Origin of the sequence: Novipirellula rosea, from assembly GCF_039541335.1 — a bacterium.
Lineage (GTDB): Bacteria > Planctomycetota > Planctomycetia > Pirellulales > Pirellulaceae > Novipirellula > Novipirellula rosea.
This window is the reverse complement of record NZ_BAABGA010000031.1, coordinates 1-42,170: the sequence shown is the minus strand read 5'-3', so window position 1 is coordinate 42,170 and position 42,170 is coordinate 1. Positions and strand designations below refer to the sequence as shown.

The following is a 42,170-nucleotide window of genomic DNA, read 5'->3' as shown; positions in this document are numbered from 1 at the left end:
TCAGGATTCAGAGTTGCGACGGGGTCATCCATTGGTGATTCCAAGATTCTACATGCTAGTAAGGTTGATTGTCGATCAGGCTGAGTTCAAAACGAACGCAACTGGCGTGCCGGGAATTGGCATATTCGCACTCCTAGCGAGAGTCGCACTGCAAAAATCCTCCGAACGTGGCTGTTCGTTCCCCCAAACAGAGCAGGTTTCGCAGGCGAGAACGGCAAGGGATCAAGTGGCAGTCGTCCGGCGATCTGCCGACTTTTGCTATCGCTCGCGCCAGCGGGGCAGTCTGTGGATGCCATCGACTTTAGCCAGATCGGGTGGCGTTTGTAGCGGTGCGGTGCAAGCCGTTCGGTCAAAATCGAACGTTTTACTCGCTGCAACCGAACGGCTTGCGCCGCGATCAGAGTCGAGGGCATAATCGCGGGTCGAATGGACTATTTGCGTTGAATTCCGTCCTCGGTCAGCACTAAGTCGCTCGATTCGGTCAATCGCATTTCAGATTCGCTGTCCTTCAGCCACAGCGTCGTGGGGAAACAACGCGTCATTTTGATGATGGTTCGCGGTGGCATCTCGATCTCGTCCTGGCTGTCGTTCGCCTCGCTGATCAACGTTTGCAGTTCGCTGGATTCATTGCGGATTTGAATTTTTATCGCTTGCGATTTAGGACGACCAAATAATTGAACGGCGTAATAGGTGACGTCGTCCGTGGTCGCGACGGCAACCCCCGTGTCGGTGACGTATTCCGCCAGCATGTTCTCGCGATGAGGCGGCGAATCGATCCACCCTTGCACGAAGATGTCAATCAAACTTTCGGCGGTAACGTCGCCGGTGTTGGTGCGATAGGCGATGTTCTCGCGGACAACACAATATTCGTAGCCGGCCGCTTTGGCGCGCTGGGCCGGCGTTTGTCCATCCGCATTGTGTCCATACTTGCTCGTTTTCGCCATGAAGTTTGCAAAGTCCGATGCACACTTCATCAGGTTCTCGTCGCCGGTCACCGCGTCGAGTTTGTGCTCTTTGCGAAACGCGTTGGTCTGTTCGACGATCGCCCGTTTGACTTGATGAACCATCGTCTCGTCCGGCACAGGGTCCGCAGATTCAGCTGGTGATGACCACAGTACACCACATAGGACAAGAAGTAATAGTTGGAATCGGCGCATTGTGATGACCCTTTTGCATCGCGAGGAAGGTGCGGAAGCTGTTGCCACTCTCGATGTCGCAATTCCTGCGCCGGGGGGATCAACTCCATCCGGCCAATGACTTGGCCAGCGTGCTAGGTCGCTTGGCCAGGGTGACCGCGTGCCAGCGTGAGCGATTGCCAGCCATGCAGCTGATCGATGTTGATTCAGCTGCCTAGACACTGATGTTGGGATAACGCAGAAGTGGTCGTTTTCGAGCCTCCTTTCTGCGGCTTCGGGATTCCGTACGTCGTCCCCTGAATTGGTCCGCGAAATGCATTCTGAAAATGCAATCGGAGTGTCAGCGAAAGTCGTTTGTCGACACTTGGCTAGTCGTTTGTCGACACATGGCTAATTGTGCAGCTCCGCAACACGTGAATCAATCAGCTTGCATTGCGGAGTGAGCGTTTCTCAATAGAAGCGTTTCCCATACACGTTCCCCCTTCCCCCTTTTCTTTGTTGGAGAAATCCGGATGAAAGCAACACTGCGATATGCGATTTTGACGATCGCATTGGCCACGTTATCGTTTGACGTGGCATCGGCACAGGAAGCTCGCGATCAAGACCGTAACGTCGCTCGCAACCGCGATCGAGCAAACGTGGGTCAGTTGGATGAAAAGACGCAAGGGACCACGATCCGAGTCAGTCAATTGATCGGTTACAACATCCAGAATTCGCAAGGCGAAAGCGTTGGCGAGATCAAAGATATTGTGCTCGATGCAACGACTGGCAAGGTTCGTTATGCCGCCGTCACCTATGGTGGGTTTCTCGGCATGGGCAACAAATTGTTCGCGGTTCCTTTCGAAGCGTTTCGGGTGCAAGTCGATCCCGATGAGCTTGACGAAGGCGACGACATCGATTCGGACGACTACGTCTTGGTCTTGAACGTGACCCAAGAACAGCTCAAAGGTCAGCAAGGCTTTGATGAAGACAATTGGCCCAACATGGCGGATCGAACCTGGGCTCGCGATCTCGACAAGCGATACAACGTCAATCGTAACGAAGACGCCAAGGATCGTATGTTACGCGAAAACCGCCAGAATCGCCAGAATCGCCTGAATCGCGAGAACCGCGGAAACCGTGCGACTCGCGAAAATCGCGAAGACCTCGAAACCGACAACCAATAAGGTCGATTGAAACCGGCGATGGCCGGTTCGCAATGTCATTTCGTCACGAGCGGCATGTTGCTCTCGTGGCGATTTTTTTGACGCTCACGATCATAGCACCGCATCACGCCACCCCGACACTGCTCCGTCATATTCTCTGTCCATTTGTTTTAAGTCATTTAGGTGAAGGTAAGAAAATGAAAAATCTGTTGTTGCTCGCGATGTTTCTCGTCGCCTCGGTCGGTCTGGCTGGCTGTGATGTCGAGCAAGGAGGCACGTCGGGCGCGGTCAGTCCGGCAACCACCCCTCCTGCTGTCGATGACGACGGCGGCGTTGATATTGATATCGATGCCGCAGACGCACCGCTTGGTGATTCCGCCGCCGATAACCGCATCGAGCGTCGACAAGAACGCCGTGAAAATCTTCGCGAAGCGATCGACGATGTGGACGTGAATGTTGGAAACGGCGGAGTGGACGTGAACGTCGACTAGCACGTGAATCGGCTTCTTGAACGAATTCCTTCGATCCAGCTTGTCGGTGCCGCCAGCACCGCGGTCCGCCATCGGATGACGCACGCAAACTTGCTCTCTCGCCGCCATCCGGGGCGTGCTAGTGAATGACCGAGCTGGAAAATAAGAATTGTGAAATCAGCTGCAGCGAATTGGGCTGCATCGCGACCGTCAAATGGGAACCGATCAAGTGGTGTATCGATGCGTTTGGATGCTCGTCGATTTCGACCGGCCGGACATACAGATCCATGCTGGCCCAAATCACCAGTCGCCGCACGCTCGCGTCAACACTCGCGTCACAATTCGCCCGCACGGGATCGCCCATCACAGCGATCTCGGGAATCAAGTTGCCGGTGGCGAGGTGCAACAAATCGGGAACAATGCCCGCCTGCATGACTGGAGCGATCGAAACGAGTGCCGATACATGATGCGATCGACTTGCGGCGATCGCCCGACGGGCCACCCAGTCGCCGAAGCTGTGAGTGACCAGTGCAATCGAACCACTCGATCGCTGCGCTTGCAATTCGCTCGTCAGTCGAGCAACACTCTTCTCTAAATTGCGAAAGATCATTCGATCATTCCACAGTTGAACGTCGTCGCAATTCTGTTGCAGTGACAATTTCAGTGGCCATAAAAAGGCAGCGGGCTCACAGAAACCAGGGATCAGTAGCACCTTCTCGATGTCGCATCGAGAATCCGCCAGAGGGATCGATGCGGAGGAAGTCGAATCGTGGGACATAGGCAACAACGCTGGAGAGTCGAGGTGACGGTTGGCGAGCTCCGCCTAATTTACCGGTAACAAACGGATTCGTCGAGCATCATTGCCTGCCCTTTGACATGAGGGGGGGCAAGTCATGATGACGCCGCTTCATCCCCACTCTCTCGTAAGCGGCTGGGATATCGGAACCCGATTCACATGATTCGGCACACTCTTTGCTGATAGGCCTTCGCCACTCCCGCGTCGGTGGGCGTGTATTTCCAAACTTCAAAGGAACATAATGTCAATCGCCATATCGCCCACCTCTTCCTCCCCCGAATCAAATTCCGCTACCCAAATCGAACCGACAAAATTGGCAGGCATGGGAGCGATACCTCATGAAAACGGAGTCGCGTTTCGAGTCTGGGCACCGCATGCGGATCGCGTCAGCGTGATCGGTGATTTCAACGACTGGTCGGGCGACCGTCACCCGATGGCTAATGAAGGCGACGGTTATTGGTACGGCAACGTCGATGCTGCGGCGATCGGTCAAGGGTACAAGTTTCAAATCACCAACGGCGACCAGACATTCGATCGCATCGATCCCTACGCACGCGAAGTCACCAACTCGGTCGGCAAAGGAATCGTTCACGACACCGCATACGATTGGGAAGGTGACGATTTTCAGATGCCGAATCACAATGAAATCGTCATCTACGAAATGCATATTGGCACATTTCATCGCAGCAACGACGATCAACCGGGGTCGTTTGCAGATACGTTAAAACGACTGCCGCACTTAAAACAACTGGGCGTCAACGTGCTGCAGATTATGCCTGTGGCTGAATTCGCCGGCGACCTTTCTTGGGGCTACAATCCGGCGCACATTTTTGCAGTTGAAAGTGCTTATGGTGGCCCGGTGGCGCTCAAAGACTTTGTCAAGCAAGCTCACGCTCATGGGTTCGCCGTGGTGATGGATGTCGTTTACAACCACTTTGGTCCGAGCGATTTGGATTTGTGGCGATTCGATGGCTGGAGCGAAAACGACAAGGGCGGTATCTATTTCTACAACGACCATCGTTCCTCGACGCCCTGGGGCGAGACCCGGCCCGACTACGGTCGTGGCGAGGTGCGGCAATTTATCTATGACAACGCAAAAATGTGGCTCGAAGATTTCCATGTCGATGGGCTGCGTTATGACATGACCGCCTACATTCGCACGATCAGCGGGATTGGCGATGACGACATCAGCGACGGTTGGGGATTGATGCAGTGGATCAATCGTGACTTGGCCCAACAGTTTCCCAACTGCTTGCTGATTGCCGAGGATTTGCAAAAGAACAACTGGTTGACCAAGCCGCACGATCATGGCGGTGCTGGTTTTTCGACTCAGTGGGATGCGGCCTTTGTGCACCCCATTCGCGAGGCCGTTCAGCAGATCGATGACGCTCATCGAGACATGTGGGCAGTACGCGAGGCGTTGTGCCATCGCTATAACGACGATGCGATGCAGCGAGTGATCTACAGCGAATCTCATGACGAAGTTGCAAACGGTAAATCACGAGTGCCTTCGGAGATTGATCCGGAAAATCCAGAGAGTGCACACGCTCAGAAACGGGCGGTGTTGGCGGCCGCATTGGCTCTGACCGCGCCGGGAATTCCGATGCTATTTCAAGGTCAAGAATTGCTCGAGGACGATTGGTTCGACGATACCGATCCGATCGACTGGGATCGCGCCGATCAATTCAAAGGGATCAAGCAACTGTTTCGCGATCTGATTCGTTTGCGACTCAACCGCGAAGGCAAGACACGCGGTCTCATCGGCCAGCATATTCACGTGCACCACGTCAACGATGGTGACAAAGTGATCGCGTTCGTTCGATCGGGCGACGAGGATCCTGAGGGGGACGTCGTCGTGCTTGCGAACTTTGCAAATCGCTCGTGGGATGGTTATGAGATTGGGTTCCCCGCTGCCGGGCATTGGAAATTGCGTTTCAATTCCGACTGGAAAGGGTACAGCGAAGCATTTGCCGACAAAGATGCCGATGACGTGGTTGCCGACGAGGTGCACCGTGACGGTTTGCCCGCGACCGCGAAACTGTCTTTCGGCCCCTATGCTGTGCTCGTGTTTTCAAAGTCCTAGTCTCGATTGTCGGCCAGCATTCCAAGCTAGAACCGCTACGATCAGTCGACAGCATGTCTCCCTGAGCGTAAGCCTGGGTCGCTATGACATTGGTATTGACGTCGGATATGAGGAGTGAGTTTTTCTTCCGGCCTATACCGCAGTTACCTCTCCACCGACGACGGTGACTGCTGATTTAGTAGCAAGCGCACAGGCCGGAGTCCGACAGATAAACTGCCGTTGGCGTGAGCCAACGGTTTAGGGGCGACAGCAAACTTTGATCGGACCTACGCGGTTTGAATTTTGGCAATGTCCTGTAACCCAAGTTCCTCGATCGCGGTTTCGCGGATCTTAAACTTTTGGATTTTGCCTGTCACTGTGGTGGGAAACTGGTTCACAAATTTCCAGTAATGTGGCACTTTAAATCGTGCCATGGATCCGAGGCAAAATTCTCGCAGCTCCGCTTCGGACACATCGTGTCCCGCTTTGAGTTTGACCCATGCCAGCACCTCTTCGCCGAAACGGCGGTCGGGCACCCCCACGACTTGAACGTCCTCGACCGCCGGGTGTTCATACAACCGTTCTTCGATTTCACGAGGATAGATATTTTCGCCGCCTCGAATGATCATGTCATGCAGTCGGCCGGTGATGCGGAAATAACCATTGGATTGCCGCATCCCCAAGTCGCCGGTGTGCAGCCATCCTTCGCTGTCGATGACGGCTGCTGTTTTTTCTGGCATGTTGTAATAACCGAGCATCACGCCGTGGCCGCGGCCACAGAACTCGCCTTGTTGGCCATCAGGAAGCGTCTGGTTCGTGATCGGATCAACGATTTTTGCTTCGAATCCGGGCAGCGGACGGCCTACCGTGCCGACCCGCAATTCGATCGGATCGTCAGTGCGAGTTTGCGTGATCAGCGGTGACGCTTCGGTTTGTCCGTAACCGATCGTCATTTCTGCGGCCCCCATGTCGGCGGTCACATGTTTCATCAACTCAATCGGACAAGGACTGCCTGCCATGATCCCGGTCCGCAGCGATGACAAATCACGCCCCGCGTAACTGGGGTGTTCCAATTGTGCGATGAACATCGTCGGCACGCCATACAGTGCGGTGCAACGTTCCTTTTCAATCGCGTCGAGCGTCGCCGCTGCGCTAAAACATTCCGAGGGAAAAATCATTGCCGATCCGTGAACCAGACAGCACATGGTGCCGAGCACGCAACCGAAACAATGATACAGCGGCACCGGCAGCGCAAGACGATCGCTCGGCCCAAGCCGCTGAGATTGGCCCGCATAAAATGCATTCAGCAGCACGTTGCGGTGCGACAGCGTCGCTCCCTTGGGATGCCCGGTGGTGCCCGACGTGTACTGAATATTAATCGCGTCGTTGCAGTGAAGCTTGTCCGCAATTTGCGCTACCGTGGTTGCCGGAACCGACTCCGCGCGACTCAAGAGTTCGTCCCACTTCAATGCATATGACGGCGGATCGCCTCGCAGCCCAATGATCCATTTCAATTTAGGAAAGGCCTTGCTGTTCAGCTCGCCCGGCGCTGCTGTGGCAAGCTCGGGACAGGCCTCGTTCAAGATTTCCCAGAAATGAGTGGACTTGTGGTGATCAATTAACGCCAATCCTCGCACCTCGGATTGTTGCAGCGCGTACTTCAACTCATTAGCCCGGTACGACGGATTGATGTTCACCAACACCACACCGATCCGCGCGGTGGCAAACTGCAGCAACACCCACTGCGGAACATTGGTGGCCCAGACACCGAAATGGTCGCCAGGTCGAAAACCCAATGCCAAAAGCCCGCAAGCAACCTCGGTGACCGCATCATCCAACTCGGACCAAGTCATTCGGTTCGGTGGATCACAGAAGACAAACGCATCATGATCTGGATGCCGCCGCGCAGTCTCATTGAGAACCTGGCCAATCGTGAACCCATCGACCCAGGGTTTTGACGTTTCGTCTAGATTACGAATAGCGATCATGTTTGAACTCCCGCATTCGAGTACCTCTATTTTAAACGAGTGCGGGAAGGTCAGGACATTTAAAACCGCTGGGAAAATTCTTTTCCACGCTCAGCAGTGGCCGGCGTACAATGCGAAATAGGTGTGCGAATCGCGACCCGAAAGACGGTTTGGGAGGATCGTTTCTGGAAAATCGCACGGGCCTTTCTAAAGAGGCCTTTCCTAAAACGGAAACAGAATCAAAAAACGAAAACGGAATGGTAAACACTGCCCCGCAATTTATTTACGGTTGAGGTCAGCTGATGAGGGACGCCTATGTTTTGTCGGCCTGCCGAACTCCGATGGGACGTTTCCAAGGCGAATTGTCGTCGTTGACGGCGACCGCGTTGGGGGCAATCGTGGTGCGGGAAGCGGTCCAGCGAGCCCGTTTGTCTGTCGCGGCAGTGAACGAAGTCATTCTTGGTCACGTTTTGACGGCCGGAGCCGGCCAGGCACCCGCGCGTCAGGCGGCGATCGCCGCTGGATTGCCCGATTCCGTCGCCGCCCTGACCATCAACAAGGTGTGTGGTTCGGGGCTGAAAGCAATCATCTTGGCGGCTCAGGCCACGCATTGCGGCGATGCCGATGTGGTGGTCGCCGGTGGGATGGAAAGTATGAGTCGGGCGGGATGGGTCCTGCCGCGTGACGCAGCAAGGGTGGGCGATCGCTTGCTGCTCGATTCGCTGACGCACGACGGATTGACCTGTGCGTTTAGCGGCAGCGCGATGGGACAAATTGCGGACCAGTTGGCGGAAACCAACGGCATCTCGCGTACCGAACAGGACCTGTACGCATTGCAAAGTCATCAACGTGCCATCCAGGCAATCGATTCGGGTGCTTTTGACGACGAAATAGTACCAGTGATCGTCCCCGCGGCTGCGGGCGAATCGGCGGTATTGCGTGACTCAGGCCCTCGCAGCGATACCACACTTGAGCGTCTGGCCGCACTGAAGCCCGCATTTGGCGAACCGGGAACGGTGACCGCGGGGAATGCGTCGATGATCAGCGACGGTGCCGCCGCGGTGGTCGTCGGAAATCGATCCGCCAGCGAGCGATCGGGACAACGGCCGCTCTGCCGTATCGTGGCATCCGCAACCGCCGGCAGTGAACCGTCGCAGTTGTTTGTCACTCCGGTGGAAGCGGTCTTGAATGTCGTCCGTAAATCAGGCCATTCGCTTAGCGACATTGATCTGTTCGAGATCAATGAAGCGTTTGCCGTACAAATGCTCGCTTGTCTTAATCAGCTTGCGATCCCAGTGGACCGAGTCAATGTTAACGGCGGTGCGATCGCGCTTGGACATCCGATCGGAGCTAGCGGCGCACGTGTGTTGGTGACGCTGCTGCATGCACTGCGGGCTCGCGGGGGACGGTTAGGAGTGGCGGCACTCTGTTTAGGCGGAGGCAACGCGGTGGCGATGTTGGTCGATACCGAGGTCTCGCCATGACATCATGGATCCCACTTGGCGAGATGCAATTGCTGCCGCTCAGCGGTGGCCGTTTGCGGATCGATGGTGGCAACATGTTCGGCGTTGTCCCGCGGATGCTCTGGCAGCGAGTCGCGGTGCCCGACGAGGAACATCGAATCCAAGTGGAAACAAATTGTCTGGTTGTGCGGACGCCCACCTCGCTCGGCTTGATCGACACCGGATACGGCAGCAAAGCACCCGAGAAAATACGTCGTCGCTACGCGATGCAGCCAGGGGCACCGTTAGTTCGCAATCTGCGGGACCACGATATTGTCCCGGAGGATATCGATTGGGTGATTCTGACTCACTTGCACTTTGATCATGCTGGCGGATGCACCTATCGCGACAAAAATCATCGCTTGCGGCCCACGTTCAGCCGAGCTCGACACTACGTCCAGCGGGTCGAGTGGGACGACGGCGTCGGTGACGTTCCTGAATTGGAGGGATCCTATTTCAAAGACGATTTCCTTCCGTTGGCGGAAACAGGATTATTGCAATGGGTGAATTGCCAATCGGAAGCGGAACCCGGGGTCACGGTCTCACTAACCGGAGGACACACCCGTGGCCACCAAATGGTGAAGTTAAAGTCGCAGGGGGAAACGGCGATCTACGCTGCCGACTTGTGTCCTACCGTGGCTCATTTGCAAACGTTTTGGACATTGGCGTATGACCAGTTCCCACTGATCGTGCGCCGCTTGAAGCCGAGCCTCGTTCGCGACATCGTCGAACACCGGCGATTGATGCTGTTCTCTCACGATCCAGACGTCGCGGCGGCTCGGTTAGTCATGGATGAATCGGGTGAACTTCGTGTCGATCCAATCATGCGCCTGCCCCATTAGTACATCGATCGGGTCAGAATCGTCATCCTCATCGATCGATCCATATTGCAGCGGTTGCTCGGTCGAACCCAGCGGTGAAGGGATTTGACGATGACGTCCCATCTGATTGATCACCTCTAACGCGTCCAGTGCGGTACCGTAGCCGTCTCGATTGACATCCAAGTACGGCGAACCCGTGTCGCGGAATCGAGGCAAAGGTGCTGATGAGGGACTCTGCTGCAATGCGTTTACAATCACCAACGCATCGAGTGCCGATATTTTGCCGTCATTGTTGACGTCAAACGGAGCATCCCTGTGGTGCCAAGGAAACGGATCCACGACGTCAATTTGAATCGTAGCCGAATCGTTTTTTGAAGGAGTTCCATTGTCGGTAACCAAGACCGTCACATTAATGGATTGGTTGCCATATTGCTGATCTGGAATCCACGTGAACAATCCTGTCGATGGATTGATGCTCGCACCAGACGGTGATCCGGCATCGAGACTGTAGGTCAGTTCATTCGCCGGAACATCCAGATCCGTAGCAGTCACCCGAAAGCTTAGCTCGGTACCGACATGAACCGACTTGTCACCAATCGGATCGAGCACAGGAGCTTGGTTTACATTCCCGGCATAATAGATTGCGGGAATGGGGGCGTCTTGCATGTCGGCACCAAGAAAGAAACTAGGGTGCGGAGGTTGGTTATAGCCGGTGTTTTGCCAAGCGATTGCCACGCGATACTGCGTGTCATGCATCAACGTATAAAGCCGGTTCTCAGCGGGAATGATGGTGGTGTAGATATCGAGAGCGGTGTTGTCGCTGCGTCGCCAAATCACTTCTTCACGCCAATCTCCCAAAATATCCGCTGACAACGCGGGCGTACTTTTTGATCCATTATTGGAAGAGGCACCCGGGGCAAAAATTTGGCTGCGGCTGGTGCCGGGATCCAAATCAAAGTTTGAGCGACCGGGATTGTTCCATTCCGAAATCGTCGTGCCGTCGAGCAATTCACGAGTCAGGTCGGCATCCCACCAAACGACAAAGTTGATGAACATATTAGCGGGCATGTCATACAGTGGGCTGCCCGCAGCGCTATAGACTTTTGGGTTTTCGACGCTGGCCCACATTTCGTAGCCGGGTGAGTTGGGGTCGATATCGGCTGCCACACCACGCCCAATGTCACCGGTACCGGGGATCGCAAAAATCAATTCGCCCGTTGCCGCGTCACGGAATTCGCCACCGACGCCCTGGTGAGACGACGGATCTTCATGGACCATAAAGATTTCTTGCCCAGGCCGAGTGGGATCCATGTCACTCATGTGCAGTGCGTCACCGTGACCTAAGGTGGTAGAGTACAGGCCGCGGCCATCGTCATCGATCGCTGCGGCGCCATAGATGATCTCATCACGTCCATCGCCATCGACATCGCCAATGCTCAGCGAGTGAGCTCCCTCGCCGATATACTCGGAATTGACGTTGTTGTTGATGTTTTGGCCCGCTTTGAAGTGCCATCGCAGGGAAAGTTGGCCGTCGCGAAAATCATACGCCGCCACCTCGTTGCGTGCCTGACCGCCACCTTGGGCGTCGTAATAGCCGCGGCCGAATACGACGCTTGGGCGTGTCCCATCCAAATAGGCGACGCCTGCGGTAAAGCGGTCGACACGGTTGCCATAGCTGTCGCCCCACTGAGTTACCGAGCCCCTCGCGGGTTCAAATGGGATCGTCGAAAGTGCTTGTCCGGTCAACCCTGAAAAGACCGTCAAATATTCGGGGCCGCTTAGAATATATCCGCCGCTATTACGGTAGTCGTCGGATACTTTGTCCGCGCCCAACAACACGGCGTTGCCCAGACCATCCATCGTGCCCGGTGCCGTCTTGGTGATGACTTCCGATTTTCCGTCGCCATCAAAATCGTATACCATGAATTGCGTATAGTGCGCACCGGCTCGGATATTTCGTCCCAAATCGATTCGCCACAGCAACGTCCCGTCCATGCGATAGGCATCGAGTAAGACGTTCCCCGTCGTGCCGGATTGCGAGTTGTCTTTGGCGTTTGACGGATCCCATTTTAAGATGATTTCATACTGCCCGTCTCCGTCGACATCTCCGACGCTGGCATCATTGGCTTCGTAACGATAGTCGGGGCCGGGGGCGGGGATTTGAAGCGGGACACTGATTCGCTGTTCCACGGTTGCGTCTGCCGATAACGCGTACGATTCACTCGCCGGTTGCTCTATTCCAGCGACGATGGCACGAACAGAATAAGTGTTGCTCTTCGTCAAGTCGGCGGTGGTGTCGACGAAGTCGGTAGTACGAGTCAGCGGGGATGCGTTCAACAACACCGCAGCGGAACCGTCAGTGGAGCGATACAAATTGAAACCAATATCACTGGGGTCATCGCCGAACAACCGCCACCCGATGTAGGCCTCGGTGTCCGATCTTCGTACGGCTACCACGCCTCGATTGAGCCGTTCGACTTGTTGCGGCGGCTGCGGGATCGTCGAATACTGCATCGTCAGCGTGGGACGTAGGTTCGGATCGGCGTTTTCTCGTGATCCATACCCCCAACCACGCACATTTCCTGCGTCCACCCGCGCAATAAAGGTCACGAATCCGTCATCGTCCACGCGGTCATTAAGAAACACGACCAAGTCGTTGCCTGACAGTCGTTGAGGGGCAACCGAGTTGTCGACCGACTCGCTAACATCAGCTCCGCTCTCGGCATCCAAATTAGCCACTCGCGATAGATCCAGCCCGTCGCCAAAGGTGTTTGTATACTCTGCGCCTAAGTCGTTGTCCGTCAATCCATATTCGTTCCACTGTTGAGGCGTGTTTCTAGCAAGATCGAGTAGTCCATAAACTTCGAAACGATCTGCATTGATCGTGTCATTGCGGATGCCTTGCACTTTGTTGAACGTCAGTTCGGCGGACAAGACCTGATCGATGTTCAAAGCCGACAGGTCATAGCGAACGTACGTCATGAAGTCGTTGCCGTTGAAATCGAGTACTTCGACGACTTCGGATCCGCCCACATTCGAGTCTTTTCGAGTGTAGGTGTCCGCAACCGGAAACAGCGAGATGGCCGACAGCACACATCGTGCTTCCAGTGACTCAAAGCTTAGACGATGTGTTTGACGCCGTGCATGACAAGATCTCTGCATCTAGAGAGCATCCTTCCAGAGCAACAGTAATTGGCGAGGTCGTCAGCGAGTACAAACACAATGACTGTGCTGCGTTCCGATGGGCAGTGACCGCGCGCCGAAATTAGAAAGGCTGTATTGTAAGGGGGCAGACATAAAACAGAATGAGGATTGGCGCAGTTCTGTTGTGCTATTTCCCCGCTCGAACATCGCTTGCATTCGCAACCGCTGAAATCTCTCTGTTGGTGGGCTAGTCCGCGCCCGGGGGGGCGTCACACGCATCGATTGACACCCAACCAGACGAGCTCGAGGGCGTTCGTTTGGTTGAGCCGAGTGAAGCGGCAAAGACGCGGCACGTCGGTCCCGCCGTACCTAACGCTGTGAAGCATGTAGAGGCGGCAATCTACGGGATGTCCATTTTGTAGCGACGCTTGCCAGAGCGTGGAAGGTTGCCGGGCGAATGGATCACCCCCTTCTGGCGAAGGAAACCACGAGAGAATGCTTCACAGCGTCACGCCGCACCACTGCAAACGCCACCTGTGTAATGCCAAAATAGAGCGCGTCGACCCTGAGCTCCTTCGCTTGCGGTGGTGTACTGGATTCCAAACTGGTCAATCACGCACTGTCGCTACAGCCCGTTCCAACGACGTGGAGTGCCACAATGCCCCCCGTGTGGAAGCGGTTTGATTTGAAAAAGGTGTTGAATGCGTTCCAATTTGAGGGGCTTGGCGATAAATCGCATTGCTGAAAGCGGCCTAATCCGTTCCAATTTAATGTGCTCAAAAAGACACAAAGCGTCCATTTTCGTGGGGGGACTTGCTCTTCGCTAATAATTCACTGCATCAATCTAGTCCCCACACAAGCGGGGCACGCAGCGTTTGTTTCCCCTCGTTTCGGTCACTACCAGAGGCGTACTATGTCGGACCCCGCGTTGAACGAACTGCCCATTATTCAAGACTTGTCACTTCCGCTCGAGCGAGACGTGTTTATGCGGACGCTGATCCGCGAGTTGTCGGGGACGCTGCAAGATGTCGTCGGGCTTGAAGAGGCCGCTGGGTTTATCAGTGTCGTTGGGCAACGGGTCGGCGATCAAATCAACGAAGACTACCGCACCGCTTTGCAAGTCGAACAACTTGATCGCCGTCAGGTGGCCGAGGTCTTGGTCGATCTGAAACGCCGAATCCAAGGCGACTTTTACATCGTCCATCAAGACGATGAAAAAATTGTGCTCAAGAATCGAGCTTGTCCGTTTGCGGAAAAGGTGATTGGTCGCCCGTCACTTTGTATGATGACATCTAATGTCTTCGGTGTGATTGCGGCCGAAAATCTCGGCTATGCCAAAGTCGTGATCGAAGAAGCGATCGCACGTGGCGACGCTGGATGTACGATCGTGGTTCATTTGCGACCGACGGAAAATGCAATGGCGGCGGATGGTCGTGAGTATCTACAAGCCTAAAGTTCGAGCCACATGTCACCCGAAGAATTTGCTGCTCTCGCCAATCGCTTCTCCGAAGCCGCATTGCTGGTCTCACGCGATGGAATCGTGCTCGCCGCCAACCGTCAATTTCTCCGCTTTGAAATCACGGGCTCGTCGAACACGGGCTCGTCGAACACGGGCTCGTCGAACACGGGGGCATCGATCCTAGGGGCCCGGCTTACCGAATTGGCGTCCACTGCCGAAGACGAAGTCAACAGCTATCTGCGAGATTGTGCGCGCAACCGTGATCCGATCGTGGGCGTGTTAACGTTCAAGACGCAGCAAGGCCAAGAACGGGCGTTTCGCTGTGATGGTGCACTGCTGCATTTTGATCCCGATCGCAGCAACACTCAGCTGATGATCAAGTTGGTGCCACGCGATGAATCGACGACTCAGTTTGCGGTACTAAATCAGAAGATCGCTGATTTAATTGAAGAGATGCAGCGACGCAAACATCTGCAACATGAGCTGATGGCACAACGAGAGTCGCTACGAGTGACGTTGGCAAGCATCGGCGACGGGGTGATCGTCTCGGACACCGAGGGGTTGGTCACGTTTATGAACCCGATCGCTGAAACGTTAACCGGTTGGCAGCAAGATCAAGCGGTCGGCCAGCCCGTGGAACAGGTATTTCAAATCGTCGACGAAACGACCCGTCAACCTCAACAAAACCCGGCTACTCGTGCGCTGCGTGAACGCAGGATCGTGGGACTTGCTAACCATAGCATCTTGATCAGCAAAGACTCTAGTGAACGTCCGATCGACGACAGTGCCGCACCGATCCAGGATCGCGAAGGCGAGATTTTGGGAGTCGTGCTGGTCTTTCGTGATGTCTCCGAGCGACGTGCCGCAGAGATCGAACAGGGGCGATTGGCGGCATTGGTCGATTCGTCCGAAGATGCGATCCTGGGCTTGACCTTCTCCGGAGTCGTTACCGACTGGAACGCTGGAGCAGAAAAGTTGTTTGGTTTTTCTGCCGAAGAAACCGTGGGGCAATCGATCTCGTCCACGATCGCGCCAGCAGAAGCAAAAGAAGAGGTCTTGGAAACGCTTCGGCGAGTCCAGCAAGGCGATCGGGTGGAGCCGTTCGAGGCGATTCGGTTGCGAAAAGATGGTCAAATGGTCCCCGTCGAGATTCGCATCTCGCCGATCCGCGATAGTGAGGGAAATGTGGTGGGCGCGTCGGCAATCGACCGTGACATTTCTCAACAGAAGGCCGCCGAGTTGCGGCGCAACGCACGGATGGCGGTGGCCCAGGTGATTGCCGATCAAAAGAACGACGATCAGGCGATCAAAGAAATCTTGGCAATCTTGGGCAGCACGTTGAACTGGGATGCCGTTTGTTTCTGGAGTCCCGACTCGGATCCCGAACGATTAAAACTGAGTCAAGCATGGTGTTCTCCCGAATCGGATCTTGCCGCAAAAATGAACGGCTCGCCGTCGCGGACGTGCCAGCTTGGTAGCGGATTAGCAGGGCATGTCGCGCAAAACGGAGACCCATTGTGGATTTCGGATATCGCTAGCGACGAGCGGTTTGGTCACGAATCCTCCGCCATGCAGAGTGGTTTACACGCCGCATTGGCGTATCCGGTGCGGATCGATGGTACCTCCTTTGGCGTCATCGAACTGCATAGCGGTGAAGTCAGACCGTGTGACGAAGAACTGATCGAGATGATGGGAACGGTCGTTTCTCAGTTGGGACAATTTTTAGAGCGGTGTCACGCCGAACGGAAACTTCGCCTCAGCCAGCAGGAGTTGGTCGATAGTGAAGAACGCCTTCGGCTCGCGCTGGATGCGGGACGGATGGGGAGCTGGGAATGGAAAATTCCTAGCGGCACAGTGATTTGGTCATCGACTTTGGAAAAGATCCACGGCATCGCCGCAGGAAGTTTCGCCGGCTCTTTCGATGCCTTTCAGCGGGATATCTATCCCGAGGATCGGGACCGCGTCTTAAACGTGATTCAAAATACCGTCGAACAAGGCCATCTGCATCATCTCGAGTACCGAATCGTGTGGCCCGATGGCAGCGTTCACTGGCTCGAGTCTCGCGGCAGTTTGTTTCGTGATGATGCAGGAAATCCCGTTCGCATGATTGGCGTCTGTTCGGATATCACCGAACGTAAGCATTTGGAACAGACGCTTCGGTTTTTGGCCGAGTCGAGTAAGTCGTTGTCAACTTTAGTGGATTACAGATCGACGCTACAGAAGGTAGCAAGTCTGTCGGTTCCCGATTTTGCTGACTGGTGTACCGTTGATATGCTCGAAGCCGAAGGGTCGGTCCAGCGTTTGGCGGTCGCGCATGCCGATCCTAACAAGGTGGCGCTCGCCGAAGAACTGCATCGACGTTACCCGCCCCAGGCGGATGCCGAGTACGGAGTGATGAAAGTGCTTCGCACGGGCGAGGCTGAATTGATGCCGGAAGTCCCCGACTCGTTGTTGGAAACGGCTGCCCAGAACGACGAGCATTTGGCGATGCTGCGTCAACTGTCGCTGACTTCTTACATGTGTGTGCCTCTGCGGGTAAAAGGGAGTGTCTTGGGGGTCGTCACGTTTGTGGGAGCCGAATCGGGACGCCGCTATAGCGAAACCGACTTGGCAATGGCCGCGGACTTGGCTCACCGCGCAGCCATTGCGATTCAGAATGCACTGCTGTACCAACAGGTCCGCGAGGCCGACCGCCGCAAAGATGAGTTCCTTGCGATGTTGGCGCATGAACTGCGCAATCCTCTCGCGCCCATTCGCAGCGGACTCGATCTGTTGGCAATGGATTCTGCGGGGCATCGCGAGATCGTTGAATTGATGCAGGATCAAGTCGAACATGTGGTGCGATTGGTCGACGATCTGTTGGACGTCTCGCGGATTATGCGAGGCAAAGTGGAACTTCGCAAAGAAACGGTCAAGCTGGCGGATCTCGTCAAACGCTCGGTCCATGCGGTCCAGTCCACCGTCGACGGCCGGCATCAAAAATTGAACGTTCATGTGGCCACCGATCCGATGCACGTCAACGTCGATCCCGTACGAATTGTCCAGGTGATCGAGAACTTGTTGACAAACGCATCCAAATACATGGATTCCGGTGGCAAGATTGATTTGACCGTCGAGCGGCACGAGGGCACCGCCGTGGTTACGGTGCAAGATACTGGGGTGGGAATCGAGAAAGAGCTGTTACCGCAAGTATTTGACTTGTTCACGCAGTCATCGCGGTCACTCGATCGCTCGCAAGGCGGTTTGGGAATTGGCTTGACGCTCGTGCAGCGGCTCGTCGAAATGCACTCGGGATCGGTTTCCGCCCATAGTGACGGACTCGGTCACGGCAGCACCTTCGTCGTTCATCTGCCGCTTGTCGACGCAGTCGGTCTCGCGTCACCGCAACCTCGTAACGACGCTAAAGTCGCCGCCTGTCGCATCTGTGTGGTCGACGACAATCGATCGGCGGCATGGTTGTTGAAGGCGCTTTTAAAGAAAGTGGGCGATCATCAAGTCGAGACGGCTGCCGATGGGCCGACGCTGTTGGCAAACATCCATGAATTCCAGCCTCAGGTCGTGTTTTTGGATATCGGATTGCCAGGCATGGACGGTCACCAGATCGCCCGAGAAATCCGTCGGCAACCCGAATTTGACGATGTCTTACTGATTGCTTTGACCGGTTACGGGCAAGAAGAAGATCGCAAGAATTCGCGTGCGGCCGGCTTTGATTTGCATTTGGTCAAACCACCCTCGGTGGACCAAATTAAGGGCGTCTTTACGCATCCCAAGGTGGTGTCGCTAATCGCAAAGACGTCCTCGTAGCGGAACGTGTCAACCGTTTCGAGCTGTTTCGGCAACGACAACGAACGTCACACACGACTCTCGTTACAGCAAACCAAATTGCGCGACGTCATTGGCTGACGAGATCCTATTTTTGGATGCAGTAGATTCGCTTGGCGGTGCGGATGAGTAATCGGTCCGCTGCGATCGCGGGCGTTGCCATCGCCATGTCGTCATCGGACAACGGATTGCTGCCCAATAACTCAAACTCGTTGCCGGCCTTGATTACCGACGTCACTCCGTCTTCGTTGATGCAAAAAATCTTGCCGTCATAGGCCCACGGCGATGATGTGAATTCGCCACCATTGGGGATCCGTACCTTTGAGTAGATTTCAGAACCGTCAGCGGCATCATACGCGGCAAATAAACCACGATCGTACAAAACGTACACGATGCCTTCATACGCAATCGTACTCGGATTGTAGGGCGCGGCCGTCGGCTGGCTCCAGACAATCGATTCGTTCGCAGTCTCGGTCCCCTCGAGTGAGATGTCCCCTTCGGCTCCTGGGCGTATCGCGTATAGCGGCCGGTCGCTATCGCCAACGTAGCCTGAACTGATGTAGAGCAAGCCGTTGTACTGGTAAGGCGTCGCGATCGTGATGCTCGACATTCCGCTGAGCGACCACAATAAATTGCCATCCAAGTCGTACGAGCGAACTTTTCCAGAACCCAGCGTCACAATCTCGCGACGCAGTTCGTTCTGCCAAATGTAAGGAGTCGACCAGTTGCTCTTTTCGTCACGCGGAGTTCGCCAGACTTGCTTGCCCGTCCGTTTGTCCAACGCCATCAAATAAGACTCTTCGTCGTTGTCGTTGACCACATACAATCGATCGCCAAACAAAACGGGTGACGCCGCTGTGCCCCAGCCGTATCGCGTTTTGCGTGGCTCGAGATTGTGCATCCAAACCTCGTTGCCATCGATGTCAAAGCAGTAAACCCCCACTCCGCCAAACATCACATACACGTGTTTGCCATCGGTGACGGGCGTCTCCGATGCATAGCTGTTCTTTAAATGGATCGAGGTTTTCGGTGACGCCTTGCGAACCGGTTTTTTCCACAGCAGATCACCGCTGTTTAAATCCAAGCACATCACCACCCACTCGTGTTCCGATGCCGGCAGCTCAGGCCGATTGCCACCAAAATACAAGCCTTTCTTCGGCTCTTCGCCATCGCCATGATTGATGACGGTGGTCAAAAAGACTCGGTTTCCCCAGACGATGGGAGACGACCATCCACGTCCAGGAATGTCCGTTTTCCAGGCCACGTTTTCGCTGGCAGTCCACTCGGTAGGCAAATTGGACGGCTCGGTGACCACGCCGTCCGCGTGCGGGCCGCGAAACTGGGGCCATCGATCGCTCGCGACGGCAACGAGTGGATATAGGACCAAAACAAGCACGATCCCAGCGCAGGCGTTTGCTAAACGATAAAATTGCATCGTACGTACCGTTTGTTTTTTTGAGATTGAGGATGATTGGAGCAGCGCAACAGTCGCAATGCGGATTGTAGCGTCTTCCTGGCTCGGGTGTCAGAATCAGGAGCAACCTAAGGCGTTAGACAGGAGTCTTTCAATAAATTAGCCCTGCTTAAAACCAGCCGAATGATCAATCGCCGGATGACGGAGGGATGCAGCGGCGCCGAAACGGTCTATCATGGATAACCCAAACCTGTTTCGCCCCGTAGTCTTTTCGCCCCGTCATTTCAAAGATCCTTCTCAACAAACCATGAGCGATGAGGTGCCCCCCAAGCGTCGACTTGCATCTCGTCAGCGACGTTGGCTGTTTCCGATCATGGCCATTCTGGTCGGCATGGCCCCCGTGATCCTGATTGAGTTGTCACTCAGGATGGCCGGTTGGCGGCCTCGTGTTGCCCATCATGATCCGTTTGTCGATTTCCAAACCATCCGTCCCTTGTTCGTTTTGTCGGACGATGGTGAAAACTATGTAACAGCCGCCAACCGACTCGAGTACTTTCAGCCCGAATCGTTTGCGGCGACCAAAAGTCCCGACGAATTTCGGATCGTTTGTCTGGGAGGATCCACGGTTCAAGGACGACCGTATTCGACCGAAACCTCCTTTACGACTTGGTTGGAACTCAGTCTGCAGGCGGCCGACCCATCAAAGCGGTGGGAAGTGATTAATTGTGGCGGCGTTTCTTACGCCAGCTATCGGTTGGTCCCTATTCTCGAAGAGATGCTGCGGTATGAGCCCGATCTGATCGTGCTGGCAACCGGACATAACGAATTCCTCGAAGACCGATCGTATGCCGGAATCAAGAATCTGCCGGATAGTGTCGCGGATGCTTACGGACGGTTTAGCCGGTTGCGAATATCGCAATGGGCTCAGCAACTCGTTGCCTCCGCCAGCGACAACGACACTGCAAAGGACCTACGCGGCGAACCCCAAGACGTGCTGGCGACCGAGGTCGATGCGCTACTGGATTATCAAGGAGGGCTAGCGGCGTATCACCGTGATGCCGCGTGGCAACAGTCGGTGGTCAAACACTTTGGCCATAATCTGCGCCGCATGATCGATATCGCGAACACTGCCGCCGTCCCTATCCTGTTGGTCGATCTGCCAGTGAATTTGCGAGATTGTCCTCCCTTTAAGAGCGAGGACACGACGGGGATTAGCGACACCGAACGACGACGCTGCGAGCAACTTGTCGCCAAAGCTCGCACGCTGTTCTACGACAACACACCGCAAGCGATCAAGGAACTCGAGCTTGCCGTTGGCATCAATCCTCAGCACGCAGGCTTACACTATCAATTGGCATTGCTGTACTTTGACAATCAACAATTCGAACATGCGAAAAGACACTTCCAAATCGCAATTGACCAAGACATCTGCCCGCTACGGATCGTGACTCCGGTTCGAGATGACCTGCGACATACCGCATTGGAGGCTGCTGTGCCGATGGTGCCTGCGCGGCAACGTTTCGAAACACTTAGCCCCGGACGAATCCCCGGTGACAACCTGTTGCTCGATCATGTGCACCCGACGATTCCAGGACACCAGTGGATTGCGTCCGAGATCATCAGCAAGCTTGAAGCCATGAAGATCGTTTCGCCACGCGATGACTGGCTGAGGACCAGAGAACAAAACTACGCCCGCCACTGGGAAACGCTGACCCCGGTTTACTTTGCTCGAGGCAAACAGCGTCTGAAGGGGTTACAGTTGTGGTCCGAAGGACGAGCGAAAAAGATTCGTGATCAGGGCACACGTCCGGCGGATCCGCCGCATTCGGGGCCATAACAAGTCCGCCGATTTGGCAGTCGTTTGTGCATGGCACAAAGTTGACACAGGTGAAGTGATTGTGCCATCAGACGGCACAAATTTTGCAATTGCACATGTTTGCTTGCTAACAAATTTGGTGATCTAAACTGATAACTAAACTGATAACAGAGAGTACTTTAAAAATGCCTACGCGAATTTTTGCCTTGTTGCTGATCGGTGTCTTCGTGACCACAGCGAATGTGGTCGCCCAAGACGTGATCTTATACCGCCCGGTGGTGCAGCCCGTCGCCGCAGTGCCCGTGGTCCCAACACCTGTGGTCCCAACACCTGTTGCTGCAGTACCCGTGGTCCCAGCGCCGTATGCTGCAGCGCGACCTGTGTATTCGGCAGCTTATCCTGTCGCGGCGACTCCGGTCGTTACGTCACCCGTGGTGGTTCAGCGTCCGACACTTGATGCGTCGCAGGCGGTCGTCCCGGTCGTGTCCTACTCGCCCGCGGTTCCCGCAGCCTACGCGGCACCGATTGCTCCCGCACCTGTCGCCGCGGCGCCAGTCGTAGTGCGTCCGAAAGTCTACATCCCAGGCCGCCCGATCTATAATTTCTTTCAGGCGATCACACCTTAGCGGCGTCAACCCGTAGCGGAACTCGTCAAGACTTTCGTTGGTACTGAAAAAGTTAAATTGACATTTGCAAATTTGAAAATGTCAATGTTTTAGTTCCGTCGCAGCCATTGTCGCACGGCTTTCCAAGCCGTTAGCGTGGCGAGCGTTGGATCGTCGCTGTGAGAGAACCCGCAACCGATGATATGAACGGAGACCGGTTGCGTTTCCAGCTTGGAAAGCTGGCCAACAATGGGACTTGACTGGTGCCATGCTAGCTGGAAAAGCCTGTTGAAGAGGACTTCAACAGGCTTGATTCGCTTGATGACAGGATAGCAGGCAATGCCAGATTCGCAGGCTATGGCACATTCACAGGCTAGAAGCCTATGCTACGTTCACAGGCATAGCAGCCTATGCTACGGGTTGCTTATGCCACATTTTCTGTAGGCGGTTTTAGTTGGCTTGGACCTTGATCCGGCGAGGTTTAACCTTCTCGGATTTTGGCAGTCTCAGTGTCAACACGCCGTGTTTCATCTCGGCCGAAATCTTCTCGGCATCGATACTTTCCCCGACCGTAAATGTGCGATGGAAATCACCGGTGCCATATTCACCCATCAGAAATTCACCTTCGTGACGAGCGGCGACTTTTCCATGGATTGTCAACTCGCGATTTTCGAATCGGATATCCAGATCGTCGACGCTGACGCCGGGCAGATCGCCGTAGAGCAACAGCTCCTCTTCGCCCTCCCAAATGTCAAAGCGTGGGACGTAAGTCGATTGATAGGTTTGTTCAGGGCTGACGCTGTCACCCGTTTGTTTGTCCGTATTGCTCATCGTCGTATTCATCACATTTCCTCCGAAAACATTTTGATTGAGAATGGTAGGCGTGGGTGACGCCGCAAACCAGAACCGCTGGTGTCATGCGTCACTTTCGAGTGGGAACGTAAGCCAACACTCAGTTCGCGTTCACCTCGATACGCCGTGGTTTTGCCGCTTCGCTCTTGGGCATCGTCAACGTTAGGATGCCGTTGCTGAAATTCGCGGACACTTTCTCGCTGTCGACGTCGCCAGGCAGATCAAGCGTGCGTCGGAATTTGCCAAACCCGCGTTCTTGTCGATGCCATGCGCCCGCTTCGTGTTCGGGCTGTTTTCGTTCGCCCGAGATCGACAATTGGTTGCCACCCGTGACGTAGATCTCCAAATTATCCAGTTCAAATCCCGGTAATTCAGCTTCCACGTACAATGAACTATCGTCTTCCCACAGATTCATCAGAGGGAAGGATCCACGTCGCGAAGTACCGTTTCCACCGCTGACTTGGCCGAACAGACGGTCCAGTTCGCTGCGAAGCCGATTCACGTCTGCCATCGGTTGCCAATGTGAACTTAACATGACTATTTGCCTCCATAGAAAACTGAGTGAGTTGGGGGAGAGGGTTCATTGGAGTGACTGTCAAAAATGGCACTCCGAACCACTCGTTGACCAAGAAAAAGCAACGAGCGTGCCAATTCGTAAAACGTCCGGCAAAACAGGGGGAGATCGCCTCTGTCTCTGGTTTTTACGGAGACAGACTCAGTTAGCCCCCCGTTCGAAGACCCCGTTCAAAGATATGTTCGCGGGAACCGTGGCTAACGCCAAAACGGCTAACGGGCTTCACCCTCCCGGCGAAGCCGGGACGGGACCGAAGACGAGCCTTCAGTGAGTATTCCGGGGAGGGCCTCGTTGCAGCGGAGACCAACGTAGCATCGATACTCTTGACGGCCGGTTGATTTTTGCAGAAATGTAAATGACCTTGGTGAGTCCAAGGAATGCTCACACCGATTTTGCGGCGGCGGTGTCGGCGGCTAAGAACGACTGTAGATGAGCCACGACGGAGGCGGGTTGGTCGAGCATGACAAAGTGGCGAGCGTTGGCGATTGGCACCCATTGAGCGCCAGGGATGTCCTTTGCCAAACGTTTTCCAAACTTCGCCAGTTGGAATTTGTCATCTTCGCCCCACAACACCAACGTTGGTACGGCGATCCGGTGCAACCGATCGGTGATCTCGGTCGTCTGGTTGGTGTTCAGCGACGCGGCGTTACGGATCAGTGACAATTTGCCGACTTCGGTGTGGTAAGGCGCCAAGAGTCCCTCCATCACTTCGGTCTCGGGCGACGTGGCAAAACCGCTCTTCAGTGCCACGCCTAGCGACGCGATTGTCTTCGATGCCGAAGCAATACTTTTGGCGCTGGGATGTCCAAATTGCAACATCAATTCGATCGGCCACGAGTCATAACAGACCGTGTTCATCACGCACAGTCGCGAGACTCGGTGCGGGAACAGAGTTGCCAATCGCAGCGCCACGCCCCCACCAATGTCATGAGCGACAACCGCGGCCTTGGCGATTCCCAGTTTGTCCATCCACTGGTCAATCATTTCCGCTTGCCGAGTGATCGAGCGGTCAAAGCAGTCACGTCGATCGGAAAAACCGAACCCCAGCAAATCCGGTATCAACGTGCGATGATGCGTTGCCAGTGTAGGCAGCACTTGATGCCACAGGTAACCCCAAACAGGAATCCCATGCAGCAAGATCACCGGATCTTGGTCGGTGTCGTTTCCGCTGCCCTGATCGACATAGCTAACGAAGTGGTCGCCCAATTCCGTTACTTTTTGTAATGCTTGATAATCACGCCAATTCATTTTGCACCTCCGGTGAATTCAGGTCGCTCGTCGTTTTGCGATCTTGGTGGGATTGCGGTCGCGGGGAAAGGCGACCGCAGTAAAGCGTCATCGGGTTGCCAATCTCGCAGACAGATTGCGATGTTCAAAATCAATCCCGGCAGCAGCTGTTCAAACGTTTCACAGCTCTGCAGCGTCTCGTCAAAATCAATTCCTTCACCCTCTAACCTCGCTCGCGACAGGGGGACAGGGTAGGGCAGTTCCGATGCCAAGCGACGCGACCGTTCCCGCAGATGATCTGCGGCGGTCCCATAGGCGGCAGATTGAACCTTGGGTTTGAGTTCCCGCCATACCGCGTCAAGGTAGTTCGGCCAAAGTGCCAAGCTGCGATAATCGCTGTTGATCGAGCGTAGCGAGAGCGTCTCGGTGATGTCGCTAAACAGCGTCTGAAGTTGCGAGGAGCTAGGATTTTCGTCTTCCATCTCCAGTGCGGCCATGTTCGCCGGGATACCGGGTGCGATTCGCTCGGCCGGCTCGGTTGCTGAGTACTGTTTGATCGACAGCTCCCCATCGAGTCCTTGACGCACTGCCGAGGCCAGCAGCAGCAGTTTAGGATTGATGTAGTGATAGAGTTTCAAAATCTCGTGCAATTGAAACGCTTGACTCGGTCCCAGTAACGTTTGCTGTTTCGCGCCGAGATCCCCTAGCGGCCTTGCCAATTCCACCGCGGCCGAGCGAATTTGATCCGAGGATTGTTCAAACATCATCGTTTCGGCGTTAGGACGGACCGTATCCCACAAAACCGGCATCAGCCCTTTGTGCCCGGCCCAGGTGCGAAAGATCAGATTGATGCCGCGTACACGAAGCGTTTGTCGTATTTCGTGGTACACCCGCTCGACTTCGCCAGTCGCTGCGTACTCGGCAACAGGACTCGGTTGTTTCGATCCAAACACGACGTTCTCTCCCTGTGAATATTCGGAATGCCTCGGCGCAGTGTGACGACGATCGCCAACGCAGCGGTTCGGCAATCCGAGGGAAGACGCGAATTCCATGCCGATCACGCACGGTGGCTGCAACATGCAATGCGGCAAGGGGCGGTGAAACGCCAAAAGGATGGTTTAGCACGCTTCTGCGTTGACGTACGCCACCGTCAACGTTGGTTGCGGCGTTTCGAAAATTTGTTCTCCGGTGCCATCGTCGATTGGCGATCCCGTTCCCACGGTGGCCCGAAAGAAAGCAGCGTAGTCGGCGATCCGACGCGTTTGCTGTAAATTGTGCGCGACCACCACGTCGGTATAACGCTCGCGGAAACGGGGCAGCAACTCTTCGACCACGCGGCGTCCGTGAATAATCGCGTCAGTCCAACCTCGCGAAACGGAGGCGAGATGACTCGAACAACAGAAATAGTAAGGTCCGCAGCACGATCACGCGGGTGATCACTGCGTATCCATGCAGAAACCATGTCTGCGATAAGTTCAGCGGGCCAGCGGGACAAAGTATTGGGCCTCGATGATATCGTGAACGTCGCTAGATCTGGCAAATTCGAGGAATGCTTGAAGCCGCGGCGTCGGGGATTGCTTGACGACAAGGTTCAAGGGCCGCGTCAATGGAAAGCTGCCGTTGCGGACGTTCTCAATCGATGCCGCAACGCCTGCCAAGGGCAAAAGTTTGATCGCGACCCCGGCGGCGGCATCGTACTCGGCGCTCCCGATCGAAACGTAGCCGATCGCACCAGGGTTTCCGGCAACTGTCTTGATGCCTTGTTCATTATCGGCAATCACCACGTCGGCTTTGATGTGACGATTTCCAACTTGGATGTACTCGGTGAACAGCTCAAGTGTGGAACGGCCTTCGGCTTTGTTGACGATGGTGATCGGGCCTGCCGTGCCTCCGACGTCACGCCAATCTTTGATGTCGCCGGTATAGATCGCGGCAATTTGGTTGTTCGTCAGTGATGTGATCGGATTTTCGCGGTGCACAATTACCGCGATTCCATCGCGAGCGATCGTGAACGCGGTCAAATCCTGCTCTTCCGATTTTAAGTCGCGTGAGACCATCCCGATATCGACAAGGCCACGGCGAGCGTCCGTGATGCCTCGCGAGCTACCGCCGCCCTGAACATTGACGCGAACTTCCGAATGCATCGACTCGAACCGAGCGGCAATCTTTGCTGCCAACGGCGCAATCGTACTCGAACCGGACAATTCAAGTTGGTTTGTGTTGTCGCTGACGCTGTTGGTGGAACACGAAACGATCACCAGCGGCAGCAGCGCCAAAACGCCAATCGAAAATACTCGTGTGCTTCTCGGATGCTCCTCGGTGCTCACAGCACGTTTCCTATTTCTACGGCGGCAATCAAACGTCATGGCTTCCTCGGCGGGGGGCACGCGAGGCAACTGCGTCAAACACGCCGGCGTACAGTTTTGTTGCCTGAGGTGAAACATCGTGTCGCAAACCGCTATCCGGCCGCCTGAGCCGCGATTCAGCGTGCCGACCTCCATTCGGATCAAACCGTAAAAACAACAACGGCGCATCCGACATCGGCGGCCACAGCAGTCAAAGACGGTGATCGACGGAAATCCTTACAAAAATAATTGCAGAATTCCGTGCTTTGCGAATCGTCAACAAGCGAGTGATTCGCAGCGTTGCCGCTTCTTAGGGAGGGACGCCGGTATCGCTTGGGCCTTTTTCGTGAGGCGAGAAGGGGAGGCAGCCTCCCCCCCCCGAAATTGTCTTGCCGCGTGTCTTGCCACTCGTCTTAGCAAAGCCGACCAGTTGACGACTACGATTGGCTAAGAGGGGGTGCGGATGACCAAGTTGCGAATTTCGGTCATGTCTTCCATCGCGAACACGATTCCCTCACGCCCCAATCCGCTGTCTTTCACGCCGCCGTAGGGCATATTGTCGACTCGCCACGATGGCACATCGCCGATCACCACGCCGCCGACATCCAGGGTGTCCCAGGCTTGATGGGCCTTGTACAGGTCACGCGTGAAAATGCCCGCTTGCAGCCCGAACTTGCTGTGGTTCACTTCGGCAAGCGCGTCGCTGAAATCGGTGAACCGGCTCAGCACCGCGGCTGGTCCAAACGCTTCTTCGTTGCAAAGCGTTTGATCCGCGGGCACATTTTCCAACAGCGTGGCGTCTAACATCGCACCGTCGCGTTCGCCGCCGCACAGCAGTTTGCCACCCGCGGCGACCGCTTCGTGGATCCAGCGATGAAGCCGCTCGGCTTCCGTTTCCGAAATCATTGGCCCGATGAACGTCTGCTCGTCTTTGGGATCGCCAGCGACCAGGGCCTCCGTGGCGGCCACCAGCGAATCACGTAGTGAGTCGTAAATTTCTTCGTGGACGATGATCCGCTGGACTCCGATGCAACTTTGCCCCGACTGGTAGAACGCGCCAAAGACGATGCGTTTGACCGCGTCGTCCAAATCGGCGTCGCGGTCGACGATACAGGCGGCGTTGCCACCAAGTTCAAGCACGACTTTCTTTTTGCCCGCCTTCGACTTCAAGGCCCAACCGACGTCGGGCGAACCAGTGAAACTGAGCAGTTTCAGACGCTCGTCGGTCGTAAACAAATCGGCTCCGTCTCGTGAACAGGGCAGGATCGAAAACGTCCCTTTGGGCAGATCGGTTTCGGCAAGAACTTCGCCGATGATCAAGGCCCCAAGCGGCGTGCGGCTGGCGGGTTTCAACACGAACGGACATCCCACCGCCAGCGCCGGGGCGACCTTGTGAGCGGCAAGGTTCAACGGGAAATTAAAGGGGCTGATAAAAGAACAAGGCCCAATCGGAACACGTTTCCACATCCCACGATAGCCAGCGGCTCGCGACGAAATCTCCAGATTCATCACCTCGCCGCGGATACGTACCGATTCCTCCGCCGCAATCCGAAACGTATCAATTAATCGCGAGACTTCGCCGCGAGCGTCTCGGATCGGTTTCCCCGCTTCGATGCACAACGACATTGCCAATTCATCAGATCGTTCACTGAATCGCTTCACACAGTGATTCAAGATGTCTTGACGCTGGTAGGGTTTCATCTCCGCCAATGCGCCAGCAGCTTCGACACAGCCAGCGATGCCACGGTCGATCGCCGCCGAATCCGCCAGCGCCACCTCGGCTGCAATTTCACCCGAATACTTGTCCAACACTTTCAAGTCGGTATTGGGAGTCAAGGGTTCGTTGGCAAGAAAGTAAGGCCATTTACGTTTCATAGTTGTTCTCGAGAGGTATCGGCACACCCGGGCTGCAGCACTGTGGATCTTGATGTTGGAACGCCATCGCGAACGGATCAAGTCGTTCATCGAGACTGCGTCTGGCTTTGTTATACAGGATCTATCGCAAGTGAGTGTTGAGCAACCCAATGCCGCTTGCCACTCGACGACGTGTCGGTTGCAACCGCCCATTGTTGCACGGCGTTCCAAGCCGTTTGCGTGCCCTGACGATTGACCGTCGCGGCAACCGTCACCGCGTTACTAGCCGAAATTGATTTTACCGAACTCGATCCAAGCAGAAGATAATCCCGAGCGATCGAAAATCATTCAGCGACCTATTTCAGATCAGTCAGCGTGAGCGGACCGAGCGTCAGATCGGATCGCTGGATCATCGCGTCCATAATAATGGGGTTCAGATCACAGTCGCTGGCCACCACCGAACGCAAATAGTAATAGCCTGGTCCTGAATCACGCGTCTGCATCTCGTAAATTGCCAAAACCGCAGGAGGACGATGTTCCGGTAATCGCAGCAGCCGCCATAACATCGTCAGCGAACTGACCGGTTGATCGGGAGGAACCGTTTTGATGGCAACAAATGGTTTCATCGGTATCGCAACCCCATCGATGTGCCCGTCGATAGGTCCGCCAATAAATTCGACCGCTCGCAAGTAGTTGGTAGACATCAGCTCATCCCCCCCATGACATTTTGCTTATTGATTAGTGCAATCGATGTGCCATTTTGTTGAGTTAGCGGAAGCCAAATTGACGATCGGTTTGACGACACGTTATCGCTTCCTCGGCACGCCGTTACTGCGGTGGTGCACTTGGGATCGACTTCAGTAAACGGACGATTGTCCGCCGTTCTTTGATTTGCCTGTGTCACCGCCGCACATCAGATCTCACTTCCAACCTCAAGATCTCACTTCCAACCTCACTACCGCGTTGCTCGATCCCTAGCGAGCCGGTTTGCTGTCATGCTTTGACGGCAAAGGCGACTGCACAGCAGATGACTGTACGAGCAATGACGACGCTGTTGATCCGCAACTTGGACCGTCGTTGACGCGATTTCGGGATCAGAGACGAGCGAAAACGTGTCCCCTCGTTCGTGACGCTTCCCCGGGGGGCAGCGGGTTGCTCGCCAAGCACACGAAAATTCAAGTTTGTTTTGCTTCCAGCCTACTTTCCGACCGGTTCGCTCGCGATTGCGTCGGTACCGCAACGTGTTGAAGTATATCTCCTCGGATGTAAGCAGTGGTGATCAATTAAGCATCGCGTATGAGAAAAATATGAAAATTTTTGCGGCCGTCTCGGCGGCCTGTTGCAACTCCATTGCGGCGCCGGGGGTGTCTCGAGCTCAATTTACTTGCCGACGTTCAGTCGCCGCAGCACGTTGAGCATCGTTTTGCTCAGTGGAGTCAATCGTGTACGGCTGAATTGATCCCCTAGTTTTCGGATCGCTTCGGCCTGCGTCGGATAGGGGTGAATTGCGGAACCTATTTTTCCCAATCCGACTCCCGCGGTCATCGCCAGCGTGATTTCCGAGATCATGTCTCCTGCGTTCTCTGCGACGATTGTCGCGCCCACAATATTGTCGGTTCCCTTCTTCGTCAGCACCTTCACAAACCCGTCGTCTTGCCCCTCCAAGATCGCTCGGTCGACGTCGCTAAAGTGCTGGATATAGGTATCAATTTCAATTCCCGCCTTGGCCGCTTCCTTTTCATACATCCCGACATGCGCCACCTCGGGCGAGGTGTAGGTGGCCCAAGGAATGATCAAGTCACTCGCTTTCTTTTTTCCAAACGGCCCCACGGCGAACAACGCATTTTGAATCACGATCCTGGCTTGGAAATCGGCCGCGTGCGTGAACTTGTATTTCGAGCAAATGTCGCCCGCGGCATAGATGCGGGGGTGGGTCGTTTGTAAGTGATCGTTCACCTCGACTCCCGATGCGTCATATTTGACACCGACCGCTTCGAGATTCAGCCCCTCGGTATTCGGCGCACGTCCCACGGCGACCAGCAGTTGATCGACGACCACTTCTTTGAGTTCGCCCTTTTGCGTGACCTGAACTCGAACGGCGCCATCGTCTTCTGGACTGAGTTTCATATCGGCGGCGTCCAAGAACAGATTGATGCCATCATGTTCAAAATGTTTTTGCACCACTGCAGCCGCATCGGAATCCTCGCGAGGCAGCAGATGATGCCCACGTTCAAATAAAAACACCTCGCTGCCCAAGCGAGCGAACGTTTGAGCCATCTCGCTGCCGATCGGTCCACTGCCAACAATCCCAAACCGTTTGGGTAATTCCGTCAGCGAAAACAAATTTTCGTTCGTCAAATACGAAACGGTGTCGAGTCCCGGGATCGGTGGCGCCGAGGCACGAGCCCCCGAAGCGATCACCGCTTTCTTGAACTTTAACTCGCTGACGGAACCATCTTCACGCGTCACGTTGAGCGTGTTGTCGTTGACGAACGACCCTTTGCCGAAAAAGACATCGATCCCCATTTCGGAAAAACGCTTGGCCGAATCATTGGGGCTGATCTTGGACCGCAATCGCCGCATCCGCTGCATCGTTTTTGCAAAATCAACCTCGACGCCCTCCGGAACATGCACGCCGTAGGGTTCGGCATCACGAACCGACGCTGCAACTCGCGCCGCACGAATCACTCCTTTGGATGGCACGCAGCCCACATTCAAGCAGTCTCCCCCCATCAACTCACGCTCGATCAAGGCGACGCGAGCCCCCAGTCCCGCTGCGCCCGCCGCGGTCACCAGTCCCGCGGTTCCTGCGCCGATCACCACCAAGTGGTATTCGCCGCTTGGTTTCGGATTGACCCAATCAGGCGGATGCACGTTGGCTTCGAGCGACTGGTTGTACTCGTCGTGAGGTTGCAGTTGAATCAGTTTCGAAGACATCGATGATTCGCTTGTGGTAGAAGTTCGTTTGTTGAAAAGTTCGCTGTTCGTCGACATGCATTTAGCCTATTTTGATAGTTGTACCGTACACACCGATCGCAGATCGATCAGCGACAATGGACAAAGATGATTCAGTTAGCAGGGGGACGCCGTGATCGCCAACTCCTTACAAAAAGATTCTTGGAAAGATAAATGAGCGACCGTTTTCGCTCTCCATCAAAGAATTCGCTGTTTTTCGAATCTTTGATGTAAGGAAAGGCTCACCACTTCGTCGTTGTCACCAAGGAGCGTCGGTAGCGTTTTCGGACCCGGCTGCCACACTAATTATTTCTCGTCGCATTAAAGAGTTTGTTGATCGCTCATGTCGCAACCCAAAACATCGCTGCAACATCGTGGCAACCCGCTGGCCAACCCGACCGAGCAATTGGTCGTGCTGATGCCACCGCGTGGTACCGAAAAGTTCGCGGCGAAGCTAAGCGAATCGGGATTCGAGCGGCTCGCCAGCGATCGTATCGAAATCTTGCAAGTCAATATTGGCAAGCTTTGCAACATGACTTGCAGCCATTGTCACGTCGACGCAGGTCCCGATCGCCGCGAAAACATGACGCGGGAAACCGTCGATGCCTGTATCGGTGTCTTGCGAGATCATCCTCAAATCAAAACACTCGATTTGACGGGGGGCGCGCCGGAGATGAATCCAAATTTCAAGCACTTTGTTCGCCAAGCACGCTCACTCGGACGGCATGTGATCGATCGCTGTAACTTGACCATCCTGTTGGCCAAAGGGTTTACCGAGATGCCCGAGTTTTTGGCTGAAAACCAAGTCGAAATTGTCGCCTCGCTGCCTTGCTATTTGGAAGAAAATACCGATTCGCAACGAGGTGACGGCGCGTTCTCGAAGTCGGTCCAAGCCTTAAAACGACTCAACGATTTGGGCTACGGTCACCCCGGCAGCGGGCTGATGTTAACGCTGGTCTATAACCCGGTCGGCGCCTCTTTGCCGCCAGACCAACAGTCGTTGGAGTGTGCCTACCGAAAAGAGCTCGACGCTCGCTTTGGAATTCAGTTCAACCGTTTGTTCACGATCACGAACATGCCCGTCAGCCGTTATTTGGAATACTTGGTGCAAACGAATGAGTTTGACACCTACATGCAGAAGCTTGTCGACGCCTACAACCCGGCCTCGGTCGACGGTTTGATGTGCCGCAACACACTGTCGGTCGGCTGGGATGGTCGTCTGTTCGATTGCGATTTCAATCAAATGTTGGATTTGCAAGTCGACAAGGGGAACCCGACTCATATCCAAGACTTTGACTACGAAGCACTCTCTAAACGCCAGATCATCGTCGGCCAACATTGTTTCGGCTGCACCGCCGGTGCCGGATCGGGCTGCCAAGGCGCGATCGCCAAATAAAACCCCCCTGCCCTCCCCCGCCGCAGCGAAACTCCTCGCAGCGAAACTCCTCGTAGAGTTTCGGCGGCCATCCCTTTTTTGAAACTCGCCGAGAATTTCAATCGTCTCGCGTCGCGAACCTTGCGTAGCGTTTCGATCCACGCAGCGAAATGCGAAAGTCTCTGCGACTTTCGCTACGACCTGGATCTCCAAATCCCCATCCCCCGTCAGAAAAAATATCCTCCTTTTCCGAAACTACAACTAGACGACCGGTCTAATTATGGCGATAGTGGTTTGTATGAACGTCAAACACTCCGATACGCGAACCCACATCCTGGCCCAAGGCCGAGCGGTGATGGCACAAAAGGGCTTCAACGCCGTCGGGCTGACCGAACTGCTGAAATTGGCGAATGTCCCCAAAGGCTCGTTCTACCACTACTTCGAATCGAAAGAAAAATTCGGCCAAGCGTTGATCCAAGATTACGTCGCTACTTACATGGACGATCTGGAATCGCTGCTGGACGACGCCGGCGGGACCGCCGCGAACCAATTGCTCGCCTATTTCCGCTGCTGGCAACAATCGCAAACCGACGAATGCACCTCCAATAAATGTCTGGTCGTCAAGCTCAGCGCCGAGATCGCCGACTTCTCAGTCGAAATGCGTGAAGCACTCCAACACGGCACCGACCGCGTGATCGCTCGCTTGGCTAGCCTGATCGAAGCGGGGATCGACGATGGATCGATCCACGCCGACGTTCCCGCTGGCGAACTCGCCGAATGGCTGTACCAACTTTGGCTCGGAGCCAGTCTGCTCGACAAATTACGTAAAAACGGAGCCGCGTTCGATGACGCAATGCGGCTGACCGAGCGTCTAATCGACGCCACCAAAACTTAAAAATTTTATTTGAATCACTCACTAGCCGACCGGTCTATTTTGGCCGGTCCATTTAAGGACAAAAAAAAAATGATGGATAACTTTGATTTTCGAAACCCGACCCAGATCCTCTTTGGCGAAGGTCGCGTTGCCGATCTGGACTCCCAAATCCCCGCCGACGCCCGTGTGCTGGTGCTCTACGGTGGACAGAGCGCCCAGCGCAATGGGACGCTCGACGAAGTGCGTGCCGCGCTAGGCAAACGCAACGTTGTTGAATTCGGCGGGATCGAAGCCAACCCCCGCTTCGCAACCTTGATGCGAGCGGTGGAATTAGCACGCCGTGAAAACATCGATTTCTTACTGGCGGTGGGTGGCGGCTCCGTCGTCGATGGAACCAAGTTTGTCGCCGCAGCGATCCCGTTTGCTGGCGACACGTGGAGCATTTTGACCGAGCACGGCGCGAACGTTACGGCCGCTGTCCCGTTTGGAACCGTGTTGACGTTGCCCGCCACCGGATCGGAGATGAATCATGGCTCGGTGATCACGAACGACGCCGTCAAGGCGAAGCTGGCCTTTATGAGCTCGCATGTGTACCCCGCCTTTTCAGTTCTCGATCCGACCAAGACTTACACTTTGCCCCAGCGACAACTCGCCAACGGCGTTGCTGACGCGTTCGTCCACATCATCGAGCAATATTTGACTTATCCCGTCGACGCGATGGTGCAAGATCGTTTTGCCGAAGGTTTGTTGCAAACGTTGATCGAGTTGGCACCTCGGTTGAAGGAAGACGATCATGACTACGCGGCGCGGGCCAACTTTATGTGGACGACCACGTGGGCGTTAAACGGTATGATCGGCGCCGGCGTCCCGCAGGACTGGGCGTCGCACATGATCGGCCACGAATTGACCGCGTTATACGACATCGATCACGCTCGTACGCTGGCCATCGTGCTGCCATCACTGATGAACGAGATGCGTGATGCCAAACGCGAGAAATTGCTGCAGTACGCCGAGCGTGTTTGGGGAATCGACACCGGAGACGACGCGAGTCGAATTGACCAAGTTATCGAGCGAACACGTGAATTCTTTGAAGAGCTCGGCATCCCCACAACGCTCGCGGCATATGATCTGGGCAGCGAAGCGGTCGACGCGGTAGTCGAGCAACTCGAGTCGCATGGTATGACGGCGTTGGGCGAACGACAACAAGTCACGCTGGACGTCAGCCGCCGTATCCTCGAGTCCGCACTCGCTCCGGCACAACTCACAGTCTAATTTTCATCCGTAGTGAAAGTCGATTGTATCCCTGAAGGATATTGAATTTAACGTAGCCTAGGCTTCCAGCCTGGGAGCGTAGTTTAGGCTTCCAGTCTGGGAGCGGAATCTAGGCTTCCAGTCTGCGTTTGCTGTGGTTCCCAGGCTGGAAGCCTAGGCTACGTTACGTCACCAACCCTCCATCCCCAAAGCATCAATTTCATGTCTGATTACGCCAAGCAAAACCGACGCATCGTTCTGAACTCACGTCCCGACGGCGCCCCAAGACCGGATAACTTTCGGCTCGAAACGGTCGATATACCGGAGCTCGCCGCAGGTGAAGTCTTGTTGCGGACCGAGTACCTTTCGTTGGACCCGTACATGCGAGGCCGCATGAATGACGGTCCGTCTTACGCACCTGCGGTCGCGGTGGGGGACGTGATGGTGGGCGGCACCGTCAGCCGAGTGGAACAGTCCAAAAACTCAGGATTTGCCGAGGGAGATCGGGTGCTGGGCTACAGCGGATGGCAAGACTTTGCGGTGTCACGCGGCACCGATCTGATCAAGCTGGACGCTAACATGCCGCATCCCTCGTGGGCGCTTGGCGTGCTGGGGATGCCGGGCTTTACCGCCTACATGGGGCTGCTTGAAATTGGCCAGCCTAAGGCGGGGGAAACGGTCGTTGTAGCCGCGGCGACCGGCGCGGTCGGTTCGGTCGTGGGCCAGATCGCGAAGCTGAAAGGATGCCGAGTCGTCGGTGTCGCAGGCGGTGCAGAGAAGTGCCGGATTGCACGCGAAGAGCTGGGCTTTGATGAATGCATCGATCACCGTGCCAGCGACTTTGCCGAGCAATTGGCGGCAGCCTGCGGCGATGGGATCGACGTCTACTTTGAAAGCGTGGGCGGCAAGGTATTCGATGCGGTGACTCCGCTGTTGAATGTCAAAGCACGGATCCCGCTATGCGGATTGATCGCGAACTACAATGACACCGAGCCGCCAGCGGGCCCGGATCTGCGGCCGCAATTGATGATGACGATGTTGGTCAAACGGATCAAGATGCAAGGGTTTATCATCTTCGACGACTACGGTCCGCGCTACAACGAATTTGTTGCCGAGATGGAAAAGTGGGTACGTGAAGGCAAGGTTCAAGTCAACGAAGATATCGTCGACGGACTCGAAAATGCACCCGAGGCATTCATGGGACTGCTCAAAGGCAACAACTCCGGCAAACTTGTGATCCGCGTCTAACACGGTCACGGAGTGTTAGGGATCGGTCGTTCCAGATTTGCTCCCAATCGTCGCACGGCTTTCCAAGCCGTTAGCGTGAACGCGGGTTACTTCGTCGCAGCAAGATTAACCGCGACCAGTCAGTCGACCGCTCCCCGTTTGCGGTTCCAGCTTGGAAAGCTGGCCGACCATGATTTACGCCATGTTTCGTATTAAACCACGCGATGTCGCAAGGGGTGTTCGGTGACCGGATCGTGCTCGCTTCGATCCTGATGTTCTTCTGCCCGGATGATCCGGCTGTACGCTGCCACGCCAGGCAGCGCGGTCATTCCGTGCACCAGTACGCTGAGTGTCGCAGTCAAAATCACCACGTTGAACAGCGAGTCGCCATGTGGAAACGTGTGTTCGCTGGTGACCAACAACGCGAAGATCACCGACGCCAACCCTCGGGGGCCGAACCAACCCATAAACAGCATCGTCGATCGATGCAGCTTGGTTCCGATCAACGAGACGGTGACGGGGATCATACGAATCACCGTCAAGCTAAGAATCGCGTACAACCAATCGCTCCATCCCGCGGCTCGAAACGCGGGGACGACCAGCACTGCACCGAACAGCAAGAATGTGACAAGCGAAAGCAGCTGCCCTTCGGTCTCGGCAAAATTTTGAATCACCGGCTTTACCGATTGAGTCATCGACGCGATCGCGAGTCCTGCGGAAAACGCCGCGATAAACGCGTTTCCGTCGACGGTCGTCGCGATACTCCATGCCAAGATCGCCAAGGCGATTCCCGATAGCTGCATAAAACTGTCCATCACCCAGCCTTTGGCGGTGGCAAAATCGAGCAATTTGCCTCCGATCGCTCCGACTGCCACACCGACGACGGGCCCGAGTGTGACTTGTTTCGCCCAAAACAAGAGCCAGTGGGTGACGGATTCGGAATCGGACGTGACTGCCGCCAGTGAAGCGAACAGCAGCACAAATGGCACCGCGATTCCATCGTTCAGTCCACTTTCGACATTTAGTGCTTGTCGAATTCGCTGCGGCACGCGAGAACTACTGACGACGGCTTGCCCAAGTGCCGCGTCGGTCGGAGCTAAAATCGCTGCCAACAATGCTGCTTCCCAAACCGTAAATTCCGGAAAGATCCACCAAGCGGCGAGCATTCCCAACCCGATCGTCAGCGGCATGCCAATACTGAGCAATCGGACGGGGTATCCAAGCTCGCGAGTCAACACGCGAACATCGATCCGCGATGCATCGGTAAACAACAAGATGACCAGCGTCAGTTCGGCGACTTTCTCGATCAGTTTTGCAAGATCCAGTTCCACCGACAACGTCAAGATCTCCGACAGCATGACTCCGGCGGCGACAAAACAGAGCGGGGCGGTCAACAGCGTTTTGGGAATGATCGCGGAGACGAGCGCGTAACACAGCACCACAAACGCCGACACGAGTAACAAATGTTCCATGAAAGGTCTTAGGTTGGGGAAAACGGACGCTGCAAGGGAGAAACAAATCGCGTGAATCCTAATGCTACCAAGCAGCCGGTGTCTTCACGAATCCTCAGGTTTTTAGTCGTTTTGGCGATGGCCACGGATACCGCGTTGGAGCGGTTCCCGTATTGCTGCGAACGAAAACTGGAAAAAAATTTTGTAAGGCAACGGCGCTTCTTTCGTCTGCGGTGTGTATAAAACCCACCCCACTTTGTTTTCATTCACGGAAGGTTAAGGAACAACCCCATGATTCACACTCTCACCAAAACGCTTGCATTTGCCTTGTTCGTCACTCTGGTCGGTGGATCAAGGGTGCATGCGGGATCGCCGGTCTTCGTCGGAACCCAGGTTTCATCGCATCTGTCGATGGACCGAATCGATCACTCTCGCTGGGACTCGCTGCTACGCAAATATGTCGATACCAACGGCAGAGTAAATTACAAGGCACTCAAGGCGTCCGGTAGTGACGTCCAGGTCCTGAATCAGTACTTGAAACAATTGTCGGCCGCTGGCGTAACGGCTCCGGCGTCCAGGGATGCAACGCTCGCGTTTTGGATCAATGCCTACAACGCAGTAACGGTCCACGGCATTCTGCGAGAATACCCGACCACCAGCATTCGCAATCACACCGCCAAGTTGTGGGGTTACAACTTGTGGAAAGATTTGCAGTTGTATGTGGGCGGCAAGCCTTATTCGCTGGAGCAAATTGAACATGAAGTGCTGCGGAAAATGGAAGAACCCCGCATCCACTTTGCAATTGTTTGTGCCTCAATCGGCTGCCCACGACTGCTGAACGAGGCGTATGTTGCCGATCGGGTCCAGCAGCAATTGGAACTCAATACAAAGGACTTCTTCGCTCGCACTCAAAACTTTCAGTATGACGAAGGGCGAAATCGAATTGAGCTCTCGGCGATCCTGAATTGGTTCGGCGAAGATTTCGGCAGCAACCAAGCGGCCGTGCTACAGCGGATTGCACCGTGGTTGCCCAACGAGGCCGCTCGCAATGCCGCGTTACAAAACACGGCCACGGTCAGCTATCTGGAATACGACTGGAACCTCAACGCCCAGTAGAGCCGGCTCTCTCCTCGTTCCCAGGCTCCCGCCTCCTCTTCTCCGTAGCGGAACTCGTCAAGAGTTTCGGCACCCGCCAACATCCCACGAACCCTGCGTCTCTCGGCGCGTCGGCAAATCGGGATGCATAGAAAAGGTGAAATTGTAAATTGACAATTGAAAATTGCTGACTTCACAGCCACGGATGTGGCGACAGCATGTGGCCTTGGGCGCGAGGCACAAGGAAACCAGCTTCCCTCACTTCCCCCACGGCTTCGCCCGCCCGGGCGAAGCCGGGAGGGTCGGAAAACGAGCCTTCAGCGAGTTTTCCGGGGAGGGCAACGTGGCTGCTAAATCGAACCTTCTACCTCTAACACACCGAGGCCCCAACGGGAAACTCTCTCCATTGTCGGCCAGCTTTCCAAGCTGGAACCGCTAAAGTTGAACAATCAATTGTCAGTACATCAGTGCAAGCGTCTCTCTCGCTCTGGCGTCTAACCACGACGCACGCCAACGGCTTGGAAAGCCGAGCGACAATGCTTCCCCGTAGCGAAACTCGCGAAAAGTTTCGGAACCGCACGGATATGCCGCCATCGAAAGTCTTGACGACTTCCGCTACGCAGAAATGCAATGCTTCGCAGCGTTGCATTTCAGTCTCCCTCGCGATTGCCTGATCGCTTACGCGCCACGGCTCAATCGGTTAGTCATTCATGACCGGTGGCGAAGTGACTTTCTCCATCGCTTGGCCGCAGCACAGGAATTGTGTTTTGCAATCGTTGCAATCACAGCCTTTGGTGACGTGGATCTCCATTTCGCATTTTGCACAGCGGTACATGTCGCCGATCTTGGGGGCTTCGATTTTGGGGCTCATGATGGTTCCTTTGATAGGTTTACGTGGTTATCTTCCAAGACCAACCAACGCAAACGCTGTTCCATTCACCGGCGGCCTACAAGTCCTGGCTGTGATAGAAAGAGCACGCCGCGAAACCGACAAATGCCGATCCGTGAGAACAAGGCCAGCCGCGTGGCGTCTTAGGCCATTTTTAAAATGGACGGCGCCGCGCGACTGACCCCACGGAACATTGATGTGACCGGCGGGTTACCCCGTCGCGTTATTGTCGCGATGGCTCACGCGTGTTCGATTGGGAGTTGGTTCGGTCATCTTCGAACTTCTTGGCCAGCTGCTTTGTTTTCTCCAAGTGCATTTGAACTTTGCTTGAAGCTTGTTGAACGATCGGCTGCAATGTTTGCGGGCCGTTGCTTTCGATCGCTTGCAGTTCCGCCAGCAGCATTATGTGAGCCACAGTTTGCTGACCCAAAAAGGCCATGTTGAAATCTTGACCTTCGAAGTTGTTAAGCATCTCTTTGGTCATTTTGAGAGCATTGTCGTAGGCCTGTTCGCCGATTTGACAGAGCTCTTTGGGCACGGTTTGAGTGCCCCATTGGGTCATCCGGTCGCTGGTGGTTTGCGAATGAGCGGCAGCTTGGTTACCCGTAGAAGCGTTGTTGCCAGCTTGAGATTGACCCGTTTGCGATTGGCCTGTTGTCGACTGATGCGTCTGCGATTGGCCCGACTGGGAATTTCCCGCATGTTGCTTCAGTGTTTGGTTCAGCGCTTGGTGATCTTGGATCAGCATTTGGGCGAATTGTTTGACCTCTTGGTTATCGGACTTTTGCTGAGCCAGCTTCGCAAGTTCGATCTCCGCTTCATTGGACTTGATCAGTTTTTGCACCAAGGCTTGCGTGACCGTGGGACCTTGTTGTTGCTGCGAGTTTGTCGCGACGCGGCGAGCTTCATAACGATCGCTTTGATCGTTTTGCGATCCCGCTGGCTGGTCGGTGATCTGGCTAGGCAGTGTCGTTGGTTGGCCAGGCTGATTGGGTTGGACGATCGGCGGACTGGTTTGCACGCCCGGTTGATCGAGCGTCGTTTGCGCCGCGGCGGTCGAAAGACCCGAAATTGCCGCGACTGAAAGCGCTGCGGCAGAGAAACGTAACTTGGACATGGGGGAACTCCTGAGATCGAACAAGGAGGTGATTGCCACGACAACCGCGTCGTGACCAACGTCCCAAAATCTGCTGCACGTCCCGTTCCCAATCAACATGGCGATCACCACCCTTACGCACGACAACCAAAAGGACCGGAGCCGAAAAAACTAACCGAAAATGATATCAATCAGAAGAAACGTCAATAGAGTGACGAGGGCTCTGCAAAGTGGGATAGGCTTCCAGCCTGTCATCGTGTGCAAGGCATCCGGTCTCCCCTTCCCTCGTAGCGAAACTTGTCAAAAGTTTCGTTCCCTGCATGCCCACCGCAACGAAAGTCTCGCCGAATTCCGTTACCGAATTCACCCGCCCAGCGCAGCGGGGAGGGGCGGAAAACGAGCCCACGTCGAGTTTTCCGGGGAGGGCAACGTGGCAGCAGAAACCGACGTTCCATCAACAAGCCAACAAGAGTTTCGGCACCGAAAACACTAAACGAAGCTCTTGCCACGTGTTAGCAAACCGAAAACATTGAAAAGGTTAAATTGACAATTGTAAATTGAAAATTGCTGACTTCTCAGCCACAGACGTGGCGGCAGCATGTAGCCTTGGGCGCGAGGCCCAAAGAAACCATTCTCATTGCAGACGTCTCTCTCGCTGCGGCGTCTTATCACGGCGCACGCCATCGGCTTGGAAAGCCGAGCGACAATGCCCCGTAGCGAAACTTGTCAAAAGTTTCGGCACCCACCATCGTCGGCCAGCTTTCCAAGCTGGAACCGCCAGTGCTGAACGCCCCATTCTCAGTGTAGACGTCTCTCTCGCTGCGGCGTCTAACCACTCTCGCACGCCATCGGCTTTGAAAGCCGAGCGACAATGCCCCGTAGCGGAACTTGTCAAAAGTTTCGGCACCAACCATCGTCGGCCAGCTTTCCAAGCTGGAACCGCCAG

33 protein-coding genes are annotated in these 42,170 nt (G+C 55.1%); 15 read left to right on the top strand and 18 right to left on the bottom strand.

Annotation, left to right across the window (positions count from 1 at the left end; all coding sequences use genetic code 11):
- Positions 1 to 431 precede the first annotated feature (431 nt).
- Positions 432 to 1,067, bottom strand: coding sequence for a CAP domain-containing protein (locus tag ABD971_RS12260; protein WP_345322428.1), 636 nt, complete (start codon positions 1,065 to 1,067; stop codon positions 432 to 434).
- A gap of 143 nt (positions 1,068 to 1,210) precedes the next feature.
- Between ABD971_RS12260 and ABD971_RS12255 the strand changes: the two genes are divergently transcribed.
- The 3 genes from ABD971_RS12255 (at position 1,211) to ABD971_RS12245 (ending at position 2,772) form a co-directional block, all read left to right on the top strand.
- Complete coding sequence (locus ABD971_RS12255) at positions 1,211 to 1,354, top strand: hypothetical protein (protein ID WP_345322426.1); 144 nt, start codon at positions 1,211 to 1,213, stop codon at positions 1,352 to 1,354.
- 294 nt (positions 1,355 to 1,648) lie between these two features.
- Positions 1,649 to 2,302, top strand: a complete 654-nt coding sequence (locus ABD971_RS12250) for a PRC-barrel domain-containing protein (protein WP_345322424.1) — start codon at positions 1,649 to 1,651, stop codon at positions 2,300 to 2,302.
- A gap of 176 nt (positions 2,303 to 2,478) precedes the next feature.
- Positions 2,479 to 2,772: a hypothetical protein gene (locus ABD971_RS12245; RefSeq protein WP_339943123.1), complete on the top strand. Its 294-nt coding sequence runs from the start codon at positions 2,479 to 2,481 to the stop codon at positions 2,770 to 2,772.
- 118 nt (positions 2,773 to 2,890) lie between these two features.
- Here the strand turns inward: ABD971_RS12245 and ABD971_RS12240 are convergent, their stop codons facing one another.
- On the bottom strand, positions 2,891 to 3,529 hold the full coding sequence (locus ABD971_RS12240; protein WP_345322421.1) for an alpha/beta hydrolase family protein: 639 nt from the start codon (positions 3,527 to 3,529) through the stop codon (positions 2,891 to 2,893).
- A gap of 259 nt (positions 3,530 to 3,788) precedes the next feature.
- Here ABD971_RS12240 and ABD971_RS12235 point away from each other — a divergent pair, with 259 nt between their 5' ends.
- The gene (locus ABD971_RS12235) at positions 3,789 to 5,630 is read left to right on the top strand and encodes an alpha-amylase family glycosyl hydrolase (RefSeq protein WP_345322420.1); all 1,842 of its coding nucleotides are present in this window, start codon (positions 3,789 to 3,791) and stop codon (positions 5,628 to 5,630) included.
- Between the two features lie 266 nt (positions 5,631 to 5,896).
- Here ABD971_RS12235 and ABD971_RS12230 read toward each other — a convergent pair whose 3' ends face one another.
- Entirely contained in the window at positions 5,897 to 7,597 is a 1,701-nt protein-coding gene (locus tag ABD971_RS12230) for an AMP-binding protein (protein ID WP_345322418.1), read from the bottom strand.
- Positions 7,598 to 7,878: 281 nt separating this feature from the next.
- Here ABD971_RS12230 and ABD971_RS12225 point away from each other — a divergent pair, with 281 nt between their 5' ends.
- Positions 7,879 to 9,060: a thiolase family protein gene (locus tag ABD971_RS12225; protein WP_345322416.1), complete on the top strand. Its 1,182-nt coding sequence runs from the start codon at positions 7,879 to 7,881 to the stop codon at positions 9,058 to 9,060.
- Entirely contained in the window at positions 9,057 to 9,920 is an 864-nt protein-coding gene (locus tag ABD971_RS12220; RefSeq protein ID WP_345322414.1) for an MBL fold metallo-hydrolase, read from the top strand. The genes ABD971_RS12225 and ABD971_RS12220 overlap by 4 nt, the downstream gene beginning before the upstream one ends.
- On the opposite strand, the gene ABD971_RS12215 is transcribed toward ABD971_RS12220, so the two are convergent.
- Positions 9,861 to 13,061 (bottom strand): rhamnogalacturonan lyase family protein, encoded by a 3,201-nt coding sequence (locus ABD971_RS12215; RefSeq protein ID WP_345322412.1) that lies wholly within the window; start codon positions 13,059 to 13,061, stop codon positions 9,861 to 9,863. The genes ABD971_RS12220 and ABD971_RS12215 overlap by 60 nt on opposite strands.
- 895 nt (positions 13,062 to 13,956) lie before the next feature.
- Between ABD971_RS12215 and ABD971_RS12210 the strand changes: the two genes are divergently transcribed.
- Positions 13,957 to 14,496: a methanogen output domain 1-containing protein gene (locus ABD971_RS12210; RefSeq protein ID WP_339943136.1), complete on the top strand. Its 540-nt coding sequence runs from the start codon at positions 13,957 to 13,959 to the stop codon at positions 14,494 to 14,496.
- Positions 14,497 to 14,508: 12 nt separating this feature from the next.
- Positions 14,509 to 18,306, top strand: coding sequence for a PAS domain S-box protein (locus tag ABD971_RS12205; protein ID WP_345322408.1), 3,798 nt, complete (start codon positions 14,509 to 14,511; stop codon positions 18,304 to 18,306).
- A 106-nt stretch (positions 18,307 to 18,412) separates the two neighbouring features.
- Here the strand turns inward: ABD971_RS12205 and ABD971_RS12200 are convergent, their stop codons facing one another.
- Positions 18,413 to 19,759, bottom strand: coding sequence for an outer membrane protein assembly factor BamB family protein (locus ABD971_RS12200; protein ID WP_345322406.1), 1,347 nt, complete (start codon positions 19,757 to 19,759; stop codon positions 18,413 to 18,415).
- A gap of 214 nt (positions 19,760 to 19,973) precedes the next feature.
- Here ABD971_RS12200 and ABD971_RS12195 point away from each other — a divergent pair, with 214 nt between their 5' ends.
- Both ABD971_RS12195 and ABD971_RS12190 read left to right on the top strand, forming a co-directional pair.
- Entirely contained in the window at positions 19,974 to 21,575 is a 1,602-nt protein-coding gene (locus tag ABD971_RS12195) for an SGNH/GDSL hydrolase family protein (RefSeq protein ID WP_345322404.1), read from the top strand.
- Positions 21,576 to 21,739: 164 nt separating this feature from the next.
- Complete coding sequence (locus ABD971_RS12190; protein WP_345322402.1) at positions 21,740 to 22,180, top strand: hypothetical protein; 441 nt, start codon at positions 21,740 to 21,742, stop codon at positions 22,178 to 22,180.
- 429 nt (positions 22,181 to 22,609) lie between these two features.
- On the opposite strand, the gene ABD971_RS12185 is transcribed toward ABD971_RS12190, so the two are convergent.
- The 9 genes from ABD971_RS12185 to ABD971_RS12145 all read right to left on the bottom strand — a co-directional run bounded on the left by ABD971_RS12185 (position 22,610) and on the right by ABD971_RS12145 (position 31,948).
- On the bottom strand, positions 22,610 to 23,002 hold the full coding sequence (locus ABD971_RS12185; RefSeq protein WP_339946690.1) for an Hsp20/alpha crystallin family protein: 393 nt from the start codon (positions 23,000 to 23,002) through the stop codon (positions 22,610 to 22,612).
- Between the two features lie 109 nt (positions 23,003 to 23,111).
- On the bottom strand, positions 23,112 to 23,546 hold the full coding sequence (locus ABD971_RS12180; RefSeq protein WP_345322400.1) for an Hsp20/alpha crystallin family protein: 435 nt from the start codon (positions 23,544 to 23,546) through the stop codon (positions 23,112 to 23,114).
- A gap of 420 nt (positions 23,547 to 23,966) precedes the next feature.
- Positions 23,967 to 24,833, bottom strand: coding sequence for an alpha/beta fold hydrolase (locus ABD971_RS12175; RefSeq protein ID WP_345322398.1), 867 nt, complete (start codon positions 24,831 to 24,833; stop codon positions 23,967 to 23,969).
- The gene (locus tag ABD971_RS12170; protein WP_345322396.1) at positions 24,830 to 25,765 is read right to left on the bottom strand and encodes a halocarboxylic acid dehydrogenase DehI family protein; all 936 of its coding nucleotides are present in this window, start codon (positions 25,763 to 25,765) and stop codon (positions 24,830 to 24,832) included. Before ABD971_RS12170 ends, ABD971_RS12175 begins: the two co-directional genes overlap by 4 nt.
- 165 nt (positions 25,766 to 25,930) lie before the next feature.
- Positions 25,931 to 26,146, bottom strand: a complete 216-nt coding sequence (locus ABD971_RS12165) for an ATP-binding cassette domain-containing protein (RefSeq protein WP_345322394.1) — start codon at positions 26,144 to 26,146, stop codon at positions 25,931 to 25,933.
- Positions 26,147 to 26,287: 141 nt separating this feature from the next.
- Positions 26,288 to 27,139 carry a phosphate ABC transporter substrate-binding protein gene (locus ABD971_RS12160; RefSeq protein ID WP_345322392.1) on the bottom strand — a complete coding sequence of 284 codons (852 nt, stop codon included), beginning with the start codon at positions 27,137 to 27,139 and terminating at the stop codon, positions 26,288 to 26,290.
- A 465-nt stretch (positions 27,140 to 27,604) separates the two neighbouring features.
- The gene (locus ABD971_RS12155) at positions 27,605 to 29,032 is read right to left on the bottom strand and encodes an aldehyde dehydrogenase family protein (protein WP_345322390.1); all 1,428 of its coding nucleotides are present in this window, start codon (positions 29,030 to 29,032) and stop codon (positions 27,605 to 27,607) included.
- 335 nt (positions 29,033 to 29,367) lie between these two features.
- A complete protein-coding gene (locus tag ABD971_RS12150) occupies positions 29,368 to 29,715 on the bottom strand; it encodes a hypothetical protein (protein WP_339946697.1) in 348 nt (115 codons plus the stop codon).
- A gap of 676 nt (positions 29,716 to 30,391) precedes the next feature.
- The gene (locus ABD971_RS12145) at positions 30,392 to 31,948 is read right to left on the bottom strand and encodes a mercuric reductase (protein ID WP_345322387.1); all 1,557 of its coding nucleotides are present in this window, start codon (positions 31,946 to 31,948) and stop codon (positions 30,392 to 30,394) included.
- Positions 31,949 to 32,309: 361 nt separating this feature from the next.
- Between ABD971_RS12145 and arsS the strand changes: the two genes are divergently transcribed.
- The 4 genes from arsS (at position 32,310) to ABD971_RS12125 (ending at position 36,714) form a co-directional block, all read left to right on the top strand.
- Positions 32,310 to 33,362: an arsenosugar biosynthesis radical SAM (seleno)protein ArsS gene (arsS, locus tag ABD971_RS12140; protein ID WP_345322385.1), complete on the top strand. Its 1,053-nt coding sequence runs from the start codon at positions 32,310 to 32,312 to the stop codon at positions 33,360 to 33,362.
- Between the two features lie 277 nt (positions 33,363 to 33,639).
- The gene (locus tag ABD971_RS12135; RefSeq protein ID WP_345322383.1) at positions 33,640 to 34,236 is read left to right on the top strand and encodes a TetR/AcrR family transcriptional regulator; all 597 of its coding nucleotides are present in this window, start codon (positions 33,640 to 33,642) and stop codon (positions 34,234 to 34,236) included.
- A 69-nt stretch (positions 34,237 to 34,305) separates the two neighbouring features.
- On the top strand, positions 34,306 to 35,487 hold the full coding sequence (locus ABD971_RS12130; RefSeq protein WP_345322381.1) for an iron-containing alcohol dehydrogenase: 1,182 nt from the start codon (positions 34,306 to 34,308) through the stop codon (positions 35,485 to 35,487).
- A gap of 201 nt (positions 35,488 to 35,688) precedes the next feature.
- Complete coding sequence (locus ABD971_RS12125; protein WP_345322379.1) at positions 35,689 to 36,714, top strand: NADP-dependent oxidoreductase; 1,026 nt, start codon at positions 35,689 to 35,691, stop codon at positions 36,712 to 36,714.
- Between the two features lie 191 nt (positions 36,715 to 36,905).
- Here ABD971_RS12125 and ABD971_RS12120 read toward each other — a convergent pair whose 3' ends face one another.
- Positions 36,906 to 38,165: a cation:proton antiporter gene (locus ABD971_RS12120; RefSeq protein ID WP_345322377.1), complete on the bottom strand. Its 1,260-nt coding sequence runs from the start codon at positions 38,163 to 38,165 to the stop codon at positions 36,906 to 36,908.
- Between the two features lie 270 nt (positions 38,166 to 38,435).
- Here ABD971_RS12120 and ABD971_RS12115 point away from each other — a divergent pair, with 270 nt between their 5' ends.
- Entirely contained in the window at positions 38,436 to 39,260 is an 825-nt protein-coding gene (locus ABD971_RS12115; protein WP_345322375.1) for a DUF547 domain-containing protein, read from the top strand.
- Between the two features lie 679 nt (positions 39,261 to 39,939).
- Here the strand turns inward: ABD971_RS12115 and ABD971_RS12110 are convergent.
- The 3 genes from ABD971_RS12110 to ABD971_RS12100 all read right to left on the bottom strand — a co-directional run.
- Positions 39,940 to 40,110 carry a hypothetical protein gene (locus tag ABD971_RS12110; RefSeq protein WP_345322373.1) on the bottom strand — a complete coding sequence of 57 codons (171 nt, stop codon included), beginning with the start codon at positions 40,108 to 40,110 and terminating at the stop codon, positions 39,940 to 39,942.
- Between the two features lie 241 nt (positions 40,111 to 40,351).
- Complete coding sequence (locus ABD971_RS12105) at positions 40,352 to 41,245, bottom strand: DUF4142 domain-containing protein (protein ID WP_345322371.1); 894 nt, start codon at positions 41,243 to 41,245, stop codon at positions 40,352 to 40,354.
- A gap of 647 nt (positions 41,246 to 41,892) precedes the next feature.
- A partial coding sequence (locus tag ABD971_RS12100; RefSeq protein ID WP_345322369.1) for a hypothetical protein occupies positions 41,893 to 42,170 on the bottom strand: 278 nt, incomplete at its 5' end.

What these genes read in the sequence shown, in the direction of transcription:
- ABD971_RS12215 (WP_345322412.1), bottom strand. Translation starts at nt 13,061, where the DNA reads ATGCAGAGATCTTGTCATGCACGGCGTCAAACACATCGTCTAAGCTTT.
- ABD971_RS12220 (WP_345322414.1), top strand. Translation starts at nt 9,057, where the DNA reads ATGACATCATGGATCCCACTTGGCGAGATGCAATTGCTGCCGCTCAGC.
- ABD971_RS12135 (WP_345322383.1), top strand. Translation starts at nt 33,640, where the DNA reads ATGAACGTCAAACACTCCGATACGCGAACCCACATCCTGGCCCAAGGC.
- ABD971_RS12230 (WP_345322418.1), bottom strand. Translation starts at nt 7,597, where the DNA reads ATGATCGCTATTCGTAATCTAGACGAAACGTCAAAACCCTGGGTCGAT.
- ABD971_RS12245 (WP_339943123.1), top strand. Translation starts at nt 2,479, where the DNA reads ATGAAAAATCTGTTGTTGCTCGCGATGTTTCTCGTCGCCTCGGTCGGT.
- ABD971_RS12110 (WP_345322373.1), bottom strand. Translation starts at nt 40,110, where the DNA reads ATGAGCCCCAAAATCGAAGCCCCCAAGATCGGCGACATGTACCGCTGT.
- ABD971_RS12175 (WP_345322398.1), bottom strand. Translation starts at nt 24,833, where the DNA reads ATGAATTGGCGTGATTATCAAGCATTACAAAAAGTAACGGAATTGGGC.
- ABD971_RS12205 (WP_345322408.1), top strand. Translation starts at nt 14,509, where the DNA reads ATGTCACCCGAAGAATTTGCTGCTCTCGCCAATCGCTTCTCCGAAGCC.
- ABD971_RS12235 (WP_345322420.1), top strand. Translation starts at nt 3,789, where the DNA reads ATGTCAATCGCCATATCGCCCACCTCTTCCTCCCCCGAATCAAATTCC.
- ABD971_RS12125 (WP_345322379.1), top strand. Translation starts at nt 35,689, where the DNA reads ATGTCTGATTACGCCAAGCAAAACCGACGCATCGTTCTGAACTCACGT.
- ABD971_RS12250 (WP_345322424.1), top strand. Translation starts at nt 1,649, where the DNA reads ATGAAAGCAACACTGCGATATGCGATTTTGACGATCGCATTGGCCACG.
- ABD971_RS12130 (WP_345322381.1), top strand. Translation starts at nt 34,306, where the DNA reads ATGATGGATAACTTTGATTTTCGAAACCCGACCCAGATCCTCTTTGGC.
- ABD971_RS12155 (WP_345322390.1), bottom strand. Translation starts at nt 29,032, where the DNA reads ATGAAACGTAAATGGCCTTACTTTCTTGCCAACGAACCCTTGACTCCC.
- ABD971_RS12210 (WP_339943136.1), top strand. Translation starts at nt 13,957, where the DNA reads ATGTCGGACCCCGCGTTGAACGAACTGCCCATTATTCAAGACTTGTCA.
- ABD971_RS12145 (WP_345322387.1), bottom strand. Translation starts at nt 31,948, where the DNA reads ATGTCTTCGAAACTGATTCAACTGCAACCTCACGACGAGTACAACCAG.
- ABD971_RS12195 (WP_345322404.1), top strand. Translation starts at nt 19,974, where the DNA reads ATGGATAACCCAAACCTGTTTCGCCCCGTAGTCTTTTCGCCCCGTCAT.
- ABD971_RS12180 (WP_345322400.1), bottom strand. Translation starts at nt 23,546, where the DNA reads ATGTTAAGTTCACATTGGCAACCGATGGCAGACGTGAATCGGCTTCGC.
- ABD971_RS12260 (WP_345322428.1), bottom strand. Translation starts at nt 1,067, where the DNA reads ATGGTTCATCAAGTCAAACGGGCGATCGTCGAACAGACCAACGCGTTT.
- ABD971_RS12150 (WP_339946697.1), bottom strand. Translation starts at nt 29,715, where the DNA reads ATGTCTACCAACTACTTGCGAGCGGTCGAATTTATTGGCGGACCTATC.
- ABD971_RS12255 (WP_345322426.1), top strand. Translation starts at nt 1,211, where the DNA reads ATGTCGCAATTCCTGCGCCGGGGGGATCAACTCCATCCGGCCAATGAC.
- ABD971_RS12200 (WP_345322406.1), bottom strand. Translation starts at nt 19,759, where the DNA reads ATGCAATTTTATCGTTTAGCAAACGCCTGCGCTGGGATCGTGCTTGTT.
- ABD971_RS12185 (WP_339946690.1), bottom strand. Translation starts at nt 23,002, where the DNA reads ATGAATACGACGATGAGCAATACGGACAAACAAACGGGTGACAGCGTC.
- ABD971_RS12120 (WP_345322377.1), bottom strand. Translation starts at nt 38,165, where the DNA reads ATGGAACATTTGTTACTCGTGTCGGCGTTTGTGGTGCTGTGTTACGCG.
- ABD971_RS12225 (WP_345322416.1), top strand. Translation starts at nt 7,879, where the DNA reads ATGAGGGACGCCTATGTTTTGTCGGCCTGCCGAACTCCGATGGGACGT.
- arsS (WP_345322385.1), top strand. Translation starts at nt 32,310, where the DNA reads ATGTCGCAACCCAAAACATCGCTGCAACATCGTGGCAACCCGCTGGCC.
- ABD971_RS12115 (WP_345322375.1), top strand. Translation starts at nt 38,436, where the DNA reads ATGATTCACACTCTCACCAAAACGCTTGCATTTGCCTTGTTCGTCACT.
- ABD971_RS12190 (WP_345322402.1), top strand. Translation starts at nt 21,740, where the DNA reads ATGCCTACGCGAATTTTTGCCTTGTTGCTGATCGGTGTCTTCGTGACC.
- ABD971_RS12240 (WP_345322421.1), bottom strand. Translation starts at nt 3,529, where the DNA reads ATGTCCCACGATTCGACTTCCTCCGCATCGATCCCTCTGGCGGATTCT.
- ABD971_RS12105 (WP_345322371.1), bottom strand. Translation starts at nt 41,245, where the DNA reads ATGTCCAAGTTACGTTTCTCTGCCGCAGCGCTTTCAGTCGCGGCAATT.